This is a genomic window from Streptomyces sp. NPDC050988, assembly GCF_044456225.1.
Taxonomy (GTDB): domain Bacteria; phylum Actinomycetota; class Actinomycetes; order Streptomycetales; family Streptomycetaceae; genus Streptomyces.
This window is the reverse complement of the sequence record NZ_JBITFQ010000038.1, coordinates 1-52360: the sequence shown is the minus strand read 5'-3', so window position 1 is coordinate 52360 and position 52360 is coordinate 1. Positions and strand designations below refer to the sequence as shown.

47 protein-coding genes, 1 rRNA gene and 1 pseudogene are annotated in these 52360 nt (G+C 69.8%); 20 read left to right on the top strand and 29 right to left on the bottom strand.

Annotated features, from left to right (window positions below; all coding sequences use genetic code 11):
• Nucleotides 1–95: 95 nt before the first annotated feature.
• Nucleotides 96–911 carry an SAM-dependent methyltransferase gene (locus ACIBEI_RS43705; protein ID WP_398896565.1) on the bottom strand — a complete coding sequence of 272 codons (816 nt, stop codon included), beginning with the start codon at nucleotides 909–911 and terminating at the stop codon, nucleotides 96–98.
• A 234-nt stretch (nucleotides 912–1145) separates the two neighbouring features.
• Between ACIBEI_RS43705 and ACIBEI_RS43700 the strand changes: the two genes are divergently transcribed.
• Nucleotides 1146–1895, top strand: a complete 750-nt coding sequence (locus tag ACIBEI_RS43700; protein WP_398896563.1) for a transglutaminase domain-containing protein — start codon at nucleotides 1146–1148, stop codon at nucleotides 1893–1895.
• 218 nt (nucleotides 1896–2113) lie between these two features.
• Here the strand turns inward: ACIBEI_RS43700 and ACIBEI_RS43695 are convergent, their stop codons facing one another.
• A complete protein-coding gene (locus ACIBEI_RS43695) occupies nucleotides 2114–3424 on the bottom strand; it encodes an FtsX-like permease family protein (RefSeq protein ID WP_398896561.1) in 1311 nt (436 codons plus the stop codon).
• 4 nt (nucleotides 3425–3428) lie between these two features.
• Nucleotides 3429–4226: an ABC transporter ATP-binding protein gene (locus ACIBEI_RS43690; protein ID WP_398896560.1), complete on the bottom strand. Its 798-nt coding sequence runs from the start codon at nucleotides 4224–4226 to the stop codon at nucleotides 3429–3431.
• 300 nt (nucleotides 4227–4526) lie between these two features.
• Here ACIBEI_RS43690 and ACIBEI_RS43685 point away from each other — a divergent pair, with 300 nt between their 5' ends.
• From ACIBEI_RS43685 to ppk2, 3 genes are read left to right on the top strand one after another with little or no spacing between them, the layout of a single operon-like run.
• Entirely contained in the window at nucleotides 4527–5681 is a 1155-nt protein-coding gene (locus ACIBEI_RS43685) for an anion permease (protein ID WP_398896558.1), read from the top strand.
• Between the two features lie 37 nt (nucleotides 5682–5718).
• Nucleotides 5719–5952 carry a hypothetical protein gene (locus ACIBEI_RS43680; RefSeq protein ID WP_398896557.1) on the top strand — a complete coding sequence of 78 codons (234 nt, stop codon included), beginning with the start codon at nucleotides 5719–5721 and terminating at the stop codon, nucleotides 5950–5952.
• Nucleotides 5953–5970: 18 nt separating this feature from the next.
• The gene (gene ppk2 / locus ACIBEI_RS43675) at nucleotides 5971–6864 is read left to right on the top strand and encodes a polyphosphate kinase 2 (protein WP_398896555.1); all 894 of its coding nucleotides are present in this window, start codon (nucleotides 5971–5973) and stop codon (nucleotides 6862–6864) included.
• Between the two features lie 123 nt (nucleotides 6865–6987).
• On the opposite strand, the gene ACIBEI_RS43670 is transcribed toward ppk2, so the two are convergent.
• The gene (locus ACIBEI_RS43670; protein ID WP_398896553.1) at nucleotides 6988–8487 is read right to left on the bottom strand and encodes an ATP-binding protein; all 1500 of its coding nucleotides are present in this window, start codon (nucleotides 8485–8487) and stop codon (nucleotides 6988–6990) included.
• Entirely contained in the window at nucleotides 8488–9195 is a 708-nt protein-coding gene (locus ACIBEI_RS43665; RefSeq protein WP_055610892.1) for a response regulator transcription factor, read from the bottom strand.
• A 191-nt stretch (nucleotides 9196–9386) separates the two neighbouring features.
• On the opposite strand from ACIBEI_RS43665, the gene ACIBEI_RS43660 reads away from it, so the two are divergent.
• Nucleotides 9387–10652, top strand: coding sequence for a glycosyltransferase family 4 protein (locus tag ACIBEI_RS43660; protein ID WP_398896552.1), 1266 nt, complete (start codon nucleotides 9387–9389; stop codon nucleotides 10650–10652).
• 594 nt (nucleotides 10653–11246) lie between these two features.
• On the opposite strand, the gene ACIBEI_RS43655 is transcribed toward ACIBEI_RS43660, so the two are convergent.
• A complete protein-coding gene (locus ACIBEI_RS43655) occupies nucleotides 11247–11882 on the bottom strand; it encodes an FMN reductase (RefSeq protein WP_398896551.1) in 636 nt (211 codons plus the stop codon).
• Nucleotides 11879–12985: an LLM class flavin-dependent oxidoreductase gene (locus tag ACIBEI_RS43650; protein ID WP_398896550.1), complete on the bottom strand. Its 1107-nt coding sequence runs from the start codon at nucleotides 12983–12985 to the stop codon at nucleotides 11879–11881. Before ACIBEI_RS43650 ends, ACIBEI_RS43655 begins: the two co-directional genes overlap by 4 nt.
• A 188-nt stretch (nucleotides 12986–13173) precedes the next feature.
• Here ACIBEI_RS43650 and ACIBEI_RS43645 point away from each other — a divergent pair, with 188 nt between their 5' ends.
• Nucleotides 13174–14037, top strand: coding sequence for a helix-turn-helix domain-containing protein (locus ACIBEI_RS43645; RefSeq protein WP_398896548.1), 864 nt, complete (start codon nucleotides 13174–13176; stop codon nucleotides 14035–14037).
• Between the two features lie 155 nt (nucleotides 14038–14192).
• On the opposite strand, the gene ACIBEI_RS43640 is transcribed toward ACIBEI_RS43645, so the two are convergent.
• Both ACIBEI_RS43640 and ACIBEI_RS43635 read right to left on the bottom strand, forming a co-directional pair.
• A complete protein-coding gene (locus ACIBEI_RS43640) occupies nucleotides 14193–14693 on the bottom strand; it encodes a hypothetical protein (RefSeq protein WP_398896547.1) in 501 nt (166 codons plus the stop codon).
• 134 nt (nucleotides 14694–14827) lie between these two features.
• Nucleotides 14828–15268, bottom strand: a complete 441-nt coding sequence (locus ACIBEI_RS43635) for an ester cyclase (protein WP_189844903.1) — start codon at nucleotides 15266–15268, stop codon at nucleotides 14828–14830.
• Between the two features lie 185 nt (nucleotides 15269–15453).
• Here ACIBEI_RS43635 and ACIBEI_RS43630 point away from each other — a divergent pair, with 185 nt between their 5' ends.
• From ACIBEI_RS43630 to ACIBEI_RS43620, 3 genes are all read left to right on the top strand, one after another.
• On the top strand, nucleotides 15454–16239 hold the full coding sequence (locus ACIBEI_RS43630; protein ID WP_398896546.1) for an SDR family NAD(P)-dependent oxidoreductase: 786 nt from the start codon (nucleotides 15454–15456) through the stop codon (nucleotides 16237–16239).
• Nucleotides 16236–16433, top strand: a complete 198-nt coding sequence (locus tag ACIBEI_RS43625; RefSeq protein WP_398896545.1) for a hypothetical protein — start codon at nucleotides 16236–16238, stop codon at nucleotides 16431–16433. Before ACIBEI_RS43630 ends, ACIBEI_RS43625 begins: the two co-directional genes overlap by 4 nt.
• 218 nt (nucleotides 16434–16651) lie before the next feature.
• On the top strand, nucleotides 16652–17497 hold the full coding sequence (locus ACIBEI_RS43620) for a hypothetical protein (protein ID WP_398896544.1): 846 nt from the start codon (nucleotides 16652–16654) through the stop codon (nucleotides 17495–17497).
• Nucleotides 17498–17540: 43 nt separating this feature from the next.
• On the opposite strand, the gene ACIBEI_RS43615 is transcribed toward ACIBEI_RS43620, so the two are convergent.
• Complete coding sequence (locus ACIBEI_RS43615) at nucleotides 17541–18734, bottom strand: RtcB family protein (protein WP_398896543.1); 1194 nt, start codon at nucleotides 18732–18734, stop codon at nucleotides 17541–17543.
• A gap of 217 nt (nucleotides 18735–18951) precedes the next feature.
• Between ACIBEI_RS43615 and ACIBEI_RS43610 the strand changes: the two genes are divergently transcribed.
• From ACIBEI_RS43610 to ACIBEI_RS43600, 3 genes are all read left to right on the top strand, one after another.
• Nucleotides 18952–19830 (top strand): DUF3558 domain-containing protein, encoded by an 879-nt coding sequence (locus tag ACIBEI_RS43610; protein ID WP_398896541.1) that lies wholly within the window; start codon nucleotides 18952–18954, stop codon nucleotides 19828–19830.
• 149 nt (nucleotides 19831–19979) lie between these two features.
• Entirely contained in the window at nucleotides 19980–20870 is an 891-nt protein-coding gene (locus ACIBEI_RS43605; protein ID WP_398896540.1) for a DUF3558 family protein, read from the top strand.
• Between the two features lie 166 nt (nucleotides 20871–21036).
• Complete coding sequence (locus ACIBEI_RS43600) at nucleotides 21037–22419, top strand: DUF2637 domain-containing protein (RefSeq protein ID WP_398896538.1); 1383 nt, start codon at nucleotides 21037–21039, stop codon at nucleotides 22417–22419.
• Nucleotides 22420–22496: 77 nt separating this feature from the next.
• Here ACIBEI_RS43600 and lysS read toward each other — a convergent pair whose 3' ends face one another.
• On the bottom strand, nucleotides 22497–24239 hold the full coding sequence (gene lysS, locus ACIBEI_RS43595; protein ID WP_398896536.1) for a lysine--tRNA ligase: 1743 nt from the start codon (nucleotides 24237–24239) through the stop codon (nucleotides 22497–22499).
• A gap of 385 nt (nucleotides 24240–24624) precedes the next feature.
• Here lysS and argS point away from each other — a divergent pair, with 385 nt between their 5' ends.
• The 3 genes from argS to ACIBEI_RS43580 all read left to right on the top strand — a co-directional run bounded on the left by argS (nucleotide 24625) and on the right by ACIBEI_RS43580 (nucleotide 28651).
• Nucleotides 24625–26406, top strand: coding sequence for an arginine--tRNA ligase (gene argS, locus ACIBEI_RS43590; protein WP_398896535.1), 1782 nt, complete (start codon nucleotides 24625–24627; stop codon nucleotides 26404–26406).
• 418 nt (nucleotides 26407–26824) lie between these two features.
• A complete protein-coding gene (locus ACIBEI_RS43585) occupies nucleotides 26825–27751 on the top strand; it encodes a phosphotransferase family protein (protein WP_398896534.1) in 927 nt (308 codons plus the stop codon).
• Between the two features lie 102 nt (nucleotides 27752–27853).
• Nucleotides 27854–28651: a DUF4253 domain-containing protein gene (locus ACIBEI_RS43580; protein WP_398896532.1), complete on the top strand. Its 798-nt coding sequence runs from the start codon at nucleotides 27854–27856 to the stop codon at nucleotides 28649–28651.
• 43 nt (nucleotides 28652–28694) lie between these two features.
• On the opposite strand, the gene ACIBEI_RS43575 is transcribed toward ACIBEI_RS43580, so the two are convergent.
• Nucleotides 28695–29597, bottom strand: coding sequence for an SAM-dependent methyltransferase (locus tag ACIBEI_RS43575; RefSeq protein ID WP_398896530.1), 903 nt, complete (start codon nucleotides 29595–29597; stop codon nucleotides 28695–28697).
• A 145-nt stretch (nucleotides 29598–29742) separates the two neighbouring features.
• Complete coding sequence (locus tag ACIBEI_RS43570; RefSeq protein ID WP_398896529.1) at nucleotides 29743–31131, bottom strand: helix-turn-helix domain-containing protein; 1389 nt, start codon at nucleotides 31129–31131, stop codon at nucleotides 29743–29745.
• Nucleotides 31132–31328: 197 nt separating this feature from the next.
• Between ACIBEI_RS43570 and ACIBEI_RS43565 the strand changes: the two genes are divergently transcribed.
• Complete coding sequence (locus ACIBEI_RS43565) at nucleotides 31329–32057, top strand: DUF4232 domain-containing protein (protein ID WP_398896527.1); 729 nt, start codon at nucleotides 31329–31331, stop codon at nucleotides 32055–32057.
• Nucleotides 32058–32067: 10 nt separating this feature from the next.
• On the opposite strand, the gene hemB is transcribed toward ACIBEI_RS43565, so the two are convergent.
• Nucleotides 32068–33060 (bottom strand): porphobilinogen synthase, encoded by a 993-nt coding sequence (gene hemB / locus ACIBEI_RS43560; RefSeq protein WP_398896526.1) that lies wholly within the window; start codon nucleotides 33058–33060, stop codon nucleotides 32068–32070.
• 142 nt (nucleotides 33061–33202) lie between these two features.
• Between hemB and ACIBEI_RS43555 the strand changes: the two genes are divergently transcribed.
• Nucleotides 33203–34594 carry an FAD-binding oxidoreductase gene (locus ACIBEI_RS43555; protein ID WP_398896525.1) on the top strand — a complete coding sequence of 464 codons (1392 nt, stop codon included), beginning with the start codon at nucleotides 33203–33205 and terminating at the stop codon, nucleotides 34592–34594.
• 235 nt (nucleotides 34595–34829) lie between these two features.
• On the opposite strand, the gene ACIBEI_RS43550 is transcribed toward ACIBEI_RS43555, so the two are convergent.
• The 5 genes from ACIBEI_RS43550 to ACIBEI_RS43530 all read right to left on the bottom strand — a co-directional run bounded on the left by ACIBEI_RS43550 (nucleotide 34830) and on the right by ACIBEI_RS43530 (nucleotide 40746).
• Nucleotides 34830–36515 carry a bifunctional uroporphyrinogen-III C-methyltransferase/uroporphyrinogen-III synthase gene (locus tag ACIBEI_RS43550; protein ID WP_269651637.1) on the bottom strand — a complete coding sequence of 562 codons (1686 nt, stop codon included), beginning with the start codon at nucleotides 36513–36515 and terminating at the stop codon, nucleotides 34830–34832.
• Complete coding sequence (gene hemC, locus ACIBEI_RS43545; protein WP_398896523.1) at nucleotides 36512–37471, bottom strand: hydroxymethylbilane synthase; 960 nt, start codon at nucleotides 37469–37471, stop codon at nucleotides 36512–36514. The genes ACIBEI_RS43550 and hemC overlap by 4 nt, the downstream gene beginning before the upstream one ends.
• Complete coding sequence (locus ACIBEI_RS43540) at nucleotides 37468–39351, bottom strand: glutamyl-tRNA reductase (protein WP_398896522.1); 1884 nt, start codon at nucleotides 39349–39351, stop codon at nucleotides 37468–37470. The genes hemC and ACIBEI_RS43540 overlap by 4 nt, the downstream gene beginning before the upstream one ends.
• Complete coding sequence (locus ACIBEI_RS43535; RefSeq protein ID WP_189844922.1) at nucleotides 39348–40124, bottom strand: redox-sensing transcriptional repressor Rex; 777 nt, start codon at nucleotides 40122–40124, stop codon at nucleotides 39348–39350. The genes ACIBEI_RS43540 and ACIBEI_RS43535 overlap by 4 nt, the downstream gene beginning before the upstream one ends.
• A gap of 322 nt (nucleotides 40125–40446) precedes the next feature.
• Nucleotides 40447–40746, bottom strand: a complete 300-nt coding sequence (locus ACIBEI_RS43530) for a glutaredoxin family protein (RefSeq protein WP_398896521.1) — start codon at nucleotides 40744–40746, stop codon at nucleotides 40447–40449.
• Between the two features lie 171 nt (nucleotides 40747–40917).
• Here ACIBEI_RS43530 and ACIBEI_RS43525 point away from each other — a divergent pair, with 171 nt between their 5' ends.
• From ACIBEI_RS43525 to ACIBEI_RS43515, 3 genes are all read left to right on the top strand, one after another.
• Nucleotides 40918–41856: an HAD family phosphatase gene (locus tag ACIBEI_RS43525; RefSeq protein ID WP_189844924.1), complete on the top strand. Its 939-nt coding sequence runs from the start codon at nucleotides 40918–40920 to the stop codon at nucleotides 41854–41856.
• Between the two features lie 383 nt (nucleotides 41857–42239).
• Entirely contained in the window at nucleotides 42240–43016 is a 777-nt protein-coding gene (locus tag ACIBEI_RS43520; RefSeq protein WP_055616602.1) for an ECF subfamily RNA polymerase sigma factor, BldN family, read from the top strand.
• A 287-nt stretch (nucleotides 43017–43303) separates the two neighbouring features.
• Complete coding sequence (locus ACIBEI_RS43515) at nucleotides 43304–44533, top strand: DUF5667 domain-containing protein (protein ID WP_398896519.1); 1230 nt, start codon at nucleotides 43304–43306, stop codon at nucleotides 44531–44533.
• Nucleotides 44534–44621: 88 nt separating this feature from the next.
• Here ACIBEI_RS43515 and ACIBEI_RS43510 read toward each other — a convergent pair.
• From ACIBEI_RS43510 to rrf, 10 genes and pseudogenes are all read right to left on the bottom strand, one after another.
• Nucleotides 44622–44717 (bottom strand): annotated as a pseudogene (locus tag ACIBEI_RS43510) (glycerol acyltransferase); the annotation flags it as partial.
• A gap of 110 nt (nucleotides 44718–44827) precedes the next feature.
• Nucleotides 44828–45877, bottom strand: a complete 1050-nt coding sequence (locus tag ACIBEI_RS43505) for a lysophospholipid acyltransferase family protein (protein WP_398896518.1) — start codon at nucleotides 45875–45877, stop codon at nucleotides 44828–44830.
• A 14-nt stretch (nucleotides 45878–45891) separates the two neighbouring features.
• Entirely contained in the window at nucleotides 45892–46953 is a 1062-nt protein-coding gene (locus ACIBEI_RS43500) for an NAD-dependent epimerase/dehydratase family protein (RefSeq protein ID WP_143644173.1), read from the bottom strand.
• A 359-nt stretch (nucleotides 46954–47312) separates the two neighbouring features.
• Nucleotides 47313–47411, bottom strand: a complete 99-nt coding sequence (locus ACIBEI_RS43495; RefSeq protein ID WP_003948845.1) for a 30S ribosomal protein bS22 — start codon at nucleotides 47409–47411, stop codon at nucleotides 47313–47315.
• A 164-nt stretch (nucleotides 47412–47575) separates the two neighbouring features.
• Nucleotides 47576–47785 carry a helix-turn-helix domain-containing protein gene (locus tag ACIBEI_RS43490; RefSeq protein WP_093781815.1) on the bottom strand — a complete coding sequence of 70 codons (210 nt, stop codon included), beginning with the start codon at nucleotides 47783–47785 and terminating at the stop codon, nucleotides 47576–47578.
• Between the two features lie 129 nt (nucleotides 47786–47914).
• Nucleotides 47915–48730 (bottom strand): phosphatase, encoded by an 816-nt coding sequence (locus ACIBEI_RS43485; protein ID WP_398896516.1) that lies wholly within the window; start codon nucleotides 48728–48730, stop codon nucleotides 47915–47917.
• A gap of 350 nt (nucleotides 48731–49080) precedes the next feature.
• Nucleotides 49081–50253, bottom strand: a complete 1173-nt coding sequence (locus tag ACIBEI_RS43480) for an acetoin utilization protein AcuC (protein WP_398896514.1) — start codon at nucleotides 50251–50253, stop codon at nucleotides 49081–49083.
• Complete coding sequence (locus tag ACIBEI_RS43475) at nucleotides 50204–51442, bottom strand: MFS transporter (protein ID WP_398896513.1); 1239 nt, start codon at nucleotides 51440–51442, stop codon at nucleotides 50204–50206. The genes ACIBEI_RS43480 and ACIBEI_RS43475 overlap by 50 nt, the downstream gene beginning before the upstream one ends.
• 119 nt (nucleotides 51443–51561) lie before the next feature.
• Nucleotides 51562–52209, bottom strand: a complete 648-nt coding sequence (locus ACIBEI_RS43470; RefSeq protein WP_398896511.1) for an HAD family hydrolase — start codon at nucleotides 52207–52209, stop codon at nucleotides 51562–51564.
• 63 nt (nucleotides 52210–52272) lie between these two features.
• Nucleotides 52273–52360, bottom strand: a 5S ribosomal RNA gene (rrf, locus tag ACIBEI_RS43465); the annotation flags it as partial.

The following is a 52360-nucleotide window of genomic DNA, read 5'->3' as shown; positions in this document are numbered from 1 at the left end:
TCCCCCTCGCTCGCCCCCCCCCGCCGCCCCCCCCCCGCCCCCCGCGGGGGGGCCCCCCCCCCCCGGCCCCCCCGGGCGTTCCAGAAACCGTCGGGTCAGGGCTTGCGGCCCAGTCCCCCGTGCTGGCCGATCGGCGTCGGGGCGGAGTCCGACTTCTCCGGGTGCCACAGCGGGACCGAGACGACCCCGGGCTCGACGAGTTCGAGGCCCTCGAAGAACGCCTCGATCTGGGAGACGGGACGGAGGAAGTACGGAACCGCGCCGGTCTCGTTGTAGCCGTCCTGGGCCGCCTCATACGCCGGGTCGGTGCCGCGGGAGCCGTCGTTGATGCACAGGTAGCTGCCCGACGGGAGGCCGTCCACGAGGGTCCGTACGAGGGTGCGGGCCTGGTCGTAGTCGCCGACGTGGCCGAGGATGCCGCTGAGGATCAGGGCGGTCGGGCGGGAGAGGTCCAGGGTCCGGGCGGCCTCCGCCAGGATGAGGTCCGGCTCGTAGAGGCTGGAGTCCACGTAGTCGGTGGCCCCCTCCTTCGAGGAGGTCAGCAGGACGCGCGCGTGGGCGAGGACCAGCGGGTCGTTGTCGACGTAGACGATCCTGGACTCCGGCGCGATGCGCTGGGCGACCTCGTGGGTGTTGTCGACGGTCGGCAGGCCCGTACCGACGTCCAGGAACTGCCGGACGCCCGCCTCCTCCACCAGATGACGGATGCTGCGGCCGAGGAAGGCGCGGCTGCTGCGGGCGATGGTCACGATGCCGGGGAAGACGGCGGTGTACGCGTCGCCGGCCGCCTCGTCCACGGGGTAGTTGTCCTTGCCGCCCAGCCAGTAGTTCCAGATCCGGGCCGAGTGCGGCACGGAGGTGTCGATTCTCTGCCTCGCCGCCGGGCCGGTCGAGCTCTCGTGGTCGGTCATGGGCACCGTCTTCTCATCCAAGGCGTGTACGGACACGCACAAACATAAGGTTCAAGATTCACCGATCAAGGTCCAACCTCCAAGATACGTACGGCTTTTCGCACTTCGCGCGCCGACCCTGGTACCGCGGCCCCGCGCGGGGCGGACGCACGGCCGCGCGCCACCGCTCCGGACCGGCCGGAGGGGGCGTGTGATGATGGCGGAAGTCGTGGAGAGATGCGGGGGTGGGCGACCATGACCAGCCGGTTGCTGATGCCGTACCGGAGCGCCGGACGCGCCGCACGGTCGGACGTACGGCGGGTGGCCCGGCCACCGGAGGTACGGGGTTCGACGCGGGCCACCGAGATCCTGGACTGGACGGATCCGAGGGTCACTGCCCTGGTGAACCGGGTCCGGGGGCGGGCCTCCGCATCCGAGACGCTGCGCGTGGCGCACGGGATCGTCGCGCGGGAGATCCGGCCGGTGTACTCCGTGGAGGACCGGCGGCGGGTCTCGACGACTCTACGGCTGGGACGCGGTTCGTGCAGTCAGCGGATGGCTGTCCTTGAGGCGGTCGCCCGTGCCGTGGGCATCCGCACGCGGGTTCAGGGCCTGCTCGTCGACGGCGTCTTCTGGTACCCGCGGTTCCCCCGGCTGAAGCCGCTGGTGCCCGAGCAGGTGCTGCTGGCCTGGCCCGAGTTCCGGCTGGAGGGGGCCTGGGTGCCGATCGGCGAGCTGTTCGGGAAGGCCGGCGGCGACGGCGCGTTCACCAACCGGGGCGGCGAGACCCTCTTCGACGCCGTGGCCCGTACGACGGTCGACTGGGGCGGTACGACGGCCTGCGGCGCCCTTGGTGGGGGCTGCGATCTGTCGGCCCAGGTCCAGGTGGACCTCGGCCACTTCGACTCCCGGGACGCCCTGTTCACGCAGCACGGCCAGACGTTGTGCCTCGCCGCACGCACGGTGACTGAGCCGGTGCTGGGTCGGTGGAGCGCGGGCTCCTGAATGGTTCGGCTGGATCTGTGGTTCTTCGGGTGCGGGTGGGTGGGGGCTGGTCGCGCAGTTCCCCGCGCCCCCAAAGACAAAGACCAGGGCTACCGCCCCGGCCTTTCGTCTTTAGGGGGGCGGTAGCCCTTGCTTTTTAGGGGCGCGGGGAACTGCGCGATCAACCCCCACCCACCCGCACCCGCACAACTACCCGCACCCACCGAGCACGCCCCAGTTCAAGCGACAAGCGAAACCGCTCCGACCGCCGGCGTCCGCAGCGCCCGTCGGGCCGTCACCAGGCTGGTCACGAACACCGCCGCCCCCGCGACCCCCACGATCCCGAACCAGATCCCCAGTCCTTCGTCCGGAAGGACAGAGTCCGTGCGGACCATCGTGAAGGGGATGATCCCGGCGAGCCCGGCCGCCGTGCCGAAGAAGACACCCGTCACCGTGAGGATCAGGGACTCGATGCCGATCATGCCGAGGACCTGGCCGGGCGTCGCCCCGGCCAGCCGCTGCTGGCCGAACTCCCGGCGCCGGTAAGTCGTCGCCGCGTACAGCGAGTTGATCAGCATGATGCAGGCGAAGACCACGATGATGCCGACGACCACGAGGTTCAGGGTCTCGAGGTTCTTGGCGTCGATGGACTTCGGGGCTCCGGAGGCGTCGATCGCGTCGTTCTCGACGGCCTGCATGTAGAGGGTCGCCGTCGCCATGCCGGTAAAGAGGATCAGCGGCATGAGGACCCCGGACAGCTGCGCGGCACGCTCCCGCATGGTGCGTACGGCGAGGTAGCCGCTCGGGCCCGTCGGCGGAAGCCGGTCGAGCAGAGTCTTGAGCAGCTTCGGCGAGAGCAGCGCGAAGCCGACCGCGAGCAGGATCGCGCCGTACGCGGGCGGTGCCATCAGCGCGGCGTCGGTCGAGGAGAACGCGAAGGTGGAGCAGGCCGACAGGCCTCCGAGGACCAGGGAGGCGCGGATGAAGAACGTCCGTCGCCTGTCCCGGGGTCCGGTCTTCCGGGTGGCCCGGCGCACCGCGAGGAACGCCGCGCCCGCCGCCGCGAGGACCGTGATGTCGATGCCCGAGAGCAGCGCGACGGTCCCGAAGGTGTAGTCGACGGACTCGGCGACCTGCCCGCTGTCCTGGAAGAGGTCGAGCAGCAGCCGTCCGCCGAGCATCGCGGGACCGATCGCGAGCAGCGCGCCCACCAGGGCAACGGCCACCGACTCCCCCACGACCATCCGCTTGATCTGTGCGGGGGTCGCGCCGGAGCAGCGCAACAGCTCGATCTCGGCGGAGCGCTGACGGACGTTCACCGTCAGGGTGGAGGCGACGGCGAAGAACACCAGGAGGGTGCCGTAGCCGCCGACGACACCCGCAGCGGTGGAGAGGGTCTCGGCGCTGGTGGAGTCGACGCCCTTCGCGCCCGCCGTGTCGTGCATCGAGTTGAAGGTCATGATGATCGCCGCGCCCAGGAAGGCGGACAGCAGCGTCGCGCCGAAACGACCGGGGCGCCGGCGGATGGAGCGCAGGGCCAGAGCGAACATGTCGTCACACCCCCGCCATCACGTCGTCGCCGAGGTGCGCGAGGCGCTCGGCCACCGCGTCCACGGTCGGCCGGTGCATCTCACCGGCGAGCCTGCCGTCCGCGAGGAACAGCACCGAGTCGGCGTACGAGGCCGCCACCGGGTCGTGGGTCACCATGACGACCGTACGGCCGTGGACCCGTACCGCCTCCTGGAGGAGCCGCAGGACGTCCCGCGCGCTGCGGGTGTCGAGGGCGCCGGTCGGTTCGTCGGCGAAGATCACGCTCGGCTCGGTGACCAGCGCGCGGGCGATGGCGACGCGCTGGCGCTGGCCGCCGGAGAGCTGGTCGGGCCGGTGGCCGAGGCGGTCGCCGAGGCCGACGGCGGTGAGGATCTCCTCCACCCGGGCCCGGTTGACGCGGCGGCGGGCGAGCTTGAGCGGCAGGATCGTGTTCTGGGCGACGGTGAGGGTGTCCAGCAGGTTGTACTGCTGGAAGACGAAGCCGATCCGGTTGCGCCGGAACTTCGTCAGCTCGGCCTCGGTGCCGCCGGTCATCTCGGCGCCGTCGACCACGACGATGCCGCTGTCGGGCCGGTCGAGGCCGGCCGCGCACTGCAGCAGCGTGGACTTGCCGGAGCCCGAGGGGCCCATCACCGCGGTGAACGTGCCGCGCGGCAGGGCGAGCGTCACCCCGTCCAGGGCGGTCACCGCGTTCTCCTCGCCCCCGTAGGTCTTGGTGACCTTCACCAGCCGCAGTGCCTCCGCGGCGGGGCCCGTGCCGTGCTCGTGGTTGCGTCGGTCGGTTCGGCGAAACATCGTCATCAGCCTCCGTCGGGCACCGTCCGTGCCCCCCTGTCGGGCACTTCCTGTGCCCTGCCGAAGACGCTACGGAGAAGGCGGGGCGGGCACATTGGGCGCAGAACCCGTATCGGGGGGTGTACTCAGCGACACCTGTCCGGGAGGGAAATCCCGGTCCCGCCGCAGGCAAACCCCGGTCCTGGAGGCAATTCCGGGCTCCGCACCGCCCGGAACAGCGGACTTGTGGGGGGCATGACCACACGCATGCGTACCCTTTGCCTCCGCTTCGCCGCGCGTACGCCTCGACTTGCTTGCATCGACGGCATGGACCACATCACGTTCCTTGTGGCCGTCGTCATCGTCACGGCCCTCGCCTTCGACTTCACCAACGGCTTCCACGACACGGCGAACGCGATGGCGACCTCCATCGCCACCGGCGCGCTGCGGCCCAGAACGGCGGTCCTGATCAGCGGCGTGCTGAACGTCGTCGGCGCGTTCCTGTCCACCGAGGTCGCCAAGACGATCTCCGGCGGGATCGTGGACGACACCCTGGTGACACCGGGCATGATCTTCGCCGGTCTGGTCGGCGCGATCCTGTGGAACCTGGCCACCTGGCTGCTCGGGCTGCCGTCGAGTTCGTCGCACGCGCTGTTCGGCGGTCTCATCGGGGCCGTCTGGGTGGGCGCGGGCGAGCACGGGGTGCACTTCGACAAGGTCGTGGAGAAGGTGCTGATCCCGGCGGTCGCCTCGCCGCTGGTGGCGGGTGTGGCCGCGCTGATCGCCACGTACCTGGCGTACCGGATCACCGCGCGGGCACGGCAGAAAACGGTGACCAAGGGATTCCGGCTCGGGCAGATCGCCTCGGCGTCCCTGGTCTCGCTCGCGCACGGCACCAACGACGCGCAGAAGACGATGGGCGTCATCACGCTCACGCTGATCTCGGCCGGGGCGCTCGGCCACGACGCCGGGCCGCCCCTGTGGGTGATCGCGTCGGCCGGTATCGCGATAGGCCTCGGTACGTATCTCGGCGGCTGGCGGATCATCCGGACGATGGGCAAGGGGCTGACCGACATCAAGTCGCCGCAGGGCTTCGCCGCGGAGGCGGCCTCAACGACGGTGATCCTGACCTCCGCGCACCTCGGGTTCGCGCTGTCGACCACCCAGGTGTGCTCCGGCGGCATCCTCGGCGCGGGCCTGGGCAGGCGTCTCGCCGAGGTGCGGTGGGGCACGGCGGGGCGGATGGTGGTGGCGTGGCTGGTGACGCTTCCCGCCGCAGCGCTGGTCGGCGGTCTGTCCGCGAGCGTGGTGACGCACGGAGGGAACTTCGGCATCGTGGTAATCGCACTCCTCGCGCTCGCCGTCGCCTCCTTCATCGTGGTCATGTCGCGCCGCAGCCCGGTGCACGCGGCCAACGTCAACGAGACCCACGAGGTCAGCGTCCGCGGCGCGGCCGCGACGCAGGTCTCCACCGCCGCCTGATCCGCCCCGGCCCGGGAGAGCAAGGAGAGTACGAACGATGCAGCTGGACTGGAGCGCCCTCGGCGAGGTCGCCGCGGTGAGTACCGGAGTCACGGTCGGAGTGGTCGTCGTCTTCACCCTCGGTGTGCTGGGCCTGGCCCGGGCGGAGACCGCGCGTGAGAGCGACGGAGGCACCGACCCGGTGGGGCTCGGCGTGGCCGGGCTGTGTTTCCTGGCGTGCGCGAGCGTGGTGGCGTACGGGATCTGTCTGATCGTTCCGCAGTTCCACTGATCCTCCCGGGGAGTAGAGATGACCGAGCTGCTGAGTGACATGCGCGTCGACTACAGCGACCACGACGACCCGGTGCTGATCCGCCCCGACGGCAGTGCGGTGGACACCTGGCGGGAGAACTACCCATACGAACAGCGCATGGAGCGCGGCGAGTACGACTGGCACAAGCGGCTGCAGCAGATCGAGCTGCTGAAGCTGCAGAGCTGGATCAAGGAGACCGGGCGCCGGCTCGTCGTCGTCTTCGAGGGGCGGGACGCGGCCGGCAAGGGCGGCACGATCAAGCGCTTCACCGAGCACCTCAATCCGCGCGGTGCCCGGGTGGTGGCCCTGGAGAAGCCGACGGAGCGCGAGCAGGGACAGTGGTACTTCCAGCGGTACGTCGAGCATCTGCCGACCGCCGGGGAGATAGTGCTGTTCGACCGGTCCTGGTACAACCGCGCCGGTGTGGAGCGGGTGATGGGCTTCTGCACGGGCGACGAGTACCGGCGCTTCATGCGGCAGGCACCCGCGTTCGAGCGGATGCTCGTCGACGACGGCGTGGACCTGGTGAAGTTCTGGTTCTCGGTGTCGCAGGGCGAGCAGCGCACCCGGTTCACGATCCGGCAGGTCGACCCCGTACGGCAGTGGAAGCTCAGCCCGATGGACCTCGCGTCCCTCGACCTCTGGGACGACTACACCGCCGCCAAGGTCGCCATGTTCCGCGAGACGGACACCGAGCAGGCCCCCTGGACCGTGGTGAAGAGCAACGACAAGAAGCGGGCCCGCGTGGAGGCCATGCGCAGCGTGCTGGCCCGCTTCGACTACACGGGCAAGGACGACGAGGTGGTCGGAAAACCGGACCCCCGGATAGTCGGCGCGGCGGCGACCCTCCTGGAGGCGGGCGAGGACGACGAGTTGCAGGAGGGCTGGTAGGGGGCTCGCGGAGGAACGCCCGGCCGGGCGCCGGGCTCTCGCAGGGGTCCCGGCCGGCCGCCCGGCGTGGCTCCGGGGTGGCGGGCAGCCGTCCGAAGGCACACGGGGACGTACGGGGACGCCTCAGCCCTCGCCGCCGCCACCGCTCCTACCGCTCCCGCCGCTCCCCACCATGAACCCGATCGCGGACCCCCCGCCCTCCCGGCGCCGCGCGAACGGGTCTCCCCCGTGGGCGGCCGCCACCTCGCGGACGATCGACAGGCCGAGCCCGGAGCCGGGCAGGCTCCGGGCGTCCGGCGCGCGGTAGAAGCGGTCGAAGACCCGCTCCAGGTCCTCCTCGGCGATACCGGGCCCACGGTCGAGAACCTCGACACGGACAGCGGCTCCCACGCCAGCACCGGCGCTCGCCCCAGGGGCCCCCATTCCCGTGACCACGATGTCGATCGGCTCGCTCCCGCCCCGGTCGAACTTCGCCGCGTTGTCGACGAGGTTGGACAGCGCCCGTTGCAGCGCGCCCGGCCGGCCGTCGACCACCGTGTCCCCGGACACCCGCACCGTGACGGCCCGGCCCGTCCGGCGCCTCGCCGCCACCGCCACGTCCTCGGCGATGTCGGCGAGGGCCACCCGCTGGAGCGGCTCCCGGTCCGACTGGCCGGCCGCGAGGTCGACCAACTCGTTGACCAGGTCGGTGAGTTCGCGGGACTCCTGGGCGAGGTCGGCGACCAGTTCCCCGCGGACGGCGGGCGGCAGTTCGTCGATCCGGCGGAGCATCGAGATGTTGGTGCGCAACGAGGTCAGGGGCGTACGGAGTTCATGGCCGGCGTCCTGGACGAGGCGCCGCTGGTCCTCCTCGGACTGGGCAAGGCGGCCCAGCATGCGGTCGAACGAGCGGCCGAGCCGCGCCACCTCGTCGTACCCGGCGACGGGCACCTGGATGCCGAGCCGCCCGGTGCGGGCCACGTCCTCCGCGGCCCCGGCGAGCCGGACGAGCCGCGAGGTGATGCGCCGGGCCAGCCACCAGCCGAAGAGACCGGCGGCGATCACGACGGCGGCCACCAGCAGCACGGTCCGCTGCTGGAGTTCGCGCAGCAGGTCCTCGGTGTCGCTGAACTCCTGCGCGATCTGCACCGCGCCCCGCCCGTCGCCGAGCGAGACGGTGGCCACCCGGTACATGCCGTCGCCGACGTCGACGTCACGGTGTTCCACCAGTTGACCGGCGGGTCGCGCGGCCGCGGTCCGCTTGTCGTCGGCGCCGACGGGCAGCGGCGGATGGCCCCGGTCGACGACCGACGCGTCCGGCCCCAACACCTGCACGACCGTGCCGCTCGGCCTGATCAGTTCGTCGCGCGGGCCGCCGTCGGTGTCGGCGGTGGCGAAGTCGGCGGGGGTCAGCGCGCTGTGGCGCACCTCGTCGAGCAGGTCCTGCACGACACCCTCGAACACGGTCTGCTGGTCGACGCGTACGAGCCGGGCGGCGGCGTCGTACGACAGGAACCCGACGAGGACGGTGACGGCGGCCGCCACCGCCGCGAACGACACCGTGAAGGTGGTGCGCAGCGAGGTCAGCCGGGCCCGTGCCACCCACCGCCTCAGGCGCGCGCCGCCGGGCCCGCCGGACCGCACTCAGTCCTCCCTCAGCACATACCCCACACCGCGCACCGTGTGGATCAGGGAGGGCGCGCCCGGCTCGTCGAGCTTGCGCCGCAGATAACCGACGTACACGGCGAGGTTCTTGGAGCCGGGCCCGAAGTCGTAGCCCCAGATGCGGTCGTAGATGGTCGTGTGGTCGAGGACGATGCCCGCGTTGCGGACGAGCAGTTCCAGCAGGTCGAACTCGGTACGGGTCAGCTCGACCTCGTGCGGGCCCCGCCACACGCGACGGGCCTGCGGATCGATGCGCAGACCCGCTGCCGCGATCTGGCCGTCGGGCATGCGCGGCGGTTCACTGGGTACGTCGACGGGGGCGCCCGTACGCCGGAGCAGGGCCCGGAGCCGGGCGAAGACCTCCTCGACGTCGAACGGCTTTACCACGTAGTCGTCGGCTCCGGCGTCCAGACCGGCGATGCGATCCGCGGTCTCGACCAGTGCGGTGAGCATCAGGATCGGGGTGCGGTTGCCCTCCGCACGCAGGACGCGACAGACCTGGAGGCCATCGATGCCCGGCATCATCACATCGAGAACGAGCACGTCGGGTGGGGTGCGGTGGGCCTGCGCGAGCGCCTCGACGCCGTCGGCGACCGCCGTGACCGCGTATCCCTCCAGGGTCAGGGCCCGCTCCAGGGCATGGCGGATCGCGCGGTCGTCCTCGGCGAGCAGCAGATTCTGGGGCACGGGACCAGTCTGCCAAGCCCCGTGGAACGTACTACCTGCTGGAGAGGGGTACGGCCGGGCCTCTTACCCGGCTCTCACCCTGCCGGGACCGGTGGCTTACCTCGCCCCGCCACTGTGTCCCCGATGCCGGGGGCGAGCGCCGCGACGGGGAGGCAGCGCACCGCATGAAACGTAGGGAGAGCACCGAGCGCATGAGGATCGTGTTCCTTCTGCACAACGCGTACGCCATCGGGGGGACCGTCCGCACCACGCTGAACCTCGCGGCGGCGCTCGCCGGGCGGCACGACGTGGAGATCGTGTCGATGAGGCGGCACCGGGACGAGCCGAGGTTCACCGTCGACCCGCGGATCACGGTGGTCCCGCTGGTGGACGAACGGGACGGCAGCCAGGACCTCACCGACCCGTCCTACACCCGCCCGGCCGTCGACTTCCCCGCCTCCGACAAGCGCTACGGGCAGTACACCCGGCTCACCGACCTGCGCGCCCGCGCCTACCTGGCGGCCTGCGACGCGGACGTGGTGATCGGCACGCGGCCCGGCATCAACGTGTACGTGGCCCGGTTCGCCCCTCGCCGGGCGCTGCGGATCGCCCAGGAGCATCTGCGGCACGACTCGCACAGCAAGCGGCTGCGGGGTGTCCTGGCCCGCGCCTACCGCTCGCTGGACGCGGTGGTGACGACGACGGAGGCGGACGCCGAGGTGTACCGCCGGCGGATGCCGCTGCCGGGCGTACGGGTCGCCGCGGTACCGAACATGGTGCCCGCGCCGCAGGGCCTCACCCGGGACGGGACGACGAAGGTGATCACCGCGGCCGGCCGCCTGGTCCGCGGCAAACGCTTCGACCTGCTGATCGAGGCCTTCTCCGCGGTCGCCTCGAAGGAACCCGACTGGCAGCTGCGGATCTTCGGCGGCGGCCCCGAGCGGGAACACCTCCAGCACCTGATCGACGGCCTGGGCCTGGCCGGGCACGCCCGCCTCATGGGACCGCGCACGCCGATCGAGGCGGAGTTCGCCAGATCGGCGATGGTGGTCTCGGCGTCGGACGCGGAGTCGTTCGGGATGACCCTGGTCGAGGCGATGCGCTGCGGAGTGCCGGTGATCAGCACGGACTGCCCGCTGGGCCCCGCCGAGATCATCACGAACGGCGTCGACGGCCGCCTCGTCCCCGTGGGCGACGCCCGCTCCCTCGCCGAGGCGATGCTCGACCTGATCACGGACGAGCCTCTGCGCCAGGCGATGGGCGAGGCGGCGCTGCGAAGTTCCCACCGCTACGACGCCGCCCCGATCGTCGAACGCTACGAGGCCCTGTTCACGGAACTCAGGGCCACCCGCGTCCGCCGCGCCTGGACCCGGGGCCGGGTCCGCGCGATGGGCTGGGCCCGCCGCCAGACCCGCCGCCTCCGCCGCACACCAACCGTCCGGCCCCCCGTCAACAGCCCAAGACCCACGGGCCCGTGACGCCCGCCCCTCCGCGGGCATCACATCCAGTACGCCGGGCGGCCCACATGGGTTCCCAGTCCCCCAGGACCACCCGGCCCCCGCACCGGCCCGCCCGGCTTCCCGGGCCAGTGCCACGAGCCGCCCGCTTTCGCACGGCGGGCGGCTCGTGGGGGGGGACGCGTGACATCCGCGGCTCCAGCCGAGGGGCCACGGCCCGTGAAGAGCGGGGCTACGAGGGACCGCGGCCCGTGAAGGGCGGGGCTATTCGTACGTGGCCGACCCCGCCATCGGCGCGCCCCTCAGGGGCGCGGGGAACTGCGCGACAAGCCCCCACCGCCCCGCAGCAGCACGGCGGGCGGCTCGTGGGGGACGCGTGACATCTGCGGCTCCAGCCGAGGGACCGCTGCCCGCGAGGGGCGGGGCTACGGAGGGGCCACGGCCCGTGAAGAGCGGGGCTACGAGGGACCGCGGCCCGTGAAGAGCGGGGCCATTCGTACGTGGCCGACCCCGGCATCGGCGCGCCCTCCAGGGGCGCGGGGAACTGCGCGACAAGCCCCCACCGCCCCGCAGCCAAAACACAACCGAACAGCCCCCTACACCACAACGCGAGCCCTACTCGCTCCTCAACGCGGCGAGCTGCTGCTCGAACGGAACCACCTCGAACCCACCACCCCGCACAAGCTCCGCCCCACCCTGCGTCGGCAACGAAACCGGAACCGCCCCGGACCGCCCGGCCGCCAGGCCGTTCATCAGCCCCGCCAACTCCCCCGCGGCCCGCCCGATCCGCTCGACGAGCCCCTCGGCCCCCCAGTCCTCCGAAGCCGCGTAGACCCCGGTAGGCACGATCACGGCCCGCAGATACGCGAACAGCGGCCGCAACGCGTGCTCCAGGACCAGCGAATGACGAGCCGACCCCCCGGTCGCCGCGACCAGCACCGGCTTCCCGGCCAGCGCGTCCGGGTCCAGCACGTCGAAGAAGGACTTGAACAGACCGCTGTACGAGGCGGAGAACACCGGCGTGACGACGATCAGCCCGTCCGCCGACGCCACCGCCTCCAGGGCGGCACCCAGCGCGGGCCCGGGAAAGCCGTTGGTGAAGTTGTGCGCGATCTCGACCGCGAGGTCACGCAACTCCACCACCTGGACGTCCGCCGAGGTGCGCTCGGCGGTCGCGCCGGCCAGCCGGTCACCCAGCAGCCGCGTGGACGACGGGACACTCAGCCCCGCGGAGACGACGACGAGCTTCATGACGAGGTCACCTCCTTGCCGGCAGCGATGTCAGCCGCCGCGGCGACACGCGACGCATGCGTCGGCGCCTCCGGCACCCCGGCCGGACGCCGCTTCGCGAACTCCTCGCGCAGCACGGGCACGACCTCCTCGCCGAGCATGTCGATCTGCTCCAGCACGGACTTCAGCGGCAGCCCGGCGTGGTCCACGAGGAACAGCTGACGCTGGTAGTCACCGGCGTACTCCCGGAAACCCAGCGTCTTCTCGATGACCTGCTCCGGAGAACCGACCGTCAGCGGGGTCTGCTGGGTGAAGTCCTCAAGCGACGGCCCGTGCCCGTACACCGGCGCGTTGTCGAAGTACGGCCGGAACTCCCGGACCGCGTCCTGCGAGTTCCTGCGCATGAACACCTGGCCGCCGAGCCCGACGATCGCCTGCTCCGCCGTGCCGTGCCCGTAGTGCGCGTACCGCGACCGGTACAGCTCGACCATCCGCTTGGTGTGGTCGGCCGGCCAGAAGATGTTGTTGTGGAAGAACCCGTCGCCGTAGTACGCGGCCTGCTCGGCGATCTCGGGCGAGCGGATCGAGCCGTGCCAGACGAACGGCGGTACCCCGTCGAGCGGCCGGGGCGTCGAGGTGAACGACTGCAGCGGCGTACGGAACTTGCCCTCCCAGTCGACGACTTCCTCGCGCCACAGCCGGTACAGCAGCGCGTAGTTCTCGACGGCGAGGTTGATGCCCTGCCGGATGTCCTGCCCGAACCAGGGATAGACAGGCCCGGTGTTGCCGCGCCCCATCATCAGGTCCACGCGCCCGTCCGCCAGATGCTGGAGCATCGCGAAGTCCTCGGCGATCTTCACCGGGTCGTTGGTCGTGATGAGGGTGGTGGAGGTGGAGAGGATGAGCTTCTCGGTGCGCGCGGCGATCCAGCCGAGCATGGTGGTCGGCGACGACGGCACGAACGGCGGGTTGTGGTGCTCACCGGTCGCGAAGACGTCGAGCCCGACTTCCTCGGCCTTCTGCGCGATGGCGACCATGGCCTTGATCCGCTCGTGCTCGGACGGCGCACGGCCCGTGGTGGGGTCCGGCGTGACGTCGCCGACGGTGAAGATCCCGAACTGCATGGCTGTCTCATCCTCCGCAGGTTGTTTACGATTCAACTATACCCGCCAACGATGGACCCGGGCGCGGTATTCCCAGCCTCCGGCACCCCGGGCATCCCGGGCCCCGGACATCCCCGGAGCCGGGCCCGGACATCCCCACGCGTACGGAGTCCCGCGCCACTGTCAGTACCCCGTCCTACCATCCCGATATGGCCGCCCCACGCCGTGACGCAAACCACGACATCGACCGCGAGACCGACAGCAGCAGCAACCGCGACCGCGACACGAGAGGCATCGTCGACGCCGCGGAGTTCCTCGCGCAGGTGGACTTCCGCCGCCCCGAGCCCGCCGAGGCCCTCCGCCGTCACGTGGAGTACTACTGGCTGATCGACTGGGACCTCCCCGAGCCATACGTCTCCCATGTCGTCCCGCACCCCGCGGTCCACGTCGTCTTCCAGCAGTTCGAGGGCCAGGACCCCTTCGTCGAGGTCGCGGGCATCCAGCTCGGACTCTTCACCCAGAAGCTGGAGGGGCGGGGCAGGGTGTGCGGCATCAAGTTCCGGCCGGGCGCCTTCCACCCCTTCGCACCGCGGCACCCGGTCTCCGACTGGACGGGCAGGCGCCTGCCCCTGACGGAGGTCCTCCCCGCCGCCCGGGACGACCTCGACGCCGTGCTCACCCCGCCCGACGAGAGCGCCCGCGTGGCAGCGCTCGACACGTTCCTGCTGGGCCTCACCCCGGCCCCCGACCCCCGCGCCGACCTGGCGACGGCCCTGGTCGACACGATCCGCACCGACCGCACGATCCGCCGCGTCGCCGACTTCGCCCGCGCCCAGGGCATGACCGTACGAGCGATGCAGCGCCTCTTCTCCACGTACGTCGGCGTTGGCCCCAAGTGGATCATCCTCCGCTACAGGATCCACGAGGCCCTGGAGCACGCCGAGTCCGCCTCGCCCCCCGACTGGGCCACCCTCGCGGCAGACCTCGGCTACGCGGACCAGGCCCACCTGATCCGCGACTTCACAGCAACGGTGGGGGTACCCCCGACGGCGTACACCCAGAACACCCACTGAGGGCGCCGGGGGGCCGTGAGCCCCTTCAGGGGCGCGGGGAACTGCGCAGTCTTTTAGGCTTTTAGGGGCGCGGGGAACTGCGCGACCAGCCCCCACCGCCCCGCAGCCAACCTACAACCGTCCCCTACAAATCCCTGTACCCATAGGTGCCGCACCTAGAAGACGTACGTGTCCCCGGTGTCCAGCACCAGCACCTCCTGCCGGTCGTTGTGATGGTTGCGATCCACCGCACCGCCGCCCCACACCGTGTCGATGCCCAGCGTCACCTCTGCGGGCGCCCCCCTCAGCCGTACGGCCATGGTGATCGTCTCCCCCCACCCGTCCGCCGGCAGCGCCCCGGTGCGGCACATCACCGTCCGCACCTCCGTCCGCGCGCACCCGGCCGGCAGCCCCTGCTCGTCCGCGAGCGGCACCGACCACCGCAGCCGTACGGTCGCCTCCACGACACCCGAGGGACCGTGGTTCTGCGGGGTCATCCGCAGGTCCACGCGCCCGCCGGTCATCGAGAGGTGCCCGTGATAGGCGAGATCGGCCTCGGGCGCCACGGCCGGTGCCGTATCGACGACCGGCGCCGCCACGACCGCCGCCGTGGCAGCCGGCGAGGCCAGGGCCACCAGGACAGCCGCACCCAGCCCACAAAGGATCCGAATCCGCATGTGCCATGTCCTCCGCGTCGACCCGCATGTCTCCGTACGTCACCGGATGTATGCCACCTGGGCCGCACGACAGGCGCCGCCCATCAGGTGAGACGGCGGTCGGGAGGAGCCGGGAGCGAGCCGCGGAGGATCCTTCAGGCGGGTGGCTCGTCGGGCAGCAGCCCCAGCTGCCCCAGGAAGTCCATCTGGTCGAAGTAGAGCCGGTAACTGGCGATCCGGCCGTCCGCGTCGACGGTCGCGAGGTCGACTCCGCGGACCCTGATCTCCTTCTGCGTGGCCGGCAGCGACTCCCCGGAGGGCAGCACCAGCGGCCCCGTGTTCCTGCCACTGAAGAAACCCTCGTCGACGGCGGTGTCACCGATCTCGTACGAGTACACCGTCTCGAACGTCGCCTCCGGGACCGCCTCCGTCATGTGCCGCCAGTACTCGACGATGTTGTCGCGCCCATGGATCTCTCCCTCGTCGGGCGTGACGGCGACCGCGTCCGCCGCGTAGAGCTCGGCGATGACCTTGAGATCCTGGTTCGTCGTCAGTGCTTCCGTGAGCCGGTCCATGACCTCACGTGCCTGTCCCATGATCCACCTCCTGCGCAGGGGATCACCCACCTCGATTTTCCCACCGCACCCGGCCCGGCGCACCAGGTCACCCACCGGCCGTAAACCCCGCCCGCCTATCCTGGCCGGTGAAGCAATCGACCGTACGAGCGAGCGGCGGTCCCGCACCACGGCCGCGCCCGCACCCTCCCCCCGAGGAGCAGCACATGACCGCCGCCGCATCCGCCGCACCCGCCGCCGCGTCCCGCATCGCCGTCGTCACCGGCGCGAGCAGCGGAATCGGCGCCGCGACGGCCAGGCAGCTGGCGGCCGCGGGCTACCGCGTGGTCCTCACCGCCCGCCGCAAGGACCGTATCGAGGCGCTCGCGGAGGAGATCGAAGCGGCGGGCGGCCAGGCGACGGCGTACGCGCTGGACATCACGGACCGCACGGCCGTCGACGAGTTCGCCACCGCGTTCAGGACGATCGGCGTCCTCGTGAACAACGCGGGCGGCGCGCTCGGGGCCGACCCGGTCGCGTCCGGCGACCCGGCCGAATGGCGCCAGATGTACGAGACGAACGTCATCGGCACGCTGAACATCACCCAGGCCCTGCTCCCCGCGCTGACCGCGAGCGGCGACGGCACGGTGGTCGTCGTTTCCTCGACCGCCGGACACGGCACGTACGAGGGCGGCGCGGGCTATGTGGCCGCCAAGCACGCCGAGCACGTCCTCGCCGAGACCCTCCGCCTGGAGATCGTCGGGACCCCGGTCCGCGTCATCGAGATCGCCCCCGGCATGGTCAAGACGGACGAGTTCGCCCTGACCCGCTTCGGCGGCGACACGGAGAAGGCCTCGAAGGTCTACGCCGGCGTCGCGGAGCCCCTGACCGCCGAGGACGTCGCCGACACCATCGCCTGGACGGTCACCCGCCCCTCCCACGTCAACATCGACCTCCTGGTCGTACGCCCCCGCGCGCAGGCCTCCAACACGAAGGTCCACAGGGAGCTGTGATGCCGGACGCCGACCACCCGTCTCAGGAACACCCCGCCGCGGCCCCATCGCCTCAAAGCCAGGCCCAGGAACAACACCGCCTGGCCCAGGAGAAGAAGGACGAACGCTACGTCTGGTGGTACCTCGCGTACTTCCTCTTCGGCATCCACCTCGTGGCGTTCGTGATGATCTACGCGGTGACACACGCGAAGTAGAACCGGTGCGCCCTGCCTCGCGCCCCGGGTGTTCGTGACGGCCAGCCCAGACCGCACGGCTCCACCTCCGAATAACTCACACGAGTGAACCGGATAGATCACCCATACGGGACGTGAACTCCCGATCTAGGCTCGCGCCACAACATCAAAACGACGGCCCTCGGGCCGGGGTGCCACCCGACCCGAGGGCCTGACCATCGAGGAAGGCCTACTTCCCCATGGCTGAACGCGAGCCTAACGCGCAGCAGCGCGCTGACTTCATGGACCTCGAAGTCCCCGAGTACGCCTACATGTTCGGCTTCCTGCAGGCCGACGGGCACCTGGCGAAGGGGTCAGGCCAGAAGGGGCGCCTGACCGTCGAAATCAACGCGCGGGACACCGAAATCCTGCACGAATTCCAGCGACTGACGCCGTACAACAGCAGCATCAATGAGCGCACAAGGTCGACCAATTTCGCCGAGGCGCACCACTCGGCGACTTGGACCCTGTGCTCCCTCGAAGCCAGGACCAAAATCAACGGACTCGGTCTGCCGTATGGACGCAAGTCGAGGAAGGTCGCCCCGCCCCGCATCGAGTTCTCACGCCGCGACTACCTCCGAGGCGTCATTGACGCCGACGGCTCCGTGGGCCACACGGGTCAGGGTTTCCCCTTCATCTCCTTGACGACAGCGAGCACGGCGATTGGCGCCTATCTGTGTTTCTACGCAAGGAAGATCACGGGGGCCGAGCGCTCCATCAAACGCAACACCCGCGACGGGATCTACAACATCCTCTACACAAAGGAGACGGCCCAGGAGTTGAGCACACACCTCTACTACCCAGGCTGCCTTTCCCTCGAGCGCAAGCGAACCGCCGCCGACTCCCTTGCCGCCTGGGTCCGCCCTGCCGACATGAAAGTCGCTCCTGATCGCCGCCGCTGGAAGGAGTGGGAGGACCGGGTGCTGCTGGAGCTCAACGACAGCGCAGCCGCAGCCAAGAACCTCGGCCGAACCGAGAAAAGCTGTGGCCTTCGCCTCTGGCGCCTGCGCAGCGGACGAGTTCCCATGCCCGCGGACAATCAGTGAACAGGGGGCCCGAGCCTGTCGGCTCGGGCCCCCCTCTGACAGTTCAGCCCTTCACACACACGAACTGCTTCAGCTTCGCCACGACCTCGACGAGATCGCGCTGCTGCTCCATCACCTGGTCGATGTTCTTGTACGCCCCCGGAATCTCGTCGAGCACACCGGAGTCCTTGCGGCACTCCACACCCCGCGTCTGCTCTTCCAGATCCTTCGTCGTGAAGTGACGCTTCGCCGCATTGCGGCTCATACGCCGACCCGCGCCGTGTGACGCGGAGTTGAAGGCCTTCTCGTTACCGAGACCCTTCACGATGTACGAACTGGTGCCCATGGAGCCCGGGATGATCCCGTACTCACCAGAGCCCGCGCGGATCGCACCCTTCCGGGTAACCAGCAGGTCCATACCCTCGTACCGCTCCTCCGCCACATAGTTGTGGTGGCAGGAGATCTCCTGCTCGAAGGTCGGCTTCGCCTTCTTGAACTCCTTGCGGATCACGTCCTTCAAAAGACCCATCATGATCGCTCGGTTGTGCTTCGCGTACTCCTGAGCCCAGTACAGATCGCTTCGATAGGCAGCCATCTGCGGAGTGTCCGAGACGAATACCGCCAGATCACGGTCTATCAGACCTTGGTTGTGAGGGAGTTTCTGAGCAATACCGATGTGATGCTCAGCCAGCTCCTTGCCGATGTTCCGAGAACCGGAGTGCAGCATGAGCCAAACAGAACCGACCGAATCGACACACAATTCGATCATGTGATTTCCGCTTCCGAGCGTTCCCATCTGCTTTGCGGCACGCCCCTGACGGAACTTGACCGCTTCGGCCACTCCCTCAAACCGCTCCCAGAAGTCGTCCCACCCCGCGGTAGCGAACCCGTGCAACCTCCCAGGGTCGACCGGATCCTCATGCATCCCCCGCCCCACAGGAATGGCCTGCTCGACCTTCGACCGCAGTCGGGAAAGGTCCCCCGGCAGGTCATTGGCCGTCAGGGACGTCCTGACCGCGGACATCCCGCAGCCGATGTCGACCCCGACCGCCGCAGGACACACGGCCCCCTGCATGGCGATCACGGAACCGACCGTCGCACCCTTGCCGAAGTGGACGTCCGGCATGACCGCGAGGCCCTTGATCCAGGGGAGCGTCGAGACGTTGCGGAGCTGCTGCATCGCGACGTCCTCGACCGACGCCGGGTCCGCCCACATGCGGATCGGCACCTTCGCGCCCGGCACTTCCACGTACGACATCTCGTCCTCATTCCCCCGAAAAACAAACAGAAGTCACAAATCGCAAAACCGGTACCAAGGTCAACGTTTGGGACAACGGACCGGCGTCCACGGCAGTGCGTGCGATACACATTGTCTCCAGGGGCCGCCCCCGCGCGGCAACTGAATAACCAACGCATAACCACAGGACACCCCGGTCGTGCGCCCAGCGCGGCGACCCGTCGAGAGGAGCCCCACCGTGCAGCGGAAGGCGTACGTACCCGGCGTCGCCGCGCTCCTCGCGGCGCTGCTGGCCGGCTGCACCGGTGGATCGGGCGACGACGAGGGCACGACCGACCCGAAGCCGGGCGAGTCGGCCACGACGCCGACCGCGGCCCAGCCCGGCAAGTACCGCACGCTCCCGGAGCCGTGCGCCGCGGTGTCGCACGGCACGCTGGACTCGCTGCTGCCGGGCATCAAGCAGGTCACGGACGAGGAGCAGCGCGAGAAGGCGTACGAGGGCACGGCGACCCAGACGTACGACACGGACCGCAAGGTCGGCTGCCGCTGGAAGGCGGAGTCGAGGGTGGCGACGGACCACCTGCTGGTGGACTTCGAGCGCGTGGTCTCGTACGACAACGCGGTCAGCGACGACGACCGCGCGACGGACATCTACCTGGAGAGGGAGACGGCGGCGGACCTCCCGGAGCCGGTCGCCTCGTCGGAGTCGTCGGAGGCGTCGGAGGCGTCGGAGTCGCCCGATTCGTCTTCCTCGTCCGGCTCGTCCTCCGATGAGAGCGGGTCCCCCTCGAACAGTTCCGGTTCCGGTCCGAGTTCCAGCGCGTCGGAGTCCGGCAGCGGCGACGAGAGCGGTTCCGCCACGCCCTCCGACGGCTCCACCCCCACCGCCCTCCAGCCCCGCACGCTCGACGACCTGGGCGACGAGGCGTTCCTGGACGACGCCCTGAGCAGCTCCCGGCAGCGCACGGTGACTGTGGTGTTCCGCACGTCCAACGTGATCGTGACGATCCAGTACGACGAGCAGCCGTCGACCACGACCGACGTCCCGAGCAGCAAGGACATGCAGGACAGAGCGTGGAAACTGGCGGGTCAGCTCGCCGGGACGTTCAACGACTAGGGGCTCCCGGGAGGGGTTTCGGGCTGGACGGAACCCGAGTCACCCGTGTCCCGTTCGGCGTACCGTGGCCCCTCGGACCCGACCGAGTGCGGCCGGCCGAGGACGCGGCCGTTCGCACGCACACCCGAGCGTCTACGAGTGAAGGAACCATGCACCGACCCGCACAGCGCCAGCGTCAGCGACTCACCCGCATCCTTGTCGGCGCGGCCGCCGTCCCGGTGATGCTCGTCGCCTCCGGCTGCTCCTCGGACTCCGGCGACGGCTCCGGCGACGACGCGAAGAAGGACTCCGGCGCCTCGGCGTCGTCGTCCGCGACGGAGGCCGGTTCGGTGGTGAAGGAGGCCGCGTACGCGAAGCTTCCCGAGCCCTGCAAGGTGTTCTCGTCGAAGACGTTGAAGGAAATGGTCCCGAAGGGCACCAAGTCCGACAAGGAGGGCGAGTCGGGCGACGCGGCGACGCGCGGCAGCTGCTCCTGGAACAGCCTGGACAACAACGGCGTGGACGGTTCGCAGTTCCGCTGGCTGAACGTGTCGCTGCTGCGTTTCGAGTCGGACGCGACCCGCGGTACGGGCGAGAAGCTGGCCTCGGAGTACTTCACCAAGCACGCCGAGGACGCGCGTTCGGTCGAGGGTGCGAAGGACACCAAGTCGCAGCCGCTGACGGGGATGGGCAACGAGGCGGCGCTGGTGACGTACGACCTGAAGAAGAAGGAAGGCACCTTCAAGCAGCAGACGGTCGTGACGCGGGTCGAGAACGTCGTGGTGACGGTCGACTACAACGGCGCGGGTCTGGCCGGCGACAAGGCCCCGAAGGTGGCCGATCTGACGAAGGCGGCGGAGGCGGCCGCCAAGGAGGCCGTGGAGGCGGTCCGGACGGCGAACGGGGCCGGCGGCGGCTCCGCGGCAGGTGGCAGCACGGCGCCGAGCAAGAGCCCCAGCCCGAGCAGGAGCGCGAGCAAGAGCGCGGGCCAGGGCTCGGACCTCGGCAAGGACTCGGGCCCGAGCACGAGCCCGAGCAAGTCGGCCACGAAGAAGGACTGACGGCCGTTCCGGAAATCCGGCCGCCGCCCAACTCGCGGCCGGACCAGGACATTTGCTGCGGCCCGGCCTCCGCGGGGGCCGGGCTGGTGCCGTACTGCGCGCCCGGAGCCCGTACACATGTGCCACTCTGTTGCGCGCAACAGGTCGTCATGGGAGGGGAGTACGGGTGTCCGCGCCTATGCAGCTCACGAAGACGCACCGGATTCTCATCGGGGTGGTCGTCTTCGGAGCCGTCGTCATCGCCGGGATCGGCTTCGCCGGTTCGTACGCCGCGGTGCGCGAACTCGCCCTCCAGAAGGGCTTCGGGAAGTTCAGCTACGTCTTCCCGATCGGTATCGACGCGGGAATATGTGTCCTGCTCGCGCTCGATCTGCTCCTGACCTGGATCAGGATCCCGTTCCCGCTGCTGCGCCAGACGGCGTGGCTGCTGACAGCGGCGACGATCGCGTTCAACGGCGCGGCCGCCTGGCCGGACCCGCTGGGTGTCGGGATGCACGGTGTGATCCCGATCCTGTTCGTGGTCTCCGTGGAGGCGGCGCGGCACGCGATCGGCCGGATCGCGGACATCACGGCCGACAAGCACATGGAGGGCGTGCGCCTCACCCGCTGGCTGCTGTCCCCGCTGCCCACGTTCCTGCTCTGGCGCCGGATGAAGCTGTGGGAGCTGCGCTCCTACGAGCAGGTCATCAAGCTGGAGCAGGAGCGTCTCGTCTACCAGGCCCGGCTGCGTTCGCGCTTCGGCCGCGCCTGGCGCCGCAAGGCCCCGGTCGAGTCCCTGATGCCGCTGCGGCTGGCGCGTTACGGCGTGCCCCTGGCGGAGACGGCCCCTTCGGGCCTGGCCGCGGCGGGCATCGAGCCGGCGCTGCTGCCTCCGGCGCCGCGGCAGCAGACGGAGCTGGAGCGCGTGGAGGTGCCGCAGGCCGCCGTGCCTCCCCAGGTGGGCCCGGGAGCGCCCCGGGACGACCAGCGCCGCCAGGACCTGGACGCCGACGGCTACCCGGTCCCGCAGCAACAGGGACGGCAGGGGCAGCCTGTACAGCAAGGGTCGCAGGGGCAGCCGGAGTACCTGGAGGAGGAGCCGGAGTCGAGCCCGTGGTTCGCTCCCCCGCAGCAGGAGATCGTCTACGAGGGCGGCTACGACCCCTCGTACGCGCCGGACCAGATGTGGGCCCAGTACGAGGCGCAGCAGGCCCAGTACGAGGCCGAGCAGCGCCAGGCGTACCAGAACGGGCAGGGGCAGGTGCTTCAGGAGTACGAGGAGCGTGAGCCCTCTCCCGAGGACACCGGCACGTTCCCCATCCCGTCGGGCCCGAACCGCACGCGCCAGCTCGGCGAGGGCGGCGGCACGCCCGCCCCTGAGCCGGACGAGGAGTCGTTCTACCAGGTCTTCAAGCAGTCGATAAACGGCAGTTACCCGACTCCGCGCGAGTTCGGTGACAACGTCGAGGCGGAGTTCCGCGTGACCCTCCCTGAGCCGGAGGCGAAGCGCCTGGTGACCCGCTTCACCAATCGCCACACGATGGAACTGGAAGAGGACCACATCGCGTGACCACCTGCGTGTGTACGTGGATGGGGGGCGCCCGGAGAATCTCCGGGCGCCCCCCATCGTCGTAGGACCTCGTACGGTTACTCGCCGAGCAGCTTCCTCACCCGCTCCTGGCCCACCGCGAGGAGCAGGGTGGGCAGGCGCGGGCCGGTGTCGCGGCCGACCAGCAGGTGGTAGAGCAGGGCGAAGAAGGTGCGCTGGGCGACCTTGATCTCGGCCGGGAGCTCCTTGGGCGTGGCGTCGGCGGAGAAGCCGGCCTGGACCTTCGGGACTCCGTACACGAGGTGCGTGAGTCCGTCGAGCGACCAGTGCGAGTCGAGGCCGTCGAGGAGGAGCCGCAGCGAGGCGCGGCCCTGGTCGTCGAGGGACTTGATCAGCTCGGTGTCGGCCTCCTTGCGGACGACCGTGCGCTGGTCGGCGGGGACCTGGGTGTTGATCCAGGCCTCGGCCCGATCGAGCCGCGGCCGGACCTCGTCGAGGGACGAGAGCGGGTCGGCGGGGTCGAGTTCGCTGAGGATGCGCAGGGTCTGGTCCTCGGCGCCGGCGGTGATGTCGGCGACGGAGGCGAGCGTGCGGTAGGGCATCGGACGGGGCGTCTTCGGCAGCTCACCCGTGGCGGTGCCGACGGCACGCGAGTGCGCGGCGACGTCGGCCGGCAGCGCGGAGCCGTCGGCGACCTTTCCCTCCAGCTTGTCCCACTCGTCGTAGAGCCGCTGGATCTCCTGGTCGAAGGCGATCTTGAAGGACTGGTTGGGGCGGCGGCGGGCGTAGAGCCAGCGGAGGATCTGCGGCTCCATGATCTTCAGCGCGTCACCGGGCGTGGGCACGCCTCCCTTGGAGGAGGACATCTTCGCCATGCCGGAGATGCCCACGAAGGCGTACATCGGCCCGATGGGCTGCTTGCCGCCGAAGATGCTCCCGACGATCTGTCCGCCGACCTGGAAGCTGGACCCGGGTGAGGAGTGGTCGACGCCGGAGGGCTCGAAGACAACGCCCTCGTACGCCCAGCGCATCGGCCAGTCGACCTTCCAGACCAGCTTGCCGCGGTTGAACTCGCTGAGCCGGACGGTCTCCGAGAAGTCGCACGCGGTGCAGGTGTACGTCAGCTCGGTGGTGTCGTCGTCGTAGGCCGTGACGGTGGTGAGGTCCTTGCCGCAGTCGCCGCAGTAGGGCTTGTACGGGAAGTACCCGGCGGAGCCGGTGCCGTCGTCGTCGGCCGCCGCGCCCGACCCCTCGGCCGCTTCGAGCTCGGCCTCGTCGACGGGCTTCTGCGACTGCTTCTTGGCCGGGGCCTTCTTGGTCCGGTACTGGCCGAGGATCGCGTCGATGTCACCGCGGTGCTTCATCGCGTGCAGGATCTGCTCGCGATACGTACCGGAGGTGTACTGCTCGGTCTGGCTGATGCCGTCGAACTCGACGCCCAGCTCGCCGAGTGCCTCGACCATGGCGGCCTTGAAGTGCTCGGCCCAGCTCGGGTGCGGGGAGCCCTTGGGCGCGGGGACGGCGGTGAGCGGCCTGCCGATGTGCTCGCCCCAGGAGCCGTCGACACCGACAACGCCGTTCGGCACCTTCCGGTACCGGTCGTAGTCGTCCCAGGAGATGAGGTGCCTGACCTCGTGGCCCCGGCGGCGGATCTCGTCGGCGACGAGGTGCGGGGTCATGACCTCCCTGAGGTTCCCGAGGTGGATGGGTCCGGACGGGGACAGTCCGGACGCGACGACGACCGGTTTGCCCGGGGCACGACGCTCCGACTCCTCGATGACCTCATCCGCGTAACGGGAGACCCAGTCGGTGGTCTCGGTGCTCTGAGCCACGATCGGCACGTCCTTCTTTCCTCAGGAGGTGTCTTTGGCCGGCGGTACGTTTCGCACGGCTGACCGCCCCATTCTCCCAGCTCCCACCGCATCCACGAAAACGGCTTTTCACCGCCCCCGCCGCCCCTTCCCGTCCCGTCCCTGGGGGCTGCCGCCCCCAGACCCCCGCCATCGGCCTGAACGGCCTCGTCCTCAAACGCCGGACGGGCTGAACGTGTCGGCCCGGGCCGCGAAGTATTCAGCCTCTCCGGCGTTTGAGGAGCGGGGGTTCGGGGGCGGAGCCCCCGAGTAAGGGACGGGAATGGGTAGGGGCGGCGGGGGCGAAAATCGCTTTACCCACCATGGGATACTGGACGGATCCACCCGTACCCACGAGGAGAACGGCTCCCACCCCATGGCCTCGGTCACGTCCCTCACCGCCCACGTCCACCAGCGCCTGGCGGACGCGCTCACGGCAGCCCTGCCGGAGACCGCGCCCGCGGACCCGCTGCTGCGACGCAGCGACAGGGCGGACTACCAGGCCAACGGGATCCTCGCCCTGGCGAAGAAGGCGAAGGCCAACCCCAGGGACCTCGCGACCCAGGTCGTCGACCGGATCGCCAAGGGTGACGTGATCAAGGACATCGAGGTCTCGGGCCCCGGCTTCCTGAACATCACGATCACGGACCGGGCGATCACGGAGACCCTCGCGGCCCGCGCCACGGACCCGGCGGACCGCCTCGGCGTCCCGTTCCTGGAGAACCCGGGCACGACGGTCATCGACTACGCCCAGCCGAACGTGGCGAAGGAGATGCACGTAGGCCACCTCCGCTCCGCGGTGATCGGCGACGCGGTCGTCCAGATCCTGGAGTTCGTCGGCGAGACCGTCGTCAGGCGGCACCACATCGGCGACTGGGGCACCCAGTTCGGCATGCTCATCCAGTATCTGGACGAGCACCCGCACGAGCTGGACCACGAGGCCGCCGAGGACGGCGCGGTGACGGGCGAGGAGGCGATGTCGAACCTCAACCGCCTCTACAAGGCCGCCCGCACGCACTTCGACTCCGACGAGGAGTTCAAGACGCGGGCCCGGCGCAGGGTGGTCGACCTCCAGGCGGGCGACCCGCACACCCTGGCCACCTGGCAGAAGTTCGTGGACGAGTCGAAGATCTACTTCTTCTCGGTCTTCGAGAAGCTGGACATGGAGGTCCGGGACGCGGACATCGTCGGCGAGTCGGGCTACAACGACATGCTGGACGAGACGTGCCGCCTCCTCGAAGAGGCCGGCGTGGCGGTGTGGTCCGAAGGCGCGCTGTGCGTGTTCTTCGAGGACGTCAAGGGCCCGGACGGCAACCCGGTCCCGCTGATCGTGAAGAAGTCGGACGGCGGCTACGGCTACGCGGCGACGGACCTCTCGGCGATCAGGGACCGTGTCTTCAACCTGAAGGCGGACAACCTCATCTACGTGGTCGACGCCCGGCAGTCCCTGCACTTCAAGATGGTCTTCGAGACGGCGCGCAGGGCGGGCTGGCTGAACGGCGACGCGAAGGCGGAGCAGCTGGCGTTCGGCACGGTGCTCGGCAAGGACGGCAAGCCGTTCAAGACCCGTGAGGGCGAGACGATCCGGCTGGTCGACCTGCTCGACGAGGCGATCGACCGTGCCACGACGGTGGTCCGTGAGAAGGCCGGGAAGGTGGGCCTGACCGAGGACGAGATCGTCGAGAACGGCCGGTACGTCGGGATCGGCGCCGTGAAGTACGCGGACCTGTCCACGTCGGCCGTCCGGGACTACAAGTTCGACCTGGACCAGATGGTGTCGCTGAACGGCGACACGAGCGTGTACCTCCAGTACGCGTACGCCCGTATCCGGTCGATCCTCCGCAAGGCCGGGGACGCGCGTCCGCTGGCCCACCCGGAGCTGGCGCTGGCCCCGGCGGAGCGTGCGCTGGGTCTGCACCTGGACCAGTTCGGCGAGCTGCTCCTGGACGTGGCGTCGGGGTACGAGCCGCACAAGCTGGCCTCGTACCTGTACCAGCTGGCGTCGCACCTGACGACGTTCTACGACCAGTGCCAGGTGCTGAGCGACGCGAACCCGAAGGAGGTCGTCGAGAACAGGCTGTTCCTCGTCGATCTGACGGCCCGCACGCTCCACCAGGGCATGGCCCTGCTCGGCATCAGGACGCCCGACCGCCTCTGACGGAGACGAGGACGACCTCCGAGCGCCACCGGCACCCGCCGCCCGAGACCCGGGCGCGGCCCCTCACCAAAGGGTCGCGCCCGGGTCTCGGCACGTACGGCAACCGACCCGGCCCCTTCCCCCGTTCGAGTGAAGGAAGTTGAAGGCGTACACGACAGGCAGACGCCCGCGATAGAGGTGACCCGTGCGGCCACGGAGGCCCGCATATGCCAGTGGCCCCTCCCCGCCCTGACCTGGCAATCCGTATGAGTGAAGGCCAAAGGTTGAGGTGCTCGGGCGCACCCCGGAGTATGCGATGCTGCGGGGCGCAAACCCCCCAACTCCGGGGAATCCAGAGCCCTGTTGGACCGCACTGGGAGCCCAATGAGCACTGCACTGCCCTTCTCCGTCACCTCGGCCGTCTGGATGGTGTTGACCCGTGCTGCCACTCGTTGAGACCGGCGAGGAGCTGGACGACATGGTCCGCGACGAGGCCCTGTTGCGGCCCGCCGTCATGGACCTGTGCGAGCGCCTCGGAGTGGCCGTGAAGCCGCTGATCCGCTTCATCGAGGGTTCGCTGCCGGTCTACTCCGTCGGCGCCGCGCACGTCGTGAAGCTGTTCCCCGCCTTCGAGGAGATCGACGCCAGGCGCGAGGAGCGGGTTCTGAGCCATGTATACGGCAGACTGCCGGTTCCGACCCCGCAGGTGTACTCGGCGGGGGCGTACAAGAACGGCTGGTCGTTCGTCCTGATGTCCCGGCTGCCCGGCGAGAGCCTCGCCGACGCGTGGCCGCGGATTCCGGCCGCCGAGCAGGACCGTATCGTCACGGAGGCCGGCGAGACCCTCGCGGCGCTGCACTCGCTGAACCCGGCGCCGCTCACGAGTTCCGTCGGCCCCTCCGACTGGGGCCTGTTCGTCGACGCGCAGCGGGCGATCGCGGTGGAACAGCAACGCGAGGCCGGCCTGTCGGACACCTGGCTGGAGCAGATCCCGTGGTTCCTCGGCTCGGTGCCGCTGACCCCTCCCGCCCGGCGCGTACTGCTGCACACGGAGTTCATGCGCCAGCATCTGACCGTGGACCCGAACGGCTGGCGCCTGACGGGCCTATTCGACTTCGAACCGGCGATGATCGGCGACCCGGCGTACGACTTCGTGAGCGTCGGGCTGTTCATCTCGTGCGGGGACCCCCGGCTGCTGAAGCGGTTCTACGAGGCCTACGGGTGCCCGCCGATCGACCCGCGCACGCTCATGGCGTACACGCTGCTGCACGTCTACAGCAATCTGCCCGACTATCTGAGCACACTGCCCAAGCCGCCGGAGCCGACGCTGGACGCGCTCGCCGAGACATGGTTCGGCACCGGCTGAAGGCCCCCGGAACGGGGCTGCCGCGAGGGGCCCGCGCGCTGCCGACCAGGGCCGACGCGACCCCTGCGGGCGTTGTCAGTGCCGGGCCCTAAAGTCACCTGCATGGCGACTCTTCCGAACCAGCTGCCGACGCTGGCGGCCGACCCGACCGGCCGCTCGCTCGGTCTCGACCTCCCGCCCGGGACGCTGCTCGACACGACGGTCGACGGCCCCTGGGACGAACCGCTGCTGTGGCGGGCCGACGCCCCGGCGGCGCCGGGCGACTGGCTGCGGCTGGCGTCCGCGCGCCGCACGGCGGGCCTGCACCCGGTGCTGCTCGGCGCCGACGCGGACAGCGAACCCCACCCGGACAAGTGGGAGCTTGACCCGGACCTCGCGTCGTATCCGGGCGACCACGACGCGGAGGAGGTGCTGGCGGACCTCTGGGAGGAGTGCGCGGCCGAGGCGGAGGACGCCGACTGGCCGGGCCTCGCCGCGGCGGGCCCGCCGGACGCCGAACCGGACGAGCGGGCGGCCGAGATCGCCGACTCGCTGACCGGCGGCGGGAGTTGGCTGGAGCGGGCGCACATCGCCCTCGTGCCGGCCCGCCGCAGCGCGGACATCCCGGCGGCCCTCGGCTGGTGCGGCCCGGTCAACCACACGGAGGACGTGGCGCCGCTGTGCGCGGTCCTGCGCTCCTGGGAGGACCGCTTCGGGATACGGATCGTGGCGATGACGTACGACCAGCTGGTCGTCTCCGTCGCGGCCCCGCCCCGGACCCCGGCCGAGGCGGAGGCGGTCGCCGCCGAGCACTACGCGTTCTGCCCGGACAACATCGAGCAGGGCGACCACGGCTCCCTGCGGGCGTACGCCGAGCACGAGGTGCTCGACGCACGCTCCTGGACGTTCTGGTGGGACTGAGCCGAACCGTAGGCCCGCCCGGAACTCCCGGCGGGCCTACGGCTCAGGGCTTGCGCCCCGTGACCGCGTACACGTTGATGTCCGCGTCCGTCACGTCGTTGATGTCGCGGTACCTGACCTTCTCGATGTCGTCGAGGCTGTCGAAGTAGCCGGGCTCGGGCTGCTCGGGGACGGGCGCCGCGTTGTCGGGACGCCAGTGGTGGGCGGGGACCACGCCTGGCTCGTCGACCTCCAGACCGTTCTCGGTGAGGAACCGCTCGACCTCCGCCTTCGAGCGCAGCACGAAGGTGAAACCGCGCTCGGTGTACGTCCGCTGGACCGCGCGGATGTTCTCGGCGTTGAGGTCCTCGGTGAGATGGCTGAGCACGAGCCGGCTGCCCGAGGGCAGGGCGTCGATGAGCTCGCGCACGATCGGGTAGGCCTTGTCGTCCTCGACGAAGTGCAGGATCGCCACGAGCGCGAGGGCGACGGGCCGGTCGAAGTCCAGGGTCTTCGCGGCCGCTTCGAGGATCTGGGCCGGGTTCTCCAGGTCGGCGTCGATGTAGTCGGTCCGGCCCTCGGGCCCGCTGGTGAGCAGGGCGCGCGCATGGGCGAGGACGACCGGGTCGTTGTCGACATACACGACCCGGGAGTCGGGGGCGAGGCGCTGGGCGATCTGGTGGACGTTCTCCTGGGTCGGCAGCCCCGTGCCGATGTCCAGGTACTGCCGGATGCCCTCTTCGCCGGTCAGTGTGTTCACGGCCCGGCGCAGGAAGTCGCGGTTGTGCCGGACGTCCAGGTAGCCGCGCGGGTTGGCCGCGAGCGCGGCGGCGGCCGCGGCCCGGTCGACCTCGTAGTTGTCCTTGCCCCCGAGAAAGACGTCGTAGACACGTGCCGGGTGTGCCTTGGTGGTGTCGATCCTCCTTCTCAGCTCTGCGGGGTCCTGGCTGAGAGCGTCACCGGGCATAGAGCCTCTCCCTGGAGAGTCGCGTCATTAAACGAGCAACAACCTAACTCTCGGGGTCACTTGATAGTGCCCCGACCGGCAGATCGACCGTGCGAACCGCGTCCGCCCGGTTGGGCCGACCGCTCGCCCGGGAATGCAGAGGCGCTCAGCCCGGAATGTCGGGCTCAGACTCGTTCCGCCCCCATTCGGAGTCGCCTAGCGGGTAGTTGTACGCGGGCCGCCCCACGTTCCCGCTGGTCCGGAACGGCTGCCCCTTGTTGTCGACGCGTACGGTGCCCTGCTTGGTCCCGCTGGACCAGTCGAGCTCCAGGTACCAGCTCACGTTGTGCGCCCGGGCGTCCGCGAAGATGTAGAAGACCTCGGGGTCGGACTCGCTCACCTTGTACGGGAAGTCGCGCTGCCCGGCCTTGGGCGAGGTCGCGGGCCGCCCGGCGTCGAGGTTCACGGCGAACGACGTGGTCTCCACCCCGCCACCGCACCCGACACCCATCGCGAAGTCGTTCCAGGCGAGCGGCGCGCTCTTCTCCACCACCCGCACATGCAGCGCCTCCAGGACGACGGTGGCCTTCCCGGTGCCCTGCACGGTCAGCGCGAGCATCTGCTGCCCGCCGGCGACCCCGCCGAGCGCACTGACCCACCCGCGCGCGTCCGACTCACTCGGCGGCGGAGGCACCTGCTCGGGCTTCCGGTCGACGAGGTAGTGCTGACTGCACGGACCTTCCCACTTGTACGGATTGACGGCGACGGTGGGCGCGGAGGCACTCTCCTCGGCCCCGGAGTCCTGCGCGGCCCCGGCCCCGGCGCTCCGGGAGGCGGAGGAGGACGCCGTCGGAGTACCGCTGCGCGAGGCGGACGGCGAGGCCGACTTCCCCTTCGCGCCACCGGACGCACTGGCCCCGGGACTTTCGTCGACGGTCCCGGCGGTGGCCCCCACTGACTGCTTCCTGCCCTCACCGTCGTCGCTCTTGCCCGGCACGAGATTCACCACGAGGGCGGCCGACACGACCGCGGCGGCCACGGCAGCCCCGGCGAGCAGGACGGTACGCCGCCGCCGCGCAGCGGGCGCGTCCGACGCCCCTGCCCGCTCGGCCTCCGGACCCGAGCCGAGAACATCGCCCCCGACACCCGCATCCACAGCCGACTCCGAACCGGCAGCAGCCCCCGATTCAAGGGGCGAGTCCGAAGCGGACGCAGCGGACTCAGCGGACGCAGCGGTCGAAGCCAAATCCGAGCCGGCGGCCGAAACGGACTCGCCGGCCCCCTCCCCCGCCTTCTGCCCCCGCCGCGCATCCGCGAGAACCCACCGCCGGTGCAGCTCCACCAGTTCCTCGGGGGAGGCCTTGCAGGCGCGGGCGAACCGCTCCACGGGCGCGTAGTCCGTCGGCACGGCATCCCCGTTGACGTACCGGTGAAGCGTCGACGTACTCGTGTGAAGCCGCTTCCCGAGCACCCCGTAACTGAGCCCGGACCGCTCCTTCAACTGTCCCAGAAGCTCCGAGAACTCGTCCCCCGCCACCGTTCCTCCCTCTTCCACGTCCCGGATCCACGTTCCAGGGGAAGGTCGTTCCCCCAGCTCAGAGCCATTACGGGCGTTCCTGCGTCCCGGAAACCCCGGCAGGTGTGGCGGCCGGGACAGGTCGCCGCACAAGCTTGGGCCATCCAAGCACGCCGCTCCCGTCACTCGGTCGAGCGGCCTGCACCAAGGCCCGTACCGCATCAGGGGGATCAATCATGTCCGCACGTACCACCCGCACCCGTGTCCTCGCCGCCGCAGCGCTCGCCGTCGCCACGCTGACACTGACGGCCTGCAACAACGGAGAGGGCGTACGCGACGAGGGCGCGTCGGCGGGCGCCACGTCCCAGCCGTCGTCCACGCCGACGTCCGAGTCGCAGAAGAACAAGGAGACGACCACGGACGCGGGACAGGCGGCGTCGTCGTCGAACTCGAACTCCAAGCCCAAGGACGGGAAGGGCACGCAGAACTCGACGGGCTCGACGGGCTCATCGGACTCGTCGAAGTCGTCGGGCTCGAAGGACTCCGGCCCCACCCGCACGCCCTGCACCACCGCCAACACCCGCATGGCGGCCACGGTGGTCTCGCGCCCCCTGAACCACCTGCTCCTCACCGTCACCAACACCGGCTCGAAGAACTGCAACGTGATCGGCTACCCGGCCGTCCGCTTCGGCGAGGCGCAGTCGGTCCCGCCGGTCTTCGAGGACTCCAAGCCGCAGGCGGTGCTCACGCTGGCCCCTGGCGAGTCGGGCTACGCGGGCGTGCTCCTCTCGGCGGCGGACGGCAGCGGCTCCAACGGCTACACGGCGAAGTCGCTCGAGGTCTACCTGAACAAGGACGCGGGATCCGCGGCCAAGCCGTCGCTGCCCGCCAAGGGCGTGTACGTGGACAGCTCGATCTCGGTCACGTACTGGCAGCAGACGATGGCGGACGCCCTCACCTGGTAGGCAGGCGGGCTCAGCGCAGCTTCTGCGCCACCTCGGTCGCCCAGTACGTGAGGATGTTCTGGGCGCCGGCCCGCTTGATCCCGGTGAGTGTCTCGAGGATCGCCTGATCCCGGTCGATCCACCCCTTCTCGGCGGCGGCTTCGACCATCGAGTACTCACCGGAGATCTGGTAGGCCGCCACAGGCACAGCCACCGCATCCGCGACCCGCGCGAGGATGTCGAGATACGGCCCGGCCGGCTTCACCATCACCATGTCGGCCCCCTCCTCCAGATCGAGGGCCAGCTCCCGCAGGGACTCACGCGCGTTGGCGGGATCCTGCTGATAGGTCTTCCGGTCGCCCTTCAACGACGAGCCGACGGCTTCCCGGAAGGGCCCGAAGAAGGCGGAGGAGTACTTGACGGTGTAGGCCAGAATCGCCACATCCTCGCGCCCGATCTGATCAAGAGCATCACGCACGACGCCGATCTGGCCGTCCATCATCCCGCTGGGGCCCACCACATGGGCCCCGGCATCGGCCTGTACCTGGGCCATCTCGGCGTACCGCTCCAGGGTCGCGTCATTGTCAACGCGCCCCTGACCGTCCAACACCCCACAATGCCCATGATCAGTGGTCTCATCGAGACACAGATCGGACATCACCAACAGCTCGTCGCCGACCTCGGCCCGCACATCCCGAAGGGCGACCTGCAGAATCCCGTCAGGATCGGTCCCCGGCGTCCCCACGGCATCCTTCTTGGACTCCTCCGGAACACCGAACAGCATGATCCCGGAGACGCCGGCCGCCACGGCCTCCGCGGCAGCCTTCTTCAGACTGTCCCGCGTGTGCTGCACAACGCCCGGCATCGCCGCGATGGGCACGGGCTCGGCCACTCCCTCACGCACGAACGCGGGGAGGATGAAGTCGGCGGGATGCAGCCGGGTCTCGGCGACCATGCGCCGCATCACGGGGGTGGTCCGCAGCCGCCGAGGCCGACTGCCCGGAAAGGATCCGTACGTAGTCATGCACCAACGCTACGCCCGCCCCACACCCCCCTTTGCCGACGCCCAGTCGGAGCCACCGCCCCCACATGCGCCCGGGACGCCCCGGGTCCAAGCTGGTGGAACAAGGACCCGGACGGCCGGCCTCTCTGGGCAGGAGGACGCGATGACAACCGCGCACACCCCCACCCCCAACCTGTTCGCCCTCTCGGAGATCCGGGGCCCGGTCCTGAGACCCGACGACGAGGCGTACATGGCAGAGGTCACGGGCTTCAACCTGTCGCAGCGCCACGCACCGGACATCGTGATCGGGGCAACGGGAACGGACGACATCGTCGCGGCACTCCGCTGGGCGACGGCAACAGGCACCCCCGTCTCCGTCCAGGCGACGGGCCACGGAGCGAACTTCCCCATCCACGACGGCCTGCTGATCAACACCAGCCGCATGACGGACGTACGAATAGACCCGGCCGAACGCACCGCCACAGTCTCCGCCGGCGCGAAATGGCGAGACGTCCTGGAGGCGGCCGCACCCCACGGCCTGGCCGCACTGACCGGCTCCTCGACCGACGTGGGCGTGATCGGCTACACGCTGGGCGGCGGCCTGCCGGTCCTGGGCCGGACCTACGGCTACGCGTCCGACCTGGTCCGCTCCTTCCAGGTGGTGACCCCGGACGGAGTCCTGCACGAAACGGACCCGGCCCACGAGCCCGACCTGTTCCGGGCCCTGCGAGGCGGCAAGGGCAACGTCGGCGTCGTAACCTCCCTCGTCACCGAGCTGATCCCGCTCACCCGCATCCTCGGCGGCGCGATCTACTACGCGGGCACGGACGCGGAGTCCGTCCTCAACGCCTACGCAAGCTGGACTCCCACCCTCCCCCCTGAGATGTGCACGGCATTCAGCCTGCTCCGCCTCCCCCCACTCCCCCAGATCCCGGAGCCCCTGCGCGGCGGCTTCTGGTCCAGGGTGGCCATCGCCTGGACAGGCGACCCAACAGTGGGAAACGACCTCCTGACCCCCATACGCGCAGCCGCACCACCGGTGATCGACACGGTGGCGGAGATGGACTACACGGCCGTGGACCAGATCTACGCGGAACCCGAGGACCCACTCCCCGCAAGAGAATCGTGCGCCCTGCTCCACGACCTCACCCCCGAGGCCATCCGGACGTTCCTCGACCAGGTGGGCCCGACAGCCACGGACTGCCCCCTACTCCTGGTCGAACTGCGCCACATGGGCGGCGCACTGTCCCGCCCGGCCCCCGTACAGGACGCGGTCTGCGCCCGCGACGCCACGTACTTCCTGGAATCGGTGGCCATCCTCCCCGACCCAAAAACGGCACAAGCCGTAGAACAAGCCACAACAGCCCTACAACAGGCCATGACCCCCTACGGCACAGGCCACACCATGGTCAACATCCACGGCACCCCCGGCACAGAAGCAGACCGAGCCCGGGCTTGGACCCCAGAGGTCTACAAACACCTCCAACGCACAAAGGCCACCCACGACCCGACCAACCTGCTCCGCTACGGCCACGCGGTACCCCCGGCGGCATAAAAAGACCACCGCCCCGCAGCCGACGACGCACGGGAGCGGGCCGTGCCGGTACGTCGAAAGCCCGCCGCATAGGGCTCCTCCGGCAAGCAGCACCTTCAAAACCCACAGCCGTACACCCGGCACGCGGCGGGCTCGACGTACCGGCACGGCCCGCGCCCCAAACAACGCGCCCCGAACCCGCGGCCCGCGCACGCCCCAAAACCAACGCGCCACGGACCGCACAGCGAACGCCCCGCTACGTAGAACGCCGCCGCCGAGACCCCGGCCGCCGCTCACTGGGCCGAGTAACAGGATCCCCCGCCTCAAGCGCAGCAGCCCGCCGCCGCAACCCGAAGTCCGCCAACGCCTCGGCCAGCCGATGCACAGACGGCTCCGGAGCCATGACATCGACCCGCAGCCCATGCTCCTCGGCGGTCTTCGCCGTGGCAGGCCCGATACAGGCAATGACGGTCACGTTGTGAGGCTTCCCGGCGATACCCACGAGATTCCGCACAGTGCTGGACGACGTGAAAAGAACAGCGTCGAACCCACCACCCTTAATGGCCTCCCGAGTCTCCGCAGGCGGAGGCGAAGCACGCACGGTCCGATAAGCCGTAACGTCATCAACCTCCCACCCCAACTCAATGAGCCCAGCCACCAACGTCTCCGTGGCAATATCGGCCCGAGGCAGAAACACCCGATCGATCGGATCAAAAACGGGATCGTAAGGAGGCCAGTCCTCCAAAAGCCCAGCAGCCGACTGCTCCCCACTAGGCACCAGATCCGGCTTCACACCAAAGGCGACAAGCGCCTTGGCGGTCTGCTCCCCCACAGCGGCAACCTTGATCCCCGCAAAAGCACGCGCATCAAGCCCGTACTCCTCGAACTTCTCCCGCACGGCCTTGACCGCATTCACACTCGTGAAAGCAATCCACTCATACCGCCCGGTAACGAGCCCCTTGACGGCCCGCTCCATCTGCTGAGGCGTCCGCGGCGGCTCGACGGCGATCGTCGGCACCTCGTGCGGAACGGCCCCGTACGACCGCAGCTGGTCGGAGAGCGAAGCCGCCTGCTCCTTGGTCCGCGGCACGAGCACCTTCCAGCCGAACAGCGGCTTGGACTCGAACCACGACAACTGGTCGCGCTGGGCGGCGGCGGAACGCTCACCGACCACGGCTATCACCGGCCGCCCGCCATCGGGCGAGGGCAGCACCTTGGCCTGCTTGAGCGTCTGCGCGATGGTCCCGAGCGTCGCGGCCCAGGTCCGCTGCCGAGTAGTGGTCCCAGCAACAGTCACGGTCATGGGCGTATCGGGCTTACGCCCGGCGGCAACAAGCTCCCCCGCAGCGGCACCCACGGAATCAAGGGTCGCAGAAACGACAACAGTCCCATCCGACGCCCCGACCTCGGTCCAGCATCGCCCGGACGCGGTACGAGCGTCCACGAACCGCACGTCCGCCCCCTGGGCGTCCCGCAACGGCACACCCGCGTAAGCAGGCACACCGACAGCGGCAGCGACACCGGGAACGACCTCGAAGGGCACACCCGCGGCAGCGCAGGCGAGCATCTCCTCGGCGGCATAGGCATCAAGTCCGGGGTCGCCGGAGACGGCACGGACGACCCGCCTGCCACCCCTCGCGGCCTCCATGACAATATTGGCCGCGTCCTTCGACGCGGGGACGCCAGAGGTTGTTGACGCGCCGTCAACTACCGTTAGCTGAGGCGTGTCCGGGCTCGGGCCCGAATCGGTGTCGAGCACGGTGACGTTTCGTCTGGCGTGCGTGCGGACGACGTCGATCACTTCGGGTTCGGCGACCAGGACATCCGCGTTCGCCAGCGCCTCGACGGCGCGCAGAGTCAGCAGTCCCGGATCCCCGGGTCCGGCACCGAGGAAGGTGACGTGCCCGTGTTCGAGGCCGGCGGGAAGGGTGGTGGGGCTCAATGTGCTCGCTCCCCCATCAGACCGGCCGCGCCCTTGGCAAGCATCTCGGCGGCGAGTTCACGGCCGAGCGCCATTGCTTGGTCATGTGTCTCGGGCACGGGACCGGTGGTGGACAACTGCACCAGCGTCGAGCCGTCGGTCGTGCCGACGACGCCGCGCAGGCGCATTTCCTTGACAATCTGCCCGTCGGCCAGAAGGTCGGCGAGCGCACCCACAGGTGCACTGCAGCCGGCCTCCAGGGCGGCGAGCAGGGACCGCTCGGCGGTCACGGCGGCCCGGGTGAACGGGTCGTCGAGCTCGGCGAGCGCTGCGACGAGGTCCGCGTTGTCCGCGGCACACTCGATCGCGAGGGCCCCCTGTCCGGGGGCGGGCAAAATCGTGTCGACAGGCAGGAAGTCGGTGACGTCCCCGACCCGTCCCATCCGCTTCAGTCCAGCCGCGGCAAGCACGACACCATCGAGCTCACCACTGCGCACGTACCCGATCCGGGTGTCGACGTTCCCACGAATCGGCACGGTCTCTATCGCGATCCCGTGCTCCCGCGCGTACGCGTTCAGCTGGGCCATGCGACGCGGCGAGCCGGTTCCGAGCCGTGCCCCGTCGGGCAGTTGCGCGAAGGTGCGCCCGTCGCGGGCGATCAGGACATCGCGCGGGTCCTCGCGCACCGGGATCGCGGCCAGCACCAGATCGTCGGGCTGTGCGGTCGGCAGGTCCTTGAGGGAGTGGACGGCGAAGTCGACCTCACCGCTCAGAAGCGCGTCGCGCAGGGCGGTCACGAAGACCCCCGTGCCACCGATCTGCGCGAGCTGCTCGCGGGACGTGTCCCCGTAGGTCGTGATCTCCACAAGCTCGACGGATCGCCCGGTCACCTGGCTCACGGCATCCGCCACCTGCCGGGACTGGGCCATGGCGAGTTTGCTCCGCCTGGTCCCCAGTCTCAGTGCTTGCCCATTCATGCTCGCCCTCGGTTCTCGGCGCTCTCGAAGTTGTTGCTGTCAAAGTTCTCGCGGCCGAAGTCCAGACCACCAAAAGCAGTGCTGTCCTCGTCCCGGCTGTCGTCATCGGCCCGGGAGACGGCGGCGACCGTCTCGGGCTCCAGGTCGAACAGGGTCCGCAGCGCGTCCGCGTACCCGGCACCGCCGGGCTCGGCGGCCAGTTGCTTGACCCGTACGGTCGGCGCGTGCAGGAGCTTGTCCACGACGCGTCGCACGGTCTGGGTGATCTCGCCGCGCTGCTTGTCGTCGAGGCCGGGCAGCCGGCCGTCGAGCCGGGCGATCTCGCTCGCCACGACGTCGGCGGCCATGGCGCGCAGCGCCACGACGGTGGGCGTGATGTGCGCGGCCCGCTGAGCGGCGTCGAAGGCGGCGACCTCGTCGGAGACGATCCGTCGCACCTGGTCCACGTCGGCGGCCATCGGGGCGTCCGCGGAGGCCTCGGCGAGGGACTCGATGTCCACCAGCCGCACCCCGAGCAGCCGGTGCACGGCCGCGTCGATGTCGCGGGGCATGGCGAGGTCGAGCAGGGAGAGTACGGGCAGCGGCCGGGGCACCTCGGCGACGGGCTCGGGCCGACGCCGCTCGGGCACCCGTCCGAGGGTGGCCGCGGCGGCGGCGAGGGCGGCGACGGCGTCGGTGTCGATCTCGGGCGTACGGCGGCCCTCGCGACGGTCGACGGTCCCGTTGTCGACCCAGGCGGCGTGCTGCTCCAGGGTGGCCGCGTCCATACCGGCCACGGCGGCCTCCCCCATGACGGAGAAGCCGGTGGAGCCCTGCACAGCGGAACCTTGCGCGGCGGAACCTTGCGCGGCAGAACCCTGCACGGCGGAACCCTGCCCGGTGGACAGATCGAGCGGACAGCCGTCCTCGCTGCCCACGCTGGTGGGCGGAAGACCGGACCGCACGGAGCCGGAACCGGAGCCGGAGTCGGCGACGCGCTCCACGGCGGGCGCGCCCGTGCGCCCCTCGACCGCCTCGGCCACGAGGTCCACCGTCAGTACGAGTCCGGTCGCGCCGGTGCAGGACACGACGACGTCGGCACGTGTCAGCTCGCCCGGCACCGACTCCATCGGTACCGCGCGGGCCAGCACGTCCGAGTCGCGCTGGTCGTCCGGGTCGTCCTGGTCCGCCGGGCGCTGTCCGTACTGCTCGGCGAGCAGGGCCGCGAGGCGCTCCGCCCGGTCGAACGTCCGGTTGGCGACGACCAGCTCGGCCACCCCGGCGCGCGCGAGCGTCGCCGCGGCGAGCGAGGACATGGAGCCGGCGCCGATCACGAGGGCCCGCTTGCCCTTGAGCCAGGCGTCGACCGGGGCGCCGGACGACAGCTGCTCCAGGCCGAAGGTCACCAGGGACTGCCCGGCCCGGTCGATGCCGGTCTCGGAGTGGGCACGCTTGCCGACCCGCAGCGCCTGCTGGAAGAGGTCGTTCAGCAGCCGCCCGGCCGTGTGCAGTTCCTGCGCGGTGGCGAGAGCGTCCTTGATCTGGCCGAGGATCTGTCCCTCGCCGACGACCATCGAGTCGAGCCCGCAGGCCACCGAGAAGAAGTGGTGGACGGCCCGGTCCTCGTAGTGCACGTACAGATAGGGAGTGAGCTCATCCAGCCCAACCCCGCTGTGCTGCGCGAGCAACGTGGAGAGCTCGGCGACGCCCGCGTGGAACTTGTCCACGTCGGCGTAGAGCTCGATCCGGTTGCAGGTGGCGAGCACCGCGGCCTCGGCGGCCGGCTCGGCGGCGACCGTGTCCTGGAGCAGCTTGATCTGGGCGTCCGCGGACAGCGCGGCCCGCTCCAGGACACTGACCGGAGCGCTGCGGTGGCTCAGTCCGACGACAAGAAGGCTCATGCCGGCATCACGGCGGGGACATCCCCGTCGGGCCCTTTCCCGGCCTCCTTGGCCGCGGCGGCCGCCTCGGCCTCCGCCTCCATCGCGGCCCCGGCCTGCGCCTCGGCCTCCTCGCCGGCCTTGCGCTGCTCGTGGAAGGCGAGGATCTGCAGCTCGATGGAGAGATCGACCTTGCGTACGTCGACACCGTCCGGGACGGTCAGCACGGTCGGCGCGAAGTTCAGGATGGAGGTCACACCGGCGGCGACGAGCCGGTCGCAGACCTGCTGGGCGGCGCCGGCGGGGGTGGCGATGACACCGATCGACACGCCGTTGTCGTCGATGATCTTTTCCAGCTCGTCGGTGTGCTGCACGGGGATCCCGGCGACGGGCTTGCCGGCCATCTCGGGATCGGCGTCGATCAGCGCCGCGACGCGGAAGCCGCGCGAGGCGAACCCGCCGTAGTTGGCCAGGGCCGCGCCGAGGTTACCGATACCGACGATCACGACCGGCCAGTCCTGGGTGAGGCCGAGTTCGCGGGAGATCTGGTAGACGAGGTACTCGACGTCGTAGCCCACACCGCGCGTCCCGTACGACCCGAGGTACGAGAAGTCCTTGCGCAGCTTGGCGGAGTTGACCCCCGCCGCGGCCGCGAGCTCCTCGGAGGACACCGTGGGTACCGAGCGCTCCGACAGAGCGGTGAGGGCTCGGAGGTACAGCGGAAGCCTGGCGACGGTGGCCTCGGGAATCCCTCGGCTGCGGGTCGCCGGTCGGTGAGTTCGGCCAGTTGCCACGGTGCTCCTGCGGGTAGCGCGGGGCTTCAGGCGGTCGCACGTACCTAGACCGCCCCGTCGAATGCAGGCTATGTCTTTGTGAACGCGTGCACAAAGATGGTGTCCGATTTGCCCGGCCAACGTGACCGGGGTCACGCACCCCCGGCGCACCCGTACGGAACCGGCGCACGCGCACCTTCGTTCCTCACATGTTGGGGGCAAAACCGCACACTCTCCTCTACGATCCCCGCCCCCGAGTCCGAACCGCCCTCGATCCTAAGTGACTTTCCGGCCTCTTTGGACGCCTCGGTCAGGCCACGGTTCCATTACTCCGCCCCATTGGCTACGCCTTGAGCGCCCTGCGCAGCCGCTCCTCATCGACCCGCCAGAACGTGTGCTGGGCCCCGTCCACCAGCACCACCGGGATCTGTTCCCAGTACTCGCGGTGCAGTTCCTCGTCCTGGGTGATGTCCTTCTTCTCCCAGCGGACACCGAGATCACCACAGACCTTCTCCACGACTTCCTGTGCGTCTTCGCACAAATGACAGTCGGGCTTCCCGATCAGCGTGACCAGCCGCTCCCGCGACACACTCTTCTCCGCACGACGCTCACCACGTCGAAAGATGGGGCTCATACGAACCATTCTCCCGCCGCGTGGGCTCGCCCGGCCCTCCACCCGAAGCACGACCACCCCGCGAAGCGCCCAAGAACGATCCCGAAGAGATGAGTTCTTTAACGGCACGGTCGCGGAGAGTTCACAGCCTCCAAACCTCCCGACTCCGGAACCACCGAACAAACTGGCTATGCTCACGCCATGGCCGCTCTCGGATGGCTCACCCCCCGTAGGCGCTCCGCCACCGCGCGGAGCGTGCTGGCAGGCGAGGCCTCGGCTGAGGCAGCGCGCAAGTCCTCCCAGGAGTTGGAGGAGCTGGCGCACGAAGCCGCGCCCGAAGGCACCGAACCGGAGTTCCCGGTCATCGGTGACGACAAGGCCGCCGCGTTCTTCGACCTCGACAACACCGTGATGCAGGGCGCCGCGATCTTCCACTTCGGCCGCGGTCTCTACAAGCGGAAGTTCTTCGAGACCCGCGACCTCTACCGGTTCGCCTGGCAGCAGGCCTGGTTCCGGCTGGCCGGCGTCGAGGACCCCGAGCACATGCAGGACGCCCGCGACTCGGCGCTGTCGATCGTGAAGGGCCACCGTGTCTCCGAGCTGATGTCGATCGGCGAGGAGATCTACGACGAGTACATGGCCGAGCGCATCTGGCCCGGCACCCGCGCACTCGCCGAGGCCCACCTGGACGCGGGCCAGAAGGTGTGGCTGGTCACGGCGGCCCCCGTCGAGATCGCCACGGTGATCGCCCGCCGCCTGGGCCTGACCGGCGCGCTCGGCACGGTCGCCGAGTCGGTCGACGGCGTCTACACCGGCAAGCTCGTCGGCGAACCGCTGCACGGCCCCGCGAAGGCGGAGGCGGTACGCGCCCTGGCCGCGGCGGAGGGCCTGGACCTCGGCCGCTGCGCCGCGTACAGCGACTCCCACAACGACATCCCGATGCTCTCGCTGGTCGGGCACCCGTACGCGATCAACCCGGACGCCAAGCTCCGCAAGCACGCCCGCAAGCTCGACTGGCGGCTGCGCGACTACCGCACGGGCCGCAAGGCGGCGAAGGTCGGCATTCCCGCGGCGGCCGGCGTCGGCGCGGTCGCGGGCGGCACGGCGGCCGCGATCGCCCTGCACCGCCGCCGCCGCTGAGCACACCGCGGCAGGAGTCCGTACGACAGTGCGGGTCGGCCGTGGCCGGTCGCACAGTTCACCGCGCGCCACAGGAACACGGGCAATCCGGCTGTCCTACCCGCGCAGAGCCCCCGCCAGTCCCGTTAACGGCACCCGGCCACAACACGCCCCGGACTCAGACGGAACGCGGAATCATTCGATCAACAACCGGTCACTCTCCGGCACTTGATGAGGCGTCATTCGGTAACAGAAGCGACGTAATCGATGATTTGAGCAACTGGGTGTAGCACTGCCTGTACGAAGCGTTATTCTCCTCAGACGCATGACGGGCCCCACTCTTCGCTACGACGGGTGAATGGTCCGGTACTGCACGTGATGGAAGCTCTGCCTCTGGGAGTCCCGTGTACCCACACGTCGGGGTTGACGCCTCGGGCCTGGCTACGCTGCGCGCAACGGTCATCGACCGCCTGCGCGGCTTCGTCCCCACCGCGTACGCCGTCCCCGCCCTCGCTGTCTCCGCCGCGCCCGTCGGCCCGTGCTACGCACTGGCGGACGGCAGCGCGGCGGTGGGCAGACGAGGTCGTTCGAGCGCGTCGGCCACCACCGCACGCCGCCCGGCCGCAGACAGTGACAGCGCCCGGATGATGGACCTCGTGGAGCGCGCACAGGCCGGTGAGGCCGAGGCCTTCGGCCGGCTCTACGACCAGTACAGCGACACTGTGTACCGCTATATCTATTACCGCGTCGGCGGGAAGGCGACCGCGGAAGACCTCACAAGCGAGACGTTCCTGCGCGCCCTGCGCCGCATCGGCACGTTCACCTGGCAGGGCCGTGACTTCGGCGCCTGGCTCGTCACCATCGCCCGTAACCTCGTCGCGGACCACTTCAAGTCGAGCCGCTTCCGGCTGGAAGTGACCACCGGCGAGATGCTCGACGCCAACGAGGTCGAGCGCTCCCCCGAGGACTCCGTCCTGGAGTCCCTCTCGAACGCGGCGCTGCTGGATGCCGTCCGCCGCCTCAACCCGCAGCAGCAGGAGTGCGTGACCCTGCGCTTCCTCCAGGGCCTCTCGGTCGCCGAGACCGCCCGCGTGATGGGCAAGAACGAGGGCGCGATCAAGACCCTCCAGTACCGGGCGGTGCGCACACTGGCCCGGCTCCTCCCGGAAGACGCCCGCTGAGACCCCGTACACGGCGGGCCCTGCCCCGCCTCCTCTCCGTACGACTCCGTATGTCTCCATACGCTCAGCGATGTCCAACTCACCGTCCGTGAAAGTCCGTTGACTTCGCGGTCCGATCATCCGTCGTCCGTAACCCAAGTGCCGAGCCGCTCGTTGTGCGGGATACAGGCTCCCTGTGGTCACACCCTGGCCGACTTCGATCACTCGATCGAGTGGTCGTGGTCGGGGTGTGCAACCCTCAGGACCCCCTGGGGAGTCGACCGTGATGACGAGAGGAGGTGCCGCCAGTGATCGCGAACGTATCGGCGCACCGGCGGGCGAACGCCTTCGCCCAGGCCCTGGAAGAGCAGCCCGACCGGGGCACGGCGGCCGAGCAGTCCGAAGGCCCTGCTCCGGCCGCCGTGGACCGGCCCGAGCAGGGCCGGATGCTGTCCCTGGCGACCGGCCTCGGCGAACTGCCCAAACCGGAGCTGGACCCCGAGGTCAAGGTCGTCCAGCGGGCCCAGCTGGTGGCCGCGATGGAGGCCATGCTCCAGGAGGGCACGGCAGCGGGAGGCAGGGCGGCGGACCCTTCGGTGCCCGAGCAGCGGTCCCACCGGGGCCGGGGCGCGCACCGGGCGACCGGGCTGGGGAAATTGCGACCGCGTTCCCGGCTGTCGAAGGGGCTCGCCGCGGGCGGGCTCACCGTCGGTGTGGCCGCCGGAGCCTTCAGCGGTGTCGCCGCTGCCAGTTCCGACGCCCTGCCCGGTGATTCGCTCTACGGGCTCAAGCGCGGCATGGAGGACCTCAAGCTGGGCATGGCCGACGGCGAGGGCGACCGGGGCCGGCTCTACCTCGACCAGGCCTCCACCCGGCTGAGCGAGGCGCGCCGCCTGATGGAGCGCGGCCGCTCGGGGCCCCTCGACCACGAGTCCCTGGGCGAGATCCGGCGCGCGCTGTCCGGCATGCAGCACGACGCCTCCGAGGGCCACCGCCTGCTGCACGAGGCCTATGAGCGGGACCCGGACTCCCTGGGCCCCATCCAGGCCCTCTCCGCCTTCTCCCAGTCGCACCGCGACGCCTGGGGCGCCCTGCGCGACCGGCTGCCCGTGCAGCTCGGCGACGTCAGCCGCCAGGTCAGCTCGGTCTTCGACGCCATAGACGAAGAGGTCGAGCCGCTGCGCTCGCTGCTCCCGAAGCCACCCTCCCCGGAGGGCACAGGCCGCCACCGCGGCGCGAGCTCGGACGCCACCGACTCGTCCCGTACGGACCGACCGGCCGCCCCCAGCTCCACCGGCGGCGACTCGTCGGACGGCACCGGCTCCAGCAGCGGCAACCCCAAGCCGTCCACGTCCAAGACCCAGGACGACGGCCTGCTCGGCGGCAACACCGGCGGCCTCCTGGACCCGCCCGAGGACGAGACCAGCCCCTCCCCGTCCGGCAAGGACACCCCACCGGCGGAGCCGGACGTGACCCTGCCGCCCCTCCTCCCGGGCCTGCTCCCGGGCCTGGGAATCGACAGCGAGGACGCGGACTAGCTTCTTCGGATACGTCGGTGGGGGCGCCCCTTTTCACAAGGGGCGCCCCCACCGACGTATCCAGAAGTCCTGGACGCATCCAGGACCTTCAGAAGAACACCGACCGCCGCTGCACCAGCAGCTTGTAGAGCGTGTGCTGGATCTGCTCTCTCACCTGGTCCGTGAGGTTGAACATCAGCATCGGGACCCATCTACACCGCCGCCCTCGCACTGCTTCGCAGGCTTCGGACGGCTGCGCCGGACTCCGTCCGTCGGCCTGGCGCGCCGGAGTATCCCCCCTTGCGGAACCGGCCCTCAGAAGAACACCGACCGCCGCTGCACCAGCAGCTTGTACAACGTGTGCTGGATCTGTTCCCTCACCTGGTCCGTGAGGTTGAACATCAGCATGGGATCCTCCGCCGCCTCCGGCGGGTAGCCGTCCGTCAGGATCGGCTCGCCGAACTGGATCGTCCACTTCGTGGGGAGCGGGACGCCACCGAGCGGGCCCAGCCACGGGAAGGTGGGCGTGATCGGGAAGTACGGGAAGCCGAGGAGACGGGCCAGCGTCTTGGAGTTGCCGATCATCGGGTAGATCTCCTCCGCACCCACGATGGAGCACGGAATGATCGGCGTGCCCTGGCGAAGGGCCGTCGACACGAAGCCGCCGCGGCCGAAGCGCTGGAGCTTGTAGCGCTCACTGAACGGCTTGCCGATGCCCTTGAAGCCCTCCGGCATCACCCCCACCAGTTCGCCGCGCTCCAGGAGCCGTTCGGCGTCCTCCGCGCAGGCGAGCGTGTGACCGGCCTTGCGGGCCAGTTCGTTGACCACCGGCAGTATGAAGACCAGGTCGGCCGCGAGGAGCCGCAGATGACGGCCGTCGGGGTGGTTGTCGTGGACGGCGACCTGCATCATCAGGCCGTCCAGCGGCAGCGTCCCGGAGTGGTTGGCGACGATCAGCGCCCCGCCCTCCGACGGGATGTTCTCGATGCCCTTCACCTCGACGCGGAAGTACTTCTCGTAGAGGGGCCGCAGCATCGACATCAGCACCTGGTCGGTGAGCTCCTGGTCGTAACCGAAGTCGTCGACCTCGTACTCACCCGTCAGTCGCCGCCGCAGGAAGGCCAGACCGCCGGCGATGCGCCGGTCCCAGCCATTCTCCTGCGGCTTCTCCACAGCAGCCGGTTCCTCACGCGTCACAGGAACATCATCCTGCGGAATCGTTCGTGCGGGCAGGGGCTGGACCTCACGAACCACCACGGGCTCGCCCTTGCGCCTGTTCCCCGCGCCCCGGCGCCGCGGCGGCCGCTGTACGGCACTCCCGCGGGACCGGTCGTCGTCGAACGGAATGACCTTGGCGTCCGCCATCGTTGATGCGCTCCTCAGTTGGCGCTCTGCGTCGGGAGATGGCCACCGCCGAGTACAGGCAGTGCCGCGATCCGGTCGACGGCCCCCGCAAGGGCCTCGGGGGGCAGGAGTCCGGGCCCTCGGCTGCGTGCGAAGTCCGCGAAGGTCTCCGCGGTCGTGTACCTGGGACCGTAGCCGAGCGTCTCGCGCATCTGCCGGGTCGCCACGACCCGGCCGTGGGTGAGCAGCCGCAGCTGCTCGGGCGAGAAGTCCGTCATGCCCAGCGTACGCAGCGCCGAGCCCACCCAGCTCACCGCGGGCATCAGCACGGGAACCGTGGGCCGGCCGAGCCGCCGCGCGCACTGCGAGAGCAGCAGGACACCGTCGCCGGCGATGTTGAACGTACCGCTGTTGAGCGTGCCGCGCCGCGGCTCGTGCGAGGCGATCCGCAGCACCTCGATCACGTCGTCCTCGTGCACGAACTGCAGCCGCGGGTCGTAGCCGAGTACGGTCGGCAGCACGGGCAGCGAGAAGTACGCGGCGAGCGGCGAGTCCGCGCTCGGCCCGAGGATGTTCGCGAACCGCAGCACACACACGGCGACGTCGGGCCGGCGCCGGGCGAACCCGCGCACATACCCCTCGACCTCGACCGTGTCCTTCGCGAAGCCGCCGCTGGGCAGCGACTTGGGCGGGGTGGTCTCGGTGAAGACGGCCGGATCGCGCGGCGCCGATCCGTACACGTTGGTACTGGACTTCACGACGAGCCGCTTGACCGTCGGCGACTTCTGACAGGCGCCCAGCAGCTGCATGGTGCCGATGACGTTGGTCTCCTTGACCGTGGTCCGGCTGCCACCGCCCAGCGGCGTGGCCGTCACGTCCAGGTGCACCACCGTGTCCACGGAGTGCTCCGCCAGCACCCTGGCGATGGCGGGCTGCCTTATGTCGGCCCGTACGAAGTCGGCGCCGCCCAGGTGGTGCTCGGGCGGGACCGCGTCCACGGCGACCACCCTGTCCACCTCGGGGTCACGCTGGATCCGTCGTACGAACCGGCCCCCCAACTGACGGGCCACTCCGGTCACGAGCACGACCTTCCCCAAGATCAGCGCCTTCCTTCCAGCCGTCGACGACATGCTGCTCGTACTGTGCCGTTCGTACTCTGCCGTGTTCCCCGTGACCGCCACGTTAGCGGGTCGGTGTTGCGCTGTGATGACCGCCCGATGCACGAAGTGACGACACCCCCGTACGTACGACCAGACCCAGCCATTCGCCGCACAGTCGTAGGCCCGGACGTACGCACGGCGTTCGCCCGGCCGGACACCGCGGCAGGGAATCAGGGGGGTCAGGGGATACGACTGTGGCCCCCCACCAGCCGGTGGGGGGCCACAGAGCGCACTGTCACAGCGTCGTCGCCCACCGTCTGCCCTGCTTGTGGCGGGTGACCGCTGTCCGTCGCGACCTACTTCTTGTTGCGACGCTGAACGCGAGTGCGCTTGAGCAGCTTGCGGTGCTTCTTCTTCGCCATCCGCTTGCGCCGCTTCTTGATAACAGAGCCCACGACTACCCTCGCTCACTTCTCTTTACTCGTTGCTGGGCTGCATGGGCCCACACGACTTATGAGGGGCCAGCCTACCCGTCTGAGCGCCGAGGTCGTAATCGAGGAGTTCCGGGTGAGGTCCCGGGGACGCGATCGAGCCGTCCCGGGACCTCCCCGGACCGCCGTCAGGCTGTCTCCACCCCCACGTAGGACTCGCGAAGGTACTCGTGAACCGCTTGCTCCGGGACGCGGAATGACCTCCCGACCCGGATCGCGGGCAGATGACCGCTGTGCACCAAGCGGTACACGGTCATCTTCGACACTCGCATCACCGAGGCGACTTCCGCCACGGTAAGGAACTGAACCTCGTTCAGAGGCCTCTCGCCAGCAGCCATGACACACCTGAACCTTCCGCACTCGACGGTCACCGGCTTCCCCTTCCGGTGACACTTCGTCGTTGCGTGCTCACTCCCCAGAGTAGGGGCGTGTGATGCGAGTGGGGAAGAGGAGGGGCCATCGGCGGCCTACTGTGACAGACACGCTCGATTGAGTACATAGCGAGTAAGCGGTCGGTAGTAATCAGACCGCACAGCGTCATCAAGTGGAACGACGACGGACACCCGCCCCTCTGCCTCTCCGACGAACAGCGCGGGATCGTCGGTGTCACCCAGGCCCATGGCCTCGAACCCCAGCTGACCTGCTCCGCAGACCCAGCCGTGGTCTCCCACCACGAGTTCCGGCAGGGGGCCGCCGACCTCCGCCGCGGCGGCCAGAGCGGTACGAACCGGGAGGGGAGAGTGCGTGTGCGCGCCGGTCTCACGACCGGGGTCCCACGCCCCCGGTTCGCGCACCAGCGCGACTCCTCGTACGTAGTCAAGGTTGTACGTGCGTAGACCGAACCGGGTCGTTATGTCGACACAGTGACCATGCGCGGGGGTGAGGACGGTACACCCCGCCGCCGACAGAGCGTCCGCCAGGGCGGCGTAGAAACCGATCAGCCGGTGCGGGTGTCCGGTGCCGAGCAGCACCGGGGAACGGTTCCGTGCGGCTTCCGCAAGCCGGGCGGCGAAGGCGTCAAGAGCCGCCAGAGTTCGCTCAGGATCGATCACATCAGGACCAGACGTGTACTGCGGATCGGGGGACACCCCGCACTTGTCCGCCATCAAAGCGATCAGATCCGGTTGTTCCCATGTCCATTCAGGATCAAGCCCGATCATCACCCGCGGATCCCGCGCGGCGAACAACCGATAGCTCCTGAGACTCGTCTCCCGCGAGGTGGCCACCGTCCCCGCCAGCCTCGCCGCCAGCAAATGCGCCCGCAACGCTCCACTACTCAACACGCCCCGATGCTGACGCATCCACCCACCCCACACCCCCAAAACCCCTGAAACACCCCACAGTTGGCGTAACGGGGTCTAGGGCGAGGGGGACGGCTGAGGCTTTCTTTCGCCCCCGCCGCCCCTACCCATTCCCGTCACTAACTCAGGGGCTCCGCCCCCGAACCCCCAAAAGACTGCGCAGTTCCCCGCGCCCCTAGGGGGCCTTTAGGGGCGCGGGGAACTGCGCGACCAGCCCCCACCGGCCCGCACCCGAAAACGCCCCCCACGGGGCCTGGGGCGGAGCCCCAGAGGGACGGGAATGGGTAGGGGCGGCGGGGGCGAGAAAAAAGGCCAGGCCCCCCGGCGGAGCCCTACGCCAACAACCCCCGCAACGGAAACGCAGCCCGCCGCGCAGCAAGCACAGCCTGGTCAAGACGGTCGGCGGGGTCATACCCCGACTCCCACCCCTTCCACGACACAGGCCACCGCCCATCAGTCATCCGCGCAGGCGCCAACTGCCGCGTACGAGCAAAAACCTCCTGCCGCCACCCCTCAGGAACCACCGTCTCCGGCGCGATCTCCCGCCCCGCCGCGACAGCCACCAGATGCGTCCACGACCGAGGCACCACATCCACCACGGCATACCCGCCCCCACCAAGAGCGACCCACCGCCCCTCGGCGTACTCGTGCGCCAGCTCATGACAGGCCACCTGCACAGCCCGCTGCGCATCCAACGACACGGCAAGATGAGCGAGCGGATCCTCGAAGTGCGTATCGGCCCCGTGCTGAGTCACCAGCACCTGCGGCCGAAAGTCCGCGACCAACTCCGGCACGACGGAGTGAAAGGCCCGCAGCCACCCCGCGTCCCCGGTCCCGGCCGGCAACGCCACATTCACGGCGGACCCCTCCGCGGACGCGGCCCCGGTCTCCTCCGGCCACCCCGTCTGCGGAAACAGGGTCCGAGGATGCTCGTGCAACGACACGGTCAGCACCCGCGGGTCCTCCCAGAACGCGGCCTGCACCCCGTCCCCGTGATGCACGTCCACATCCACGTACGCGACCCGCTCGGCCCCGAGCTCCAGCAACCGGGCAATGGCCAAAGAAGCATCGTTGTAGATGCAGAACCCCGACGCACCGCCAGGCATCGCATGATGCAGCCCGCCCGCGAAGTTCACCGCGTGCAGCGCCTCACCCCGCCACACGGCCTCGGCGGCCCCCACCGACTGCCCGGCGATCAGCGCGGACACCTCGTGCATCCCGGCGAAGGCGGGATCGTCCATGGTCCCCAGCCCGTACGCCCCGTCCGCGCTCCTCGGATCCACAGAGGCGGCCTTGACCGCCTCGATGTAGTCCTCCCGGTGCACGAGCCGCAGAGTCGAGTCCCCGGCGGCCTTGGCCGAGACGACCTCCACCTCCCGGTCGAGCCCGAAGGCATCGACCAGGCGCCGGGTCAGCGCCAACCGGACCGGATCCATCGGATGATCCGGGCCGAAGTCATAGCCCGTTACTGCCTCGTCCCACATCAGCTGTGCGCGGCCGCTCATGCCCGTCACCGTATCGGGAAGGTTCAGAGGCGAACGACTTGGCGTACACCAACGTCACCAGCACCAACACCATCGGCACGAGCATGGCCCCCCGATAACTCCACGCATCGCCCAGAGCCCCCACCAAGGGCGAACCGATCAAGAACCCCACATAGTTGAAGATATTCAGTCGAGCGACGGCCGCATCCGCAGCCCCTGGAAAGAGCCGTCCGGCGGCCGCGAAGGTCTGCGGCACGATCACGCACAACCCGAACCCCAGCAGCGTGAAGCCGAGCATCCCGACCCACGCCCCCGGCGCCCCCGCCACCACCGCGAACCCCACCGCCGCGACCGCCGCACCGGCCCGCACCACCATCACGGCCCCGAACCGCCGCACCCCGAAGTCCCCGACGGCCCGCCCGATCAGCGTGGTGACCATATAGACGTTGTACGGAACGGTCGCCAGCTGCTCCGAACTGCCGAGCACGTCCTGCAGATACTTGGCGCTCCAGTTGGAGACGGTCGAATCCCCGATGTACGCGACGGCCATCACCAGACACAGAGGCAGCAGCAACTTGAACCCAACGCTGCCACCACCGCTCCCGCTCTCGCCCTGCCCCTTCGCCTCGACCTCGGCCTCGGCCTCCGGCCCGCTCCCGTCGACGTACCACCGGCTCCCCACGAAAGCCGCGGGCAACAACACCACGACCACCGGCAGATACGACACGAACAGCGCCAGATCCCAGTGCGCCCCCACCCACGCGAGCGACGCCCCGACGATCCCGCCCAGACTGAACGCCGCGTGGAACCCGAGCATGATGCTGCGCCCGTACCTGTGCTGAAGACTCACTCCGAGCATGTTCATGGAGGCGTCGAGCGATCCGACGGCCAGCCCGAAGGCGGCGAGCGACACCCCGATCGCCCACAGCCCGTCACCGGCCCCCACCCCGAGCAGGGCCAGCAGCACCACCGGCTGCGACCAGCGCAGTACGTGGCTGGGGGGCACCCTCTTCACCAACTGCTCGGTGCAGACGCTGCCGACCCCGGCCAGGATCGGCACGGCCGCGAGGAAGGCCGGCAGCAACGCGTCGGATATCCCGTACCGGTCCTGGATCGCGGGTATTCGCGTCACGAGCAGCGCGAAGGCGACGCCCTGGGCGAAGAAACTGAATGCCAAAGAAGCCCGGCCACGCCGCAGCACATCTGTCATGGCGGCTCAGCGTAGGGCTCAGGCTTACCCGTGGGTAGACGGTTCAAAGATGAATTTTGTTCAACTCTGGCGCTGGAAGATCAACTTGAGATCAACTCAGTGGCCATACGGACGGCAAGTCAGCTCTGAAGCAGGCCGATCAGCTCGCTCATGTCCTCGAAGAGCCGGTCGGCCCCCGCCAACCGCTCGGGCGGCGTCATCGCCGTGAACCCGTACACATCCATGCCTGCCGCGACGGCCGCCCGCACCCCGAGCGGACTGTCCTCGACGACAAGACACTTCTCCGGCGGCACCCCCATGCGCTCGGCCGCGTGAAGGAACAGATCCGGCGCCGGCTTCCCCCGGCCCACGTCCTGCGAACTGAAGATCCGCCCGTCGTCGAACCACCGGTCAAGACCGGTCTTCCGATGCCCGACCCGGATCCGCTCATGACTCCCGGACGATGCCAGACAGTACGGAACCCCGTCCGCGGCCAGCTTCTCCAGGACCTCCACGGCCCCCGCCACCGGCTCCAACTCCCGCTCGAAGGCGGCGAACACGCGCGCATGAAAGACATCGTCGAAGTCGGCGGGCAGCCGCTCCCCGGTCCGCTCCTCGACCAGATCGTGTACGCGGTGCATGGCGGAGCCCATGTAGTCGCGCAGGGACTCCTCGTACGAGGTGGGGTGCCCCAGCTCGGTGAGATAGGCGGCCAGCAGCGTATTGGAGATCGGCTCACTGTCCACAAGGACGCCGTCGTTGTCGAAGACCACCAGTTCGTAGCGCATAACAAAGACCCTAAACGCAAGAAAGCCCCCGCACCGAAGTGCAGGGGCTTTCCCATAATATTTGTTCGGCGGTGTCCTACTCTCCCACAGGGTCCCCCCTGCAGTACCATCGGCGCTGTAAGGCTTAGCTTCCGGGTTCGGAATGTAACCG

What these genes read in the sequence shown, in the direction of transcription:
- ACIBEI_RS43705 (WP_398896565.1), bottom strand. Translation starts at nt 911, where the DNA reads ATGACCGACCACGAGAGCTCGACCGGCCCGGCGGCGAGGCAGAGAATC.
- ACIBEI_RS43700 (WP_398896563.1), top strand. Translation starts at nt 1,146, where the DNA reads ATGACCAGCCGGTTGCTGATGCCGTACCGGAGCGCCGGACGCGCCGCA.
- ACIBEI_RS43695 (WP_398896561.1), bottom strand. Translation starts at nt 3,424, where the DNA reads ATGTTCGCTCTGGCCCTGCGCTCCATCCGCCGGCGCCCCGGTCGTTTC.
- ACIBEI_RS43690 (WP_398896560.1), bottom strand. Translation starts at nt 4,226, where the DNA reads ATGACGATGTTTCGCCGAACCGACCGACGCAACCACGAGCACGGCACG.
- ACIBEI_RS43685 (WP_398896558.1), top strand. Translation starts at nt 4,527, where the DNA reads ATGGACCACATCACGTTCCTTGTGGCCGTCGTCATCGTCACGGCCCTC.
- ACIBEI_RS43680 (WP_398896557.1), top strand. Translation starts at nt 5,719, where the DNA reads ATGCAGCTGGACTGGAGCGCCCTCGGCGAGGTCGCCGCGGTGAGTACC.
- ppk2 (WP_398896555.1), top strand. Translation starts at nt 5,971, where the DNA reads ATGACCGAGCTGCTGAGTGACATGCGCGTCGACTACAGCGACCACGAC.
- ACIBEI_RS43660 (WP_398896552.1), top strand. Translation starts at nt 9,387, where the DNA reads ATGAGGATCGTGTTCCTTCTGCACAACGCGTACGCCATCGGGGGGACC.
- ACIBEI_RS43655 (WP_398896551.1), bottom strand. Translation starts at nt 11,882, where the DNA reads ATGAAGCTCGTCGTCGTCTCCGCGGGGCTGAGTGTCCCGTCGTCCACG.
- ACIBEI_RS43650 (WP_398896550.1), bottom strand. Translation starts at nt 12,985, where the DNA reads ATGCAGTTCGGGATCTTCACCGTCGGCGACGTCACGCCGGACCCCACC.
- ACIBEI_RS43645 (WP_398896548.1), top strand. Translation starts at nt 13,174, where the DNA reads ATGGCCGCCCCACGCCGTGACGCAAACCACGACATCGACCGCGAGACC.
- ACIBEI_RS43640 (WP_398896547.1), bottom strand. Translation starts at nt 14,693, where the DNA reads ATGCGGATTCGGATCCTTTGTGGGCTGGGTGCGGCTGTCCTGGTGGCC.
- ACIBEI_RS43635 (WP_189844903.1), bottom strand. Translation starts at nt 15,268, where the DNA reads ATGGGACAGGCACGTGAGGTCATGGACCGGCTCACGGAAGCACTGACG.
- ACIBEI_RS43630 (WP_398896546.1), top strand. Translation starts at nt 15,454, where the DNA reads ATGACCGCCGCCGCATCCGCCGCACCCGCCGCCGCGTCCCGCATCGCC.
- ACIBEI_RS43620 (WP_398896544.1), top strand. Translation starts at nt 16,652, where the DNA reads ATGGCTGAACGCGAGCCTAACGCGCAGCAGCGCGCTGACTTCATGGAC.
- ACIBEI_RS43615 (WP_398896543.1), bottom strand. Translation starts at nt 18,734, where the DNA reads ATGTCGTACGTGGAAGTGCCGGGCGCGAAGGTGCCGATCCGCATGTGG.
- ACIBEI_RS43605 (WP_398896540.1), top strand. Translation starts at nt 19,980, where the DNA reads ATGCACCGACCCGCACAGCGCCAGCGTCAGCGACTCACCCGCATCCTT.
- argS (WP_398896535.1), top strand. Translation starts at nt 24,625, where the DNA reads ATGGCCTCGGTCACGTCCCTCACCGCCCACGTCCACCAGCGCCTGGCG.
- ACIBEI_RS43580 (WP_398896532.1), top strand. Translation starts at nt 27,854, where the DNA reads ATGGCGACTCTTCCGAACCAGCTGCCGACGCTGGCGGCCGACCCGACC.
- ACIBEI_RS43575 (WP_398896530.1), bottom strand. Translation starts at nt 29,597, where the DNA reads ATGCCCGGTGACGCTCTCAGCCAGGACCCCGCAGAGCTGAGAAGGAGG.
- ACIBEI_RS43565 (WP_398896527.1), top strand. Translation starts at nt 31,329, where the DNA reads ATGTCCGCACGTACCACCCGCACCCGTGTCCTCGCCGCCGCAGCGCTC.
- hemB (WP_398896526.1), bottom strand. Translation starts at nt 33,060, where the DNA reads ATGACTACGTACGGATCCTTTCCGGGCAGTCGGCCTCGGCGGCTGCGG.
- ACIBEI_RS43555 (WP_398896525.1), top strand. Translation starts at nt 33,203, where the DNA reads ATGACAACCGCGCACACCCCCACCCCCAACCTGTTCGCCCTCTCGGAG.
- hemC (WP_398896523.1), bottom strand. Translation starts at nt 37,471, where the DNA reads ATGAATGGGCAAGCACTGAGACTGGGGACCAGGCGGAGCAAACTCGCC.
- ACIBEI_RS43540 (WP_398896522.1), bottom strand. Translation starts at nt 39,351, where the DNA reads ATGAGCCTTCTTGTCGTCGGACTGAGCCACCGCAGCGCTCCGGTCAGT.
- ACIBEI_RS43530 (WP_398896521.1), bottom strand. Translation starts at nt 40,746, where the DNA reads ATGGTTCGTATGAGCCCCATCTTTCGACGTGGTGAGCGTCGTGCGGAG.
- ACIBEI_RS43525 (WP_189844924.1), top strand. Translation starts at nt 40,918, where the DNA reads ATGGCCGCTCTCGGATGGCTCACCCCCCGTAGGCGCTCCGCCACCGCG.
- ACIBEI_RS43505 (WP_398896518.1), bottom strand. Translation starts at nt 45,877, where the DNA reads ATGGCGGACGCCAAGGTCATTCCGTTCGACGACGACCGGTCCCGCGGG.
- ACIBEI_RS43490 (WP_093781815.1), bottom strand. Translation starts at nt 47,785, where the DNA reads ATGGCTGCTGGCGAGAGGCCTCTGAACGAGGTTCAGTTCCTTACCGTG.
- ACIBEI_RS43480 (WP_398896514.1), bottom strand. Translation starts at nt 50,253, where the DNA reads ATGAGCGGCCGCGCACAGCTGATGTGGGACGAGGCAGTAACGGGCTAT.
- ACIBEI_RS43475 (WP_398896513.1), bottom strand. Translation starts at nt 51,442, where the DNA reads ATGACAGATGTGCTGCGGCGTGGCCGGGCTTCTTTGGCATTCAGTTTC.
- ACIBEI_RS43470 (WP_398896511.1), bottom strand. Translation starts at nt 52,209, where the DNA reads ATGCGCTACGAACTGGTGGTCTTCGACAACGACGGCGTCCTTGTGGAC.